At 64.5% G+C, this 55222-nt stretch carries 58 protein-coding genes; 29 read left to right on the forward strand and 29 right to left on the reverse strand.

Going from position 1 to position 55222, the window contains the following annotated elements; all coding sequences use genetic code 11:
- Positions 1-98 precede the first annotated feature (98 nt).
- From AAIH46_RS09340 to AAIH46_RS09355, 4 genes are all read left to right on the forward strand, one after another.
- The gene (locus AAIH46_RS09340; RefSeq protein WP_430305578.1) at positions 99-950 is read left to right on the forward strand and encodes a DUF2243 domain-containing protein; all 852 of its coding nucleotides are present in this window, start codon (positions 99-101) and stop codon (positions 948-950) included.
- Between the two features lie 63 nt (positions 951-1013).
- Positions 1014-1316 (forward strand): alkylphosphonate utilization protein, encoded by a 303-nt coding sequence (locus AAIH46_RS09345; RefSeq protein WP_430305579.1) that lies wholly within the window; start codon positions 1014-1016, stop codon positions 1314-1316.
- Positions 1317-1636: 320 nt separating this feature from the next.
- Complete coding sequence (locus tag AAIH46_RS09350; RefSeq protein WP_430306529.1) at positions 1637-2032, forward strand: type II toxin-antitoxin system RelE/ParE family toxin; 396 nt, start codon at positions 1637-1639, stop codon at positions 2030-2032.
- Positions 2004-2306 carry a helix-turn-helix domain-containing protein gene (locus tag AAIH46_RS09355; RefSeq protein WP_430305580.1) on the forward strand — a complete coding sequence of 101 codons (303 nt, stop codon included), beginning with the start codon at positions 2004-2006 and terminating at the stop codon, positions 2304-2306. The genes AAIH46_RS09350 and AAIH46_RS09355 overlap by 29 nt, the downstream gene beginning before the upstream one ends.
- A gap of 93 nt (positions 2307-2399) precedes the next feature.
- Here AAIH46_RS09355 and AAIH46_RS09360 read toward each other — a convergent pair whose 3' ends face one another.
- A complete protein-coding gene (locus tag AAIH46_RS09360) occupies positions 2400-4010 on the reverse strand; it encodes a helicase HerA-like C-terminal domain-containing protein (RefSeq protein ID WP_430305581.1) in 1611 nt (536 codons plus the stop codon).
- Positions 4011-4140: 130 nt separating this feature from the next.
- On the opposite strand from AAIH46_RS09360, the gene AAIH46_RS09365 reads away from it, so the two are divergent.
- From AAIH46_RS09365 to AAIH46_RS09375, 3 genes are all read left to right on the forward strand, one after another.
- Complete coding sequence (locus AAIH46_RS09365; protein WP_430305582.1) at positions 4141-5106, forward strand: YihY/virulence factor BrkB family protein; 966 nt, start codon at positions 4141-4143, stop codon at positions 5104-5106.
- A 152-nt stretch (positions 5107-5258) separates the two neighbouring features.
- Positions 5259-5648, forward strand: a complete 390-nt coding sequence (locus tag AAIH46_RS09370) for a hypothetical protein (protein ID WP_430305583.1) — start codon at positions 5259-5261, stop codon at positions 5646-5648.
- Positions 5649-5826: 178 nt separating this feature from the next.
- A complete protein-coding gene (locus AAIH46_RS09375; RefSeq protein ID WP_430305584.1) occupies positions 5827-6588 on the forward strand; it encodes a glycosyltransferase in 762 nt (253 codons plus the stop codon).
- Between the two features lie 27 nt (positions 6589-6615).
- On the opposite strand, the gene AAIH46_RS09380 is transcribed toward AAIH46_RS09375, so the two are convergent.
- Together AAIH46_RS09380 and AAIH46_RS09385 are read right to left on the reverse strand one after the other, a co-directional pair.
- Positions 6616-7323 carry a L,D-transpeptidase gene (locus tag AAIH46_RS09380; RefSeq protein WP_430305585.1) on the reverse strand — a complete coding sequence of 236 codons (708 nt, stop codon included), beginning with the start codon at positions 7321-7323 and terminating at the stop codon, positions 6616-6618.
- Between the two features lie 156 nt (positions 7324-7479).
- The gene (locus AAIH46_RS09385) at positions 7480-8298 is read right to left on the reverse strand and encodes a L,D-transpeptidase (protein ID WP_430305586.1); all 819 of its coding nucleotides are present in this window, start codon (positions 8296-8298) and stop codon (positions 7480-7482) included.
- 105 nt (positions 8299-8403) lie between these two features.
- Here AAIH46_RS09385 and AAIH46_RS09390 point away from each other — a divergent pair, with 105 nt between their 5' ends.
- Positions 8404-9105 (forward strand): SDR family oxidoreductase, encoded by a 702-nt coding sequence (locus AAIH46_RS09390; RefSeq protein ID WP_430305587.1) that lies wholly within the window; start codon positions 8404-8406, stop codon positions 9103-9105.
- A gap of 26 nt (positions 9106-9131) precedes the next feature.
- Here AAIH46_RS09390 and AAIH46_RS09395 read toward each other — a convergent pair whose 3' ends face one another.
- Entirely contained in the window at positions 9132-9581 is a 450-nt protein-coding gene (locus AAIH46_RS09395) for an Rrf2 family transcriptional regulator (protein ID WP_430305588.1), read from the reverse strand.
- A 128-nt stretch (positions 9582-9709) separates the two neighbouring features.
- On the opposite strand from AAIH46_RS09395, the gene AAIH46_RS09400 reads away from it, so the two are divergent.
- A complete protein-coding gene (locus AAIH46_RS09400) occupies positions 9710-10594 on the forward strand; it encodes an NAD(P)/FAD-dependent oxidoreductase (protein WP_430305589.1) in 885 nt (294 codons plus the stop codon).
- Between the two features lie 5 nt (positions 10595-10599).
- Here AAIH46_RS09400 and AAIH46_RS09405 read toward each other — a convergent pair whose 3' ends face one another.
- The 6 genes from AAIH46_RS09405 to AAIH46_RS09430 all read right to left on the reverse strand — a co-directional run bounded on the left by AAIH46_RS09405 (position 10600) and on the right by AAIH46_RS09430 (position 16844).
- On the reverse strand, positions 10600-11562 hold the full coding sequence (locus AAIH46_RS09405) for an alpha/beta hydrolase family protein (RefSeq protein ID WP_430305590.1): 963 nt from the start codon (positions 11560-11562) through the stop codon (positions 10600-10602).
- A 111-nt stretch (positions 11563-11673) separates the two neighbouring features.
- The gene (locus AAIH46_RS09410; protein ID WP_430305591.1) at positions 11674-11934 is read right to left on the reverse strand and encodes a hypothetical protein; all 261 of its coding nucleotides are present in this window, start codon (positions 11932-11934) and stop codon (positions 11674-11676) included.
- Positions 11931-12413 (reverse strand): putative toxin-antitoxin system toxin component, PIN family, encoded by a 483-nt coding sequence (locus AAIH46_RS09415; protein ID WP_430305592.1) that lies wholly within the window; start codon positions 12411-12413, stop codon positions 11931-11933. Before AAIH46_RS09415 ends, AAIH46_RS09410 begins: the two co-directional genes overlap by 4 nt.
- Positions 12400-14037 carry a cisplatin damage response ATP-dependent DNA ligase gene (locus AAIH46_RS09420; protein WP_430305593.1) on the reverse strand — a complete coding sequence of 546 codons (1638 nt, stop codon included), beginning with the start codon at positions 14035-14037 and terminating at the stop codon, positions 12400-12402. The genes AAIH46_RS09415 and AAIH46_RS09420 overlap by 14 nt, the downstream gene beginning before the upstream one ends.
- A gap of 169 nt (positions 14038-14206) precedes the next feature.
- Positions 14207-15217 carry a ligase-associated DNA damage response exonuclease gene (locus AAIH46_RS09425; protein ID WP_430305594.1) on the reverse strand — a complete coding sequence of 337 codons (1011 nt, stop codon included), beginning with the start codon at positions 15215-15217 and terminating at the stop codon, positions 14207-14209.
- 88 nt (positions 15218-15305) lie between these two features.
- Positions 15306-16844 (reverse strand): MDR family MFS transporter, encoded by a 1539-nt coding sequence (locus tag AAIH46_RS09430; RefSeq protein ID WP_430305596.1) that lies wholly within the window; start codon positions 16842-16844, stop codon positions 15306-15308.
- A gap of 117 nt (positions 16845-16961) precedes the next feature.
- On the opposite strand from AAIH46_RS09430, the gene AAIH46_RS09435 reads away from it, so the two are divergent.
- The gene (locus AAIH46_RS09435) at positions 16962-17489 is read left to right on the forward strand and encodes a MarR family winged helix-turn-helix transcriptional regulator (protein ID WP_430305597.1); all 528 of its coding nucleotides are present in this window, start codon (positions 16962-16964) and stop codon (positions 17487-17489) included.
- 25 nt (positions 17490-17514) lie between these two features.
- Here the strand turns inward: AAIH46_RS09435 and AAIH46_RS09440 are convergent, their stop codons facing one another.
- Entirely contained in the window at positions 17515-19029 is a 1515-nt protein-coding gene (locus AAIH46_RS09440) for a diguanylate cyclase domain-containing protein (protein WP_430305598.1), read from the reverse strand.
- Positions 19030-19287: 258 nt separating this feature from the next.
- Between AAIH46_RS09440 and AAIH46_RS09445 the strand changes: the two genes are divergently transcribed.
- Entirely contained in the window at positions 19288-20670 is a 1383-nt protein-coding gene (locus AAIH46_RS09445; protein ID WP_430305599.1) for a TIGR03808 family TAT-translocated repetitive protein, read from the forward strand.
- A 128-nt stretch (positions 20671-20798) separates the two neighbouring features.
- The gene (locus AAIH46_RS09450) at positions 20799-21464 is read left to right on the forward strand and encodes a glutathione S-transferase family protein (protein ID WP_430305600.1); all 666 of its coding nucleotides are present in this window, start codon (positions 20799-20801) and stop codon (positions 21462-21464) included.
- Here AAIH46_RS09450 and AAIH46_RS09455 read toward each other — a convergent pair.
- On the reverse strand, positions 21412-22047 hold the full coding sequence (locus AAIH46_RS09455) for a DUF2087 domain-containing protein (RefSeq protein WP_430305601.1): 636 nt from the start codon (positions 22045-22047) through the stop codon (positions 21412-21414). The two genes, AAIH46_RS09450 and AAIH46_RS09455, sit on opposite strands and share 53 nt — an antisense overlap.
- 229 nt (positions 22048-22276) lie before the next feature.
- The gene (locus AAIH46_RS09460; RefSeq protein ID WP_430305602.1) at positions 22277-22900 is read right to left on the reverse strand and encodes a glutathione S-transferase family protein; all 624 of its coding nucleotides are present in this window, start codon (positions 22898-22900) and stop codon (positions 22277-22279) included.
- Positions 22901-23077: 177 nt separating this feature from the next.
- On the opposite strand from AAIH46_RS09460, the gene AAIH46_RS09465 reads away from it, so the two are divergent.
- On the forward strand, positions 23078-23506 hold the full coding sequence (locus AAIH46_RS09465) for a hypothetical protein (protein ID WP_430305603.1): 429 nt from the start codon (positions 23078-23080) through the stop codon (positions 23504-23506).
- 55 nt (positions 23507-23561) lie between these two features.
- On the opposite strand, the gene AAIH46_RS09470 is transcribed toward AAIH46_RS09465, so the two are convergent.
- Positions 23562-24569, reverse strand: a complete 1008-nt coding sequence (locus AAIH46_RS09470; protein ID WP_430305604.1) for an asparaginase — start codon at positions 24567-24569, stop codon at positions 23562-23564.
- Between the two features lie 98 nt (positions 24570-24667).
- Here AAIH46_RS09470 and AAIH46_RS09475 point away from each other — a divergent pair, with 98 nt between their 5' ends.
- The 4 genes from AAIH46_RS09475 to AAIH46_RS09490 all read left to right on the forward strand — a co-directional run bounded on the left by AAIH46_RS09475 (position 24668) and on the right by AAIH46_RS09490 (position 26472).
- The gene (locus AAIH46_RS09475) at positions 24668-25405 is read left to right on the forward strand and encodes a DUF3750 domain-containing protein (RefSeq protein ID WP_430305605.1); all 738 of its coding nucleotides are present in this window, start codon (positions 24668-24670) and stop codon (positions 25403-25405) included.
- 50 nt (positions 25406-25455) lie between these two features.
- On the forward strand, positions 25456-25683 hold the full coding sequence (locus tag AAIH46_RS09480) for a hypothetical protein (RefSeq protein ID WP_430305606.1): 228 nt from the start codon (positions 25456-25458) through the stop codon (positions 25681-25683).
- A 120-nt stretch (positions 25684-25803) separates the two neighbouring features.
- The gene (locus AAIH46_RS09485) at positions 25804-25932 is read left to right on the forward strand and encodes a type II toxin-antitoxin system RelE family toxin (RefSeq protein ID WP_430306530.1); all 129 of its coding nucleotides are present in this window, start codon (positions 25804-25806) and stop codon (positions 25930-25932) included.
- 267 nt (positions 25933-26199) lie between these two features.
- The gene (locus tag AAIH46_RS09490; RefSeq protein ID WP_430305607.1) at positions 26200-26472 is read left to right on the forward strand and encodes a hypothetical protein; all 273 of its coding nucleotides are present in this window, start codon (positions 26200-26202) and stop codon (positions 26470-26472) included.
- A gap of 7 nt (positions 26473-26479) precedes the next feature.
- Here the strand turns inward: AAIH46_RS09490 and AAIH46_RS09495 are convergent, their stop codons facing one another.
- Both AAIH46_RS09495 and AAIH46_RS09500 read right to left on the reverse strand, forming a co-directional pair.
- Entirely contained in the window at positions 26480-27481 is a 1002-nt protein-coding gene (locus tag AAIH46_RS09495; protein WP_430306531.1) for an NAD(P)H-quinone oxidoreductase, read from the reverse strand.
- Between the two features lie 122 nt (positions 27482-27603).
- Positions 27604-29397, reverse strand: a complete 1794-nt coding sequence (locus AAIH46_RS09500) for a bifunctional diguanylate cyclase/phosphodiesterase (RefSeq protein ID WP_430306532.1) — start codon at positions 29395-29397, stop codon at positions 27604-27606.
- A 188-nt stretch (positions 29398-29585) separates the two neighbouring features.
- Between AAIH46_RS09500 and betI the strand changes: the two genes are divergently transcribed.
- Together betI and betB are read left to right on the forward strand one after the other, a co-directional pair.
- Positions 29586-30203 (forward strand): transcriptional regulator BetI, encoded by a 618-nt coding sequence (gene betI, locus AAIH46_RS09505; protein WP_430305608.1) that lies wholly within the window; start codon positions 29586-29588, stop codon positions 30201-30203.
- Positions 30200-31663: a betaine-aldehyde dehydrogenase gene (gene betB / locus AAIH46_RS09510; protein WP_430305609.1), complete on the forward strand. Its 1464-nt coding sequence runs from the start codon at positions 30200-30202 to the stop codon at positions 31661-31663. Before betI ends, betB begins: the two co-directional genes overlap by 4 nt.
- A gap of 67 nt (positions 31664-31730) precedes the next feature.
- Here betB and AAIH46_RS09515 read toward each other — a convergent pair whose 3' ends face one another.
- Entirely contained in the window at positions 31731-32081 is a 351-nt protein-coding gene (locus AAIH46_RS09515) for a helix-turn-helix domain-containing protein (RefSeq protein ID WP_430305610.1), read from the reverse strand.
- A 3-nt stretch (positions 32082-32084) separates the two neighbouring features.
- Positions 32085-32282, reverse strand: coding sequence for a type II toxin-antitoxin system RelE family toxin (locus tag AAIH46_RS09520; RefSeq protein WP_430305611.1), 198 nt, complete (start codon positions 32280-32282; stop codon positions 32085-32087).
- Positions 32283-32382: 100 nt separating this feature from the next.
- Here AAIH46_RS09520 and betA point away from each other — a divergent pair, with 100 nt between their 5' ends.
- Positions 32383-34035: a choline dehydrogenase gene (gene betA, locus AAIH46_RS09525; RefSeq protein WP_430305612.1), complete on the forward strand. Its 1653-nt coding sequence runs from the start codon at positions 32383-32385 to the stop codon at positions 34033-34035.
- 21 nt (positions 34036-34056) lie between these two features.
- Here betA and AAIH46_RS09530 read toward each other — a convergent pair whose 3' ends face one another.
- The 6 genes from AAIH46_RS09530 to AAIH46_RS09555 all read right to left on the reverse strand — a co-directional run bounded on the left by AAIH46_RS09530 (position 34057) and on the right by AAIH46_RS09555 (position 40334).
- Positions 34057-35361: a phosphatidylglycerol lysyltransferase domain-containing protein gene (locus AAIH46_RS09530; protein ID WP_430305613.1), complete on the reverse strand. Its 1305-nt coding sequence runs from the start codon at positions 35359-35361 to the stop codon at positions 34057-34059.
- A gap of 323 nt (positions 35362-35684) precedes the next feature.
- Positions 35685-36734 carry a sulfate/molybdate ABC transporter ATP-binding protein gene (locus AAIH46_RS09535; RefSeq protein WP_430305614.1) on the reverse strand — a complete coding sequence of 350 codons (1050 nt, stop codon included), beginning with the start codon at positions 36732-36734 and terminating at the stop codon, positions 35685-35687.
- A gap of 13 nt (positions 36735-36747) precedes the next feature.
- Positions 36748-37623 (reverse strand): sulfate ABC transporter permease subunit CysW, encoded by an 876-nt coding sequence (gene cysW / locus AAIH46_RS09540; protein ID WP_430305615.1) that lies wholly within the window; start codon positions 37621-37623, stop codon positions 36748-36750.
- The gene (cysT, locus tag AAIH46_RS09545) at positions 37616-38470 is read right to left on the reverse strand and encodes a sulfate ABC transporter permease subunit CysT (protein WP_430305616.1); all 855 of its coding nucleotides are present in this window, start codon (positions 38468-38470) and stop codon (positions 37616-37618) included. The genes cysW and cysT overlap by 8 nt, the downstream gene beginning before the upstream one ends.
- Positions 38471-38508: 38 nt before the next feature.
- Positions 38509-39534: a sulfate ABC transporter substrate-binding protein gene (locus AAIH46_RS09550; RefSeq protein ID WP_430305617.1), complete on the reverse strand. Its 1026-nt coding sequence runs from the start codon at positions 39532-39534 to the stop codon at positions 38509-38511.
- A 320-nt stretch (positions 39535-39854) separates the two neighbouring features.
- Entirely contained in the window at positions 39855-40334 is a 480-nt protein-coding gene (locus AAIH46_RS09555; protein ID WP_430305618.1) for an RrF2 family transcriptional regulator, read from the reverse strand.
- Positions 40335-40705: 371 nt separating this feature from the next.
- Here AAIH46_RS09555 and AAIH46_RS09560 point away from each other — a divergent pair, with 371 nt between their 5' ends.
- The 3 genes from AAIH46_RS09560 to cysN are packed head-to-tail and all read left to right on the forward strand — an operon-like array spanning position 40706 to position 43953.
- Positions 40706-41452: a phosphoadenylyl-sulfate reductase gene (locus AAIH46_RS09560; RefSeq protein ID WP_430305620.1), complete on the forward strand. Its 747-nt coding sequence runs from the start codon at positions 40706-40708 to the stop codon at positions 41450-41452.
- 54 nt (positions 41453-41506) lie between these two features.
- On the forward strand, positions 41507-42463 hold the full coding sequence (gene cysD / locus AAIH46_RS09565) for a sulfate adenylyltransferase subunit CysD (RefSeq protein WP_430305621.1): 957 nt from the start codon (positions 41507-41509) through the stop codon (positions 42461-42463).
- The gene (cysN, locus tag AAIH46_RS09570) at positions 42463-43953 is read left to right on the forward strand and encodes a sulfate adenylyltransferase subunit CysN (protein WP_430305622.1); all 1491 of its coding nucleotides are present in this window, start codon (positions 42463-42465) and stop codon (positions 43951-43953) included. Before cysD ends, cysN begins: the two co-directional genes overlap by 1 nt.
- Before the next feature lie 198 nt (positions 43954-44151).
- Here cysN and AAIH46_RS09575 read toward each other — a convergent pair whose 3' ends face one another.
- A complete protein-coding gene (locus tag AAIH46_RS09575) occupies positions 44152-45192 on the reverse strand; it encodes a LacI family DNA-binding transcriptional regulator (protein ID WP_430305623.1) in 1041 nt (346 codons plus the stop codon).
- Between the two features lie 574 nt (positions 45193-45766).
- Between AAIH46_RS09575 and AAIH46_RS09580 the strand changes: the two genes are divergently transcribed.
- Complete coding sequence (locus AAIH46_RS09580) at positions 45767-46123, forward strand: hypothetical protein (protein ID WP_430305624.1); 357 nt, start codon at positions 45767-45769, stop codon at positions 46121-46123.
- A 152-nt stretch (positions 46124-46275) separates the two neighbouring features.
- Positions 46276-46491, forward strand: coding sequence for a hypothetical protein (locus tag AAIH46_RS09585; protein ID WP_430305625.1), 216 nt, complete (start codon positions 46276-46278; stop codon positions 46489-46491).
- Positions 46492-46523: 32 nt separating this feature from the next.
- Here AAIH46_RS09585 and AAIH46_RS09590 read toward each other — a convergent pair whose 3' ends face one another.
- Genes AAIH46_RS09590 through AAIH46_RS09605 form a run of 4 tightly spaced genes read right to left on the reverse strand, consistent with a single transcriptional unit; the run spans position 46524 to position 50745 of the window.
- On the reverse strand, positions 46524-47675 hold the full coding sequence (locus tag AAIH46_RS09590; RefSeq protein WP_430305627.1) for a mandelate racemase/muconate lactonizing enzyme family protein: 1152 nt from the start codon (positions 47673-47675) through the stop codon (positions 46524-46526).
- A gap of 55 nt (positions 47676-47730) precedes the next feature.
- Complete coding sequence (locus AAIH46_RS09595) at positions 47731-48372, reverse strand: ThuA domain-containing protein (protein ID WP_430305628.1); 642 nt, start codon at positions 48370-48372, stop codon at positions 47731-47733.
- Between the two features lie 27 nt (positions 48373-48399).
- Complete coding sequence (locus AAIH46_RS09600; protein WP_430305629.1) at positions 48400-49500, reverse strand: Gfo/Idh/MocA family protein; 1101 nt, start codon at positions 49498-49500, stop codon at positions 48400-48402.
- 39 nt (positions 49501-49539) lie between these two features.
- Positions 49540-50745, reverse strand: coding sequence for an ROK family protein (locus AAIH46_RS09605; RefSeq protein WP_430305630.1), 1206 nt, complete (start codon positions 50743-50745; stop codon positions 49540-49542).
- 205 nt (positions 50746-50950) lie between these two features.
- Between AAIH46_RS09605 and AAIH46_RS09610 the strand changes: the two genes are divergently transcribed.
- The 4 genes from AAIH46_RS09610 (at position 50951) to AAIH46_RS09625 (ending at position 55198) form a co-directional block, all read left to right on the forward strand.
- Positions 50951-52258 (forward strand): ABC transporter substrate-binding protein, encoded by a 1308-nt coding sequence (locus tag AAIH46_RS09610; protein WP_430305631.1) that lies wholly within the window; start codon positions 50951-50953, stop codon positions 52256-52258.
- A gap of 73 nt (positions 52259-52331) precedes the next feature.
- Positions 52332-53270 carry a carbohydrate ABC transporter permease gene (locus AAIH46_RS09615; RefSeq protein ID WP_430305632.1) on the forward strand — a complete coding sequence of 313 codons (939 nt, stop codon included), beginning with the start codon at positions 52332-52334 and terminating at the stop codon, positions 53268-53270.
- The gene (locus AAIH46_RS09620; protein WP_430305633.1) at positions 53263-54111 is read left to right on the forward strand and encodes a carbohydrate ABC transporter permease; all 849 of its coding nucleotides are present in this window, start codon (positions 53263-53265) and stop codon (positions 54109-54111) included. Before AAIH46_RS09615 ends, AAIH46_RS09620 begins: the two co-directional genes overlap by 8 nt.
- Positions 54112-54130: 19 nt before the next feature.
- Positions 54131-55198, forward strand: coding sequence for an ABC transporter ATP-binding protein (locus AAIH46_RS09625; RefSeq protein WP_430305635.1), 1068 nt, complete (start codon positions 54131-54133; stop codon positions 55196-55198).
- Positions 55199-55222 lie beyond the last annotated feature (24 nt).

Here is a 55222-nt window from a genome sequence, read left to right on the forward strand (position 1 = left end):
GGCGACGGGCTGCGGAGGCCCTTCCCCTTTGGACGCGCAACCATCCACGCGCCGCCTTGTTTTGCGTCCTGACGCCGAAGAACGTCGGGAGGCACCGCATGCAGACGACGCGCAGCACGGATCGCAGCGGAACAGGCCGCAGTCTCGCCTCGGCCGGTCTCGCCTCGGCCGGTCTTGCTCTCGGCTTCGGGCTCGGCGGCTTCTTCGACGGCATCCTGCTGCACCAGGTGCTGCAATGGCACCATCTGCTGTCGGCGCTCGAGGATGCGCGTGGCGATATCCGGCTGCTGATCCTCACCGACGGGCTCTTCCACCTGCTGATGTTCGCCGTGACGGCGATCGGCCTCCTGCTGTTGTGGCGCGCGCGGCGCAGGTTTGCCGATGAAGGCGGCGACCGGCAATTGCTCGCCCATGCGCTTCTCGGCTTCGGCGGCTGGCACATCATCGACGCGCTCCTGTCGCACTGGATCCTCGGCATTCACCGCATCCGCATGGACAGCAGCGTGCCGCTTGCCTGGGATCTCGGCTGGCTGCTGGTGTTCGGCCTGGTGCCAGCGCTGTTCGGCTGGCAGTTGCGTCGCGGCCCACCGAGGCGGGGCATGCGCGGCGGCCACCGGGGCACCGTGATGCTGGTCATCCTGACGCTTGCCGCCGCTCCGATCGCTGGCCTGCCCGCCAGCCCGGCAAGCGGCGCCGCGACGATGATCGTCTTCCGTCCCGGCACCACCCCGGCGCAGGCCTCCGCCGGTCTCTCGATGCTTGGCGGGCAACTGGTCTGGAGCAATTCCGGAGACACCGTATGGGCGGTTCGCCTGCCGGACGATGCGGATGCCTCCGACTTCTATCGCCACGGCGCGCTGCTGGTGAGCAACGGCATGCTGGCCGCCGGCTGCCTCAACTGGTTCCGCGCGGACACCGAAAGCACACCGGCCGGCGCCCGGTCCTTTTGACATCCTCGGCCGCAAGGCCTAAGCCGCAGGCAACCATCCTCAGAGACGAAGGACCCTTGCGCCATGGCAGCCGATGACGACGACTACGTCTACGATGAAGCGACCGGCGAATGGCGCCCGGCCTCCGAGATCGCAGCCGCTGCGGCGAAGGGCGCCGAGGTGCTCGACTCGGCCGGCAACGTGCTCAGCGACGGCGATTCCGTGACGCTGATCAAGGACCTCAAGGTGAAGGGCGCCGGCCAGACGCTGAAGCAGGGCACGGTGATCAAGTCCATCCGGCTGACCGACAACCCCGAAGAGATCGACTGCCGCCACGATGCGATCAAGGGACTGGTCCTGCGCACCGAGTTCGTCCGCAAGCGGTAGCTTTGCGAGGGGCGGTCGAGAGCGCAGAGGCTTAGCCGGTTTGAGTCAATTTGCCAGACGGATGGCTCCCTCAAGCGCAATCAGCCACTTCTCACGCTCTTGAACAAGGCGCACAACCTTTTCGAGCCTCTAGACATGCCGCGTTGAAACGCAGGGTCAGGCCATAGTGTAGTCAAGCGACAAGCTTGCCACTAGATTGAAATCGGTGAGAGGGCATCTATGCTCGGTCATAAAATCAATCTGTGAGCGCATTCCCTTCAGGCTTCTGATTGCGGAAACCCAACTTGCCATCCATATCACGGAGTAATATAAAATTGCCTGTGAGAATTCTGAAAGATCTGGAGTTTTCTCACTGGGCTGCGCAGTACGGCGTGACGGATGCACTGCTCTGCAGGGCAGCCATTGAGATCGAAGCCGGATTGATTGACGCCAGGCTGGGCGGCTTTCTGATCAAGAAGCGGCTGGCCGCACCGGGACGCGGCAAGCGTGGTGGCTTTCGAACCATCCTCGGCCATCGTCAGGGCGACAGGCTGATCTTCGTCCACGGCTTCGCGAAGAATGAGACTGACAATATCACGACGAAGGAACGGGAAGCCCTTCGGAAACTGTGTGACATCTACATGCTCGCGGACGACAGAACGCTTGCAAAGATGATTGGACTGAACCAGATCCTGGAGATCGAGTGCCATGAGCAGGATTTTAACCAACGTCCATAAGTCGGCGGCGCGACTGCACGAAGCCGGCTTCGTCGATGATATGACTATGCGCGAATTCGATGCTCTGTGTCTTCCCCCCTTACGTACCTATACGCCCCAGGACATCAAGAAGATCCGCGACGCCAACAAGGTCAGCCAAGCCGTATTCGCCCAGTTCCTGAACGTGAAAAAGATCACGGTTGCGGCGTGGGAGCAGGGCACGAAAAAGCCCAGCGGCACGGCTATCAAGATCCTCGATCTTGTCGAACGAAAAGGATTGGACGTGCTGCGCTAACAGTGCGCCGGCAGCACAGATAGAACGTCCACCAGGTGTGGACATTCTATCTTATACGACAACGGGTGCAGGCAGAGCGCCGGCCAGCGTCCCCTACCGCTTCAAGCTCCCCAGAATGCCGCGCACCAGCGCCCGGCCGATCTGGTTGGCGACCGAGCTTGCCACAGAGCGGGCGGCGCTCTTCATCGCCGCCTCGATCACCGTCTCGCGCTGGTAGCCGGACCGGCCGGCGCCCTCGCCGCGCTTCTTCGGCGGCGCCTTGCCGAGCGCCTGGTCCACCGCATCGCCAAAACCGGGAAGCGTCCAGCGACCGGCGGCACTGCCGGATTTTTCCGACGCCTTCTGTTCATCGGCCGGCACCTCGACCTCGGCGCGCTTCGGGATCTCGGCCTGGGCCGCCTTTTCGGCGCGCGCCATGAGGATCTCGAAGGCGGACTCGCGATCGATGTCGGTGTCGTACTGGCCAGCGACCGGGCTTGCGGCGATCAGCCTGCGCCTTTCATCATCGGTCAGCGGGCCGATGCGGCCGGACGGCGGACGGATCAGCGTGCGCTCCACCATCGACGGCGCGCCCTTGCCTTCCAGCGTCGAGACCAGCGCTTCGCCGGTGCCGAGCAGGGTGATCGCTTCCTCCGTCTTGAACTGCGGATTGGCGCGGAAGGTCTCGGCGGCGGTCTTTACCGCCTTCTGCTCGCGCGGCGTATAGGCGCGAAGCGCGTGCTGGACGCGGTTGCCGAGCTGGGCGAGCACGGTTTCCGGCACGTCGAGCGGGTTCTGGGTGATGAAATAGACGCCGACGCCCTTCGAGCGGATCAGCCTTACCACCTGCTCGACACGCTCCAGCAGCACCTTCGGCGCCTCGGAGAACAAGAGATGCGCCTCATCGAAGAAGAACACCAGGCGCGGCTTTTCCGGGTCGCCGACTTCCGGCAATTCCTCGAACAGTTCGGACAACAGCCACAGCAGGAAGGTGGCGTAAAGCCTGGGATTCATCATCAGCCTGTCGGCGGCCAGGATCGACACCATTCCGCGGCCGTCGGTCGTCGTGCGCATGATGTCGGTGATCTTCAGCGCCGGCTCGCCGAAGAAGTGCTCGGCACCCTGCTGTTCCAGCACCAGCAGCCCGCGCTGCAGCGAGCCGACCGAGGCCTTGGAGACGAAGCCGAAGCGGCTGGAGATCTCGCTTGCGTGCTCGCCCATGTAGTTGAGCAGGGCCTGCAGGTCCTTGAGGTCGAGCAGCGGCAGGCCGCCCTCGTCGGCAATCTTGAAGGCGATGTTGAGGACGCCTTCCTGGGCATCCGTCGCATCCATCAGCCGGGCGAGCAGCAGTGGCCCCATTTCGGCGACCGTCGAGCGGACGCGATGGCCCTTCTCGCCGTAGAGATCCCAGAAGATCGTCGGGAAGGCGGCGTTGTCGTATTCGGCAAACTGGATCGCTTCCGCCCGCTTCAGCAGAAAATCCTTCGGTTCGCCGACTGCGGCGATGCCGGAAAGATCGCCCTTGATGTCGGAGCAGAGCACCGGCACGCCGGCTGCGGAAAAGCCTTCCGCCAGCACCTGCAGGGTCACCGTCTTGCCGGTGCCGGTGGCGCCGGTGACGAGGCCGTGCCGGTTGCCGAACTTCAGGTCGAGATATTCCGGCTTCTTCAGCGTCTCGTCCGGGTTGCGGCTGCCGCCTACAAGGAGTTTTCCCGCCTCAAGCATGCAACTGCCCTTCCTTCAACTCGTTACCGTTACGCTAATGTATAGGCCGTTGGATTTGGAACGGCAACGCACCGACGGACGGGCCTTACCGGCGTCAGCCTAGGTAGCTTGGAACGAGGGAAGAGAGGACATGACAGAGACGGCACAGGCTTCCGAGATCGAACGTGGCCGCTACGCCGAACGGCCTGGCGAAATCCCGGCCAAGGGATTGAAGGACGTTGCCATGCGGGTCTACGGCGCCCTGCAGGAGGATCGGGTGATGCTGATCGCCGCCGGCGTGACATTCTACCTGTTGCTGGCGATCTTCCCGGCCATGACCGCCCTTGTATCGCTCTACGGCTTCGTTGCCGATCCCGGCACCATCATCGAACGGCTGGACTTCCTGCGCATGGTCATGCCGCCGGACGGGCTGGACATCTTCTTCCAGCAGATGCAGTCGCTGGCAAGCCAGGAGCAGAGCACCCTCAGCTTCGGCCTGATCTTCGGTCTGCTTGTGGCCCTGTGGAGCGCCAACAACGGCATGAAGGCCCTGTTCGAGGCGATGAACGTCGCCTATGGCGAAGACGAGAAGCGCAGCTTCATCCGGCTCAACATCGCCTCGCTGACATTCACCTTTGCCGGCGTGCTGGGGGCGATCGTGCTGATCGTCGGGCTCGGCATCATCCCGGCGGTCCTCAAGTTCGTGCACCTGGGCGATGGTGCCAGCGTCTTCCTCAACGTCCTGCGCTGGCCGGTGCTGCTGGTGCTGGTGGCGGGCGGCATCAGCCTGCTCTACCGCTACGGCCCGAGCCGTGAACCGGCCAAGCTCCGCTGGCTGACCTGGGGCGCCGGGCTTGCGGCGCTGTTCTGGATCGCCGGATCGGTGGGCGTCTCCTTCTACCTGTCGCACGTGGCTGATTACAACGCCACTTACGGTGCACTCGGGGCGCTGATCGGCTTCCTGTTCTGGACCTGGATCTCGGCGATCATCGTCATCCTCGGCGCTGAGCTCAATGCCGAACTGGAGCATCAGACACGCAACGATACGACGACCGGCGAAGCCCAGCCGATGGGCAGCCGCGGCGCCTACATGGCCGATACGGTAGGCGGACCCTGACCGCCGCAGACGGTCCGCCGGAAGTTTTGCCGCGTGCCGGTGCAGTCACGCCGGAGCCGTGCTAGATCCGCGGCAGAACGAAGGCTGCAGCTTGCATCGCGCGCCGGATTTATTTACGTTGACGTACACGTCAAGAAACTGAGGAGAGATTGATGAACGAGCTGGTCACCCGGGTTGCGGACAATGTGGGCATTGCTCCAGCCGTCGCGGAAAAATCCGTCGGCATGATGCTGGGCTTCCTGCAGCGCGAGGCGGATGCCGGTGCCGTTGCCCGCATGATCGAGGCCATTCCCGGCGCGCCTGAACTGGTGGCGAAGTTCAACGGCGAAGGCGCGGGCTCCGGCGGGCTCTTGGGCGGCCTGATGGCAAGCTTCGGCGGCGGCGTGATGGCACTCGGTCAGCAGCTGATGGCGCAGGGCCTCGGCATGAGCGAGATCACCGCACTTGCCCGCGAGACCATGGCGGTTGCCCGCGAGCATGCCGGCGCCGAAACGGTCGACGAAGTGGTGAATTCGGTTCCCGGCCTCAGCCAGTTCGTCTGAGCAGCGTCATCCTACAAGCATAGCGCCGGTCCATTGGGCCGGCGTTCTGCGTTCAGCGGTGCGACGCGAGGGGACCAGCCTTAGCCTCGCCGCTTCTTCGGGAAATATGTCCCATCTCCTGCGGACGTGCAGCGACGAATATGCCATATCGCTGCCGACGATGGCTGGAGAGATGTTCGTGAAGACCCTGATCTATCAGTTCTGGAAAGGCGAGGTTCCTGCCTATGCGGATCTCAGCCGGCGCCTGTTTGCCGCCTATGCCGAGAGGCACGGGGCCGACTATCGTTTCGACGACAATCCGACTTTCTTCACCGGAAAGTATGCCGAATATTTCCACGCGCTGCGGCCCGTCTACGATGATGCGTTCCTCGCCTACGACCGCATCATCTTTGTCGACTCGGATGTCTATCCCAAGGCCGCGGCTTCAGCCGGAATCCTCGACTGCCCGGTCGGGCATATCGGCATGGTGGAGGAACTCTCGCCTGCCATTCGCCAGGATCGTCCGAAGTGGATCACCGACGCCAAGGAACGGCGCTGGGCGACAATCTCGGAGCTGATGTTCCGGTCGCGTCCGCCGCGCAGGCCGGACGGCAATCCGCGCGCCTTCAATTCAGGGGTGATCGTCTATACGCGGGAGGGGTTGCGGGCGGCACGTGCGTCGTTTCCGGATCGCGGGCTATATTCGCTGGCGATGCGGCTCGCCCTGCTGCCGCGCTTCTACCGCCTGGACCAGAACTATCTGGGCATGGCGTGTTTCCGCAAGGGCATCCAGTTTACGGAACTGGACCCGTCGTGGAACCGCATCGTCAAGGCGGCGGAGCTCGACGACAAGCTGCGGGTCACGGCGCCAAGCGCCGGCACCGCCTTCGTCCACTGGCAGGTGAGGAACCGGCGGGACTTCTCCGAACGCCAGATCCTCGATCTGGTGGAGAGTGCGTGAGCCAAGAATGGCTCACGCGTCGATCCATTACTGCCAGACGATGATGCGGGCCTTGTTGGGCACGCGCTCGTAGAGGTCGATGACGTCCTGGTTGAGCATGCGCACGCAGCCCGAGGACACGGCCTTGCCGATCGAATTCCATTCCGGATTGCCATGCAGGCGGTACAGCGTGTCCTGGCCGTTCTGGAAGATGTAGAGGGCGCGGGCACCAAGCGGGTTCAGGAGGCCCGGCGGCATGCCGCCATTGGCGGAGGAGTACTTGACCAGCTCCGGCTGACGCGCGACCATCTCATCCGGCGGCGTCCACTTCGGCCATTTCTGGCGCCACTGGATGACGCCTTCGCCCGACCAGGCAAAGCCTTCGCGACCGATGCCGACGCCGTAGCGCATGGCCGTCGCTGCACCCGGCTCGACCAGGTAGAGGAACCGCTCGCGGGTATCGACGACCACCGTTCCGGCCGGTTCGCCGGTGGTGTTGGCCACCTGCTGACGGTAGAAGCGCGGCGGGATCTTCCAGTACGGCACGGCCGGAATGACGAAGCCGCCATCGACCGTCTGGCCGTAGGTGGCGTCGAGTTCCGGAGAGCGACCCATCGGCGGCGCCGGCAATTGTGGCGCAAAGCCGATTGGGCTGAAGCGCACCGGACCCGATGAGGCACAGCTGGCAAGTGTGGATGCGGCACCGACTGAGAGCAGGCTCAGGATGCGGCGGCGGCTATAGGTTTCAGATGTCATGAGGCCGGATTTACTTCTTCACAGGGACGGCGGGAACGAACGCGAAACAACGAGCGCGTCTGACATTGGTTCCGCGATTATGGCCAGAAGAAGTACCATCCGCCTTAATTCGGGTGAAACATCCGTGAGCGGCGCCCTATCAGTTCCGACCTGTGATCACATTACAACAATCGGCGTCGACGCGGGCACGCGTTCGAAGAGATCGATGACATCCTGGTTGAGCATGCGCACACAGCCCGACGAGGTCGCCCGGCCGACCGACTGCCAGTCCGGCGTACCGTGAACACGGTAGAGCGTGTCCTTGCCGTCCTTGAAGATGTAGAGCGCGCGGGCACCGAGCGGATTGTTGAGCCCCGGCGTTGCGCCGCCGGCTGCGGCGGAAAACTTCGTCAGCTCCGGCTGGCGCGTCACCATGTCGGCGGGTGGCGTCCAGCGCGGCCATTTGGCCTTCCACTGGATGGTGCCGCGGCCGGTCCAGCCATAGCCGTCGCGACCAAGCCCGACGCCGTAGCGGATCGCCTTGCCGTTCGGCTGGACGAGGTAGAGGAACCGTTCGCGGGTATCGACGACGATGGTGCCGGGCGCCTCCGCGGTCCTGTAGTCGACCTCCTGACGCAGGTAACGGGCATCGATGCGCGAATAGGGAATGGCCGGCAGCGTGTGGCCGTCGTCACGGATGCTGGCGTAGTAGACGCGGTGCACCGGGTTGGAGACCGGCAGGCCATAGGTCTGGTGGAACTGCGTCTGATAGAGCTGGCGCTTCTGCGGGATCGCCTGCTGCTTCTGGGTCGGTTGCGGCTGCGGTTCCGGCGGGGCCGACGGGTTGTAGAAGACCGGCGCCGTTTCCTGGACAAAGACGTCCGGGTTCATGCGGCTGGTATCGGTCACCAGGATGCAGCCGGACAGGCCGGCCGACAGCACGACGGGTGCGGCAAGCGTCCAGCAGCGGGATAGGCAGCGCAAGATCAACGGCATAAGGTCGCTTCCGGCAGATGAAGTCCGCCGGACCATGGCAGCCGCGGCTGGCGCGAGGCTTTCGCCTTGCGTAAGACGGACAGATCAAATTTCGAGGAGAAGAGCATGGCGGACAAGGTAGCAATCATCACGGCAGGCGGCAGTGGCATGGGCGCCGGCGCGGCCCGCAAGCTGGCGGCCGACGGCTTCACCGTCGCCATCCTCTCCTCGTCCGGCAAGGGAGAAGCGCTCGCTGCGGAACTCGGCGGCTTTGGCGTCACCGGCTCCAACCAGTCGAACGACGACCTGAAGCGGCTGGTCGACATGACCATGGAGCGCTACGGTCGGATCGACGCGCTGGTCAACAGTGCCGGCCACGGCCCCCGGGCGCCGCTGCTCGAGCTTTCCGACGACGACTGGCATCGCGGCATGGACGTCTATTTCCTCAACGTCGTGCGCCCGACGCGGCTGGTGACGCCGATCATGCAGGCGCAGAAAAGCGGCTCGATCGTCAACATCTCGACCTTCGCCGCCTTCGAGCCGGACCCGGTCTTTCCGACCTCCGGCGTCTTTCGCGCCGGGCTTGCCGCCTATACGAAGCTATTTTCCGACCGCTACGCCGCCGACAACATCCGCATAAACAACGTCCTGCCGGGCTTCATCGACAGCCTGCCGGAAAAGCAGGAGTTCAAGAATCGCATTCCGATGGGCCGCTATGGAACGGTCGACGAAGTGTCGGAACTGATCGCGCTTCTGGCATCCGACCGCGGCGGCTACATCACCGGCCAGAACATCCGCATCGACGGCGGCATCACCCGCTCGGTCTGATCGCTGTGAAAGAGTGTGGCGACCGCTCAGTCGGCGGTGCCACACGGCCGATGCCCCTGCAGGCGGCGGCCAAAGTCGGCGGCGAGATCGGCAAGGCTGACCTCCTTGAAGCGGCGCAGCAGGAGCGCCTCCGCATCGCGCAGGGCATCGTCCACCGCCGCGGTAACCGCCTGCTCCACCAGACATTCCGGACGGTCTGAAGCACTGCCGATGGCAAACACGTCCGGCTCTCCCACGGCCCGATAGACATCGAGAAGCGAAATGCCGGACAGAGGGCGTGCCAGCGTCCACCCGCCGCCATGTCCTTTTTCCGAGCGCACATAGCCTGCGTCGCGCAATCCGCCCATCGTCCGCCGGACAACGACCGGGTTCGTGTTGAGCATCATGGCGATCGCATCTGACGTCAGCGGCTTTTCAGCCGCGGCCATGTGGATCAGCACATGCAGCATGCGTGACAATCGGCTGTCCTGACGCATGACGTCCTCCCTTTTGCCCCGCCGTTTTCGCATGCGCCTGCGGGTCACGCAACAAACGTTGTGTCGTGAACCTTGACAAACCACAACTCATGTAACTTCATAGGTTTCGTGAGAATGCAGGAGAGACCATGACGTTCGAGGCTATCATCATCGGCGGCAGCTATGCCGGCCTGTCATCCGCCCTGACGCTGGCGCGCGCCCGTCGCCGCGTGCTCCTCATCGACCAGGGAATTCGCCGCAACCGCTTCGCCAGCCACTCCCACGGCTTCCTGACGCAGGACGGCACCCCACCGGACGAGATCGTCGCGCAGGCGAAGGCCCAGATCAGCCGGTATCCGAACGTCACCTGGCTCGATGCCCGCGCCGAAACCGCCACCGGAAGCATCGAGGATTTCACCGTGGAGGCAGGCGGCGCCGAGCATCGTGGCCGACGGCTGATCCTGGCGACCGGGGTCATCGACGTTCTGCCGGAGATCGACGGCATTGCGGACCGCTGGGGCAAGAGCATCTTCCATTGCCCCTACTGCCACGGCTATGAGCTGGATGTCGGCCGGATAGGTGTCGTCGCCACGTCGCCGCTTGCCATGCATCAGGCACTGATGCTGCCGGACTGGGGACCGACCACCCTGCTTCTCAACGATGCGTTCGAACCGGATCTTCAGCAGATGGCCGCCTTGCAAGGACGAGGCACCGCCGTCGAGACCAGCGCCATATCCCATGTCTCCGGGACGGCAGACGTGCATTTCACCGACGGACGATTGTCCCGCTTCGACGGTCTCTTCGTGGCGCCGACCCTTCGCCTGGCCGGCGATCTTGCAGAATGGCTGGGCTGCGCCATCGACGAGACACCGATGGGCCACTGCATTCGCACCGATGCTATGAAGGCAACGACCGTGGCCGGCATCTTCGCCTGCGGCGATGCGGCGCGGGCGGCCGGCAATGTCACCTTCGCGGTGGCGGACGGCACGCTGGCAGCGCTTGGCGCACACCGCTCGCTGATGGGTTTCGACTGATCGACTTACGCGCCGTGGGTGCGGAAGAAGCGGATGCTTTCCGCCACCGCGCCCGGTACCACGCCGTTGTGGTTTCCCGGCAGCAGACGGTGGTCGATCGATACCCCGGCGGAACGTGCCCGCTCGATCAGCAGCTGGTCGTTGGCGTCGAAGGGCCGCTCCTCTGATCCCCGCAGCAGAAGCGTCGGGCACTTGAGGCTGCGCCCGAAGCACACCGAGGAGCGCATGACCAGTTCGCGCGGATCGGCCGCATCAAAGCGGATCTCCTTTTCATAGCGGCCGAAATAGCGCCAGGCGCTGACGCCGGCGGAGATCGGCACCGCCGCCCTGAAATGCCGCGTCATCGCAGACAGAAGACTGAGCGTGCCGCCATTGCTGTGGCCGGCGAGGAACAGCCGCTGGCTGTCGACGCCCGGCAGCTTTTCCAGATAGGCGGCAGCCGCCAGCGCATCCGACGTTTCGTCGTAGAAGCCGGAATAGTTGCCGGCCTGGCCGTTCTCGCCGCGAAACGACGGCAGCATGACGATGAAGCCGGCCTCGGCATACGGCCGCACCAGCTGCCAATGCCCCTCGCCTGTCGCATTGCCGCCATGGAGGAACAGCACCGCCGGCTTCGGTTTCGCCGACGGCTCCTGATCGGACACCCAGGCGATCAGCTCGATGGATCCGTCGGGTCCGCCGGGATAGCGCACGCGTTTGCCGCCAGACACCTCGCCGAGCGGCGGCGACACCTCGGGCGACGGGCCGAACTTGACGAGATGTGTCGAAAACCGACGACGAGCCTCGGCATAATCTTCCGTCTCAAGCGGGGGAATGTCCGGAATGTCGAAGGGTGGCGGACCAGCCGGCGGTCTCGGCGTGGCCGCTGCCGGCAGCGAAGGCTCGGCGGCGGTCTGTGCACCGGCGGCTGCCGGAAGGAGTGCACCAGCGGCAAGGGCGGAAAGCATCTGACGGCGGGACAGCGGCATGAGGCACCATAGGCGGTGAAGAAGATGTTCGACCGTAGCATCGCTGGCTACGCCTGCAAGAGCAAGGCGGATCACGCTTCCTCGACCGGTCATCCGGTCGCCGCGTCCTGGCTACGGCCGATGCACGTCTTCCGGCATCTCGTCGCCAGGAAGAGGATCGTCTCCCTGGATGTTGTCTAAAATAGCCAGCGCCTTATCCGGCTCGCCGCGCCTTGCCCGCTCCATCAAGGTCCGGACGGCCCGCCGGTGTCCGAGTCCTTCAGCGATCAAGGTTCCGAGGAACTGGTTGACCGAAACCTTCTCCTCCTCGGCGGCACTGCGTGCCTGTTCGAGGATGTAGTCTGGCACGCGAAGGGGATACTGGCCCATCATTGCGTCTCCTTGCGATAGTAATCCTGTAGGAACATCCTCGGCGTCATTGCCTTCAGCCCCAACGGTTTCAGCGCCTCCGGCGCGAGATGCCGATCGCTTGTCAGAATGATCGTCGCACCCGATGCCAGAGCGCATTCGATCAGAAAATCGTCCTTCGGGTCGCTCAGAATCGGCCGGAACCGGAAGTAGGAGAGTGCCGGCCTTGCGCGACTGCAAAGCGCATCGAGGATTGTCTCGACATCCGCAAATGTCACTTTTGGCGGATCGCCGAGCATGAGTGGTCGCTTCAGAACGTCCTCGTATTCCAACAGAAGCGCCGGCGAAAGCCCGAACTCCAGGCGACCGTGCAGCATCTCCTTCAGCACGAATCCGGACGCGCCGGATGGAGACCCGATGGCGCTGACCAGAACATTGGTATCGGCCACGACACGCATCCAGCAATCCAGATTGATATCGCCGGCGATATTATCCCTTGCCATCCATCATGGCAACCAGCGTCGCCAGGCGGTCGGCGTCGCGCGGCAGCTTGTCGGCGCGCAGCCGGGCGATGCGCGGAAAGCGCATGGCGACGCCGGACTTGTGGCGGCTGGACCGGTTGATGCCTTCGAAGGCGACCTCGAGCACGAAGCCGAAGCCCGGTTCGGCCTTCACCGCACGCACCGGCCCGAAGCGCTCGACGGTGTTGTCGCGGACGAACTTGTCGAGAATTTCGAGTTCCGCATCGGTGAAGCCGAAATAGGCCTTGCCGACCGGCACCAGCTGTTCGCCCTCCTCGCCTTCGGCCCAGACGCCGAAGGTGAAGTCCGAATAATAGCTGGAGCGCTTGCCGTGACCGCGCTGGGCATACATCATCACCGCATCGATATTGAAGGGATCGCGCTTCCACTTGAACCACGGCCCCTTCAGCCGACCCGCCTGATATACGCTGTCACGGCGCTTGATCATCACCCCCTCGATCACCGGGTCGGGCGGCGCAAGACGCAGCCGGTCGAGCTCGGTCCAGTCGGTGAACGGCACCAGCGGAGAGAGGTCGAAGCGGTCGTGCGGTGCCGTGCCGATGACATCGGCCAGTCGTTCGCGACGGGTGAGATAAGTCTGCTGGCGGACGTCCGCGTCGCGGTCGAACAGCAGGTCGTAAGCGCGCACGAAGGCCGGGTAGTCGTCGAGCATCTTGGCGTTGACGGTCTTGCGGTTCAGCCGCTGCTGGAGGTCGGAAAAGGTGCGGGTTGAACTGTTGGAGCGCGCCGTGCCGCCGACCAGCAGCTCCCCGTCGATGACACCCTCGAAGGTGATGGCGTCGACAATATCGGGAAAGGCGCCGGAGATGTCGTCGCCGGAGCGCGAATAGAGCTTCTTCGTGCCGCCAAAGCTCGACATCTGCACCCGGATGCCGTCCCACTTCCATTCGGCGGCATAATCGGCGGGATCGAGCTTGGCGAGATCGCCGTCCTCCACCGGATTGGCGAGCATCACCGAGTGGAAGATCGCCGGGGTCGCGAGAACCGGCTTTTCGGCCTTGCCCTCCAGCCAGGCAAACAGCGCCTCGTAGGGCGGCTCCAGTCCGTGCCAGAGCGTCTCGATGTCGGTGACGTCCTTGGCATTCTCGCCGGTTCCGGTCATCGCCGCCAGCGCCTGCTTGGCAAGCCGCGCCGAAACGCCGATGCGAAGGCCGCCGGTTGCGAGCTTCAGGAAGGCAAAGCGACTGGAATGGTCTAGGTGATCGAGCAGGTCGCGCACCGCGCCGCGCACTTCGGTGCGGCCGAGCGCATTCATCCGGTGCACGACATCGCTCAGGCGCGGCTGGTTTTCCGATGGCACGCGCTCCTTGGCGCCGCCGTCCCAGACCAGCGAGATGGTTTCGGCCAGATCGCCGACATAGTCATAGGAGTACTGGAAGAGGATCGGATCGAGCCGTTCGAGCGCCAGTTCCTTCAAGAGCGCCGGCTTGACGCCCTTCAAGTCCAGCGTGCCGGCCAGTGCCGCCAGACCATAGCCGCGGTCGGGATCGGGCGTATCGCGAAAATAGTCGGCGAGCAGGGTCAGCTTGGCGTTGCGCGACGGGGTCAGCACGAGGCGGTCGAGGAGCGTTGCGAAGGCCTTCATGAATAGTCACCCTCGACGGCAGAGGGCAAGGCACACCCCCCTCTGTCACTCCGTGACATCTCCCCCTCAAGGGGGGAGATTGGGAGTCTGCGGCCGCGCTCCATCCGATCTCCCCCCTTGAGGGGGAGATGCCCGGCAGGGCAGAGGGGGGTAATTCGGAATTCCATCATCAATCGCCCTCGTCCTCGTAGCCGACCAGGTGCAGGGGCTTCGCCGGGATGCCCTGCAGCTCGCACCAACGCACCAGCGCCTCTTCACGGCCATGGGTCACCCAGACCGCCTGAGGGCCGATCTCGGTGATCGTCTCGAGCAGTTCGGGCCAGTCGCAGTGGTCGGAAATCACCAGCGGCAGCTCGACGCCGCCCTGCTTGGCGCGCTGGCGTACCATCATCCAGCCCGAGGCAAACGAGATCATCGGCTCGTTGAAGCGTCGCGCCCAACGATCCTGGAAGGCCGATGGCGGTCCTACGACGATGGCGCCGTGGAAAGCGGCCGGGTCCTTCTTCTCCAGCGTCGCCGGGCGCAGCTCGCCGAGCTCGATCCCCTGGCTGACATAGTAGTCGCAAAGCTTTGCCAGCGCCCCGTGGATGAAGATCGGCCGGTCGTAGCCGCAATCGCGGATCAGCCGGATGACCCGCTGCGCCTTGCCGAGCGAATAGGCGCCGACGAGATGCGTGCGTTCGGGAAACTGGACGATCGACTGCAGGAGCTTGGCCGTCTCGGCCTTCGGATCCGGATGGTGGAAGACCGGCAGGCCAAACGTCGCCTCGGTGATGAAGACGTCGCACTTGACCGGCTCGAAAGGCGCGCAGGTCGGGTCGATGCCACGCTTGTAATCGCCCGAGACGACGATGCGGGTGCCGGATTTCTCGATGGCGATCTGCGCCGACCCCAGCACATGACCGGCCGGATGGAAGGTCACTTCCACCCCGTCGACATCGATCACCTCGCCGAATTCCGCGGCCTGCTCGGAGAGGGTGAAATCCTCCCCGTAGCGCAGCGCCATGATGTCCAGCGTCTGGCGTGTTGCCAGCACATGCTGGTGGCCGGCGCGGGCATGGTCGGAATGGCCGTGGGTGATCAGCGCCCGCTCGACGGGGCGGACCGGATCGACATAAAAGCGACCGGCCGGACAATAGAGCCCGGCCGGAGTGGGATAGAGAAGCGCCTCTGGTTTCATCCCCTTACAGATAGGCGCGGCGAAGGGACTGGGAAGAGGCCGAGGCCGTTCTGACGATCGGAGGCCGACAGGCGGCGGATTGCGACCCTCAGGCAGCCGCCGGGGTTTCCTCCGCTACCGGCTGCGGCACGCGCGCCGGCGGCAGCCGGGTCGGCTTCAGGAACAGCGCAGCGACAAGGCCGATCGCAGCGGTGGCGGCAGCCGTCAGGAACAGCGGCGTGAAGGCGTGGTAGTAGACGACCGCCACCGCCTGGCGCGAGGCTTCCGGCAGCGCCGCCAGGGCCTTCGGCGTGATCGCCGAAATGTCCGCGACGCCGGGGATCGTCGTGTCGCTGCCCTTCAGGGCGGTGCCGACGATGGCGCCGTAGATGGAGATGGCGATCGATGCGCCGCCCATGCGCATCAGTGTCACGGCACCGGTTGCGGCGCCGACATCCTCGCGCGGCGCCGAATTCTGGACGCCGATGATCGGCGCCTGCTGGCCAAAGCCGACCGCGAGCCCTTGCAGGAACATCACCAGCGCGAGGACGACGAGCGGCGTGCCGGCGCCGAGAAAGGAGAAGACCAGCAGCATTGCGACGCTGAGCGCCAGGCCAAGCAGGGAAAACGGCTTGTAGCGGCCGGTGATCGAGATCAGCCGTCCGGCCGACAGCGAACCGAGGACGATGCCGCCGGTAAGGCCGATGAAGAACAGGCCGGCGACCGAAGGCGACAGTCCGGTCGTCGTCTGCAGGAACAGCGCGTAGTAGTTGACGAGGCCGATGCCGACCGCACCCGAGCATAGCGTGATGATCAGGCAGAGCGAGAAGGTCGAATCGCGGAACAGCTTGAGCGGCACGATCGGTTCGGCGACGCGGCTTTCGACGAGCACCCAGAGGCAGGCGCTGATGACGCCGACGGCGAGCACCAGCAGCGAGGGAGCAGCAAACATCGAGCCGAAGATCTGCCGGCTGTCGGCCCAGGCGACCAGGCAGGCGATGGTGGCAGCCAGAAGCACTGCACCGACATAATCGATCTTCGGGCGCCGCTCCGGCCGCCGGTAGGGCAGAAGCAGGCTGATGCCGGCCACCACGACGATGCCGATCGGCACGTTGATGAGGAAGATCGAGCGCCAGCCGAAGAGGTCGCTCATCGTGCCGCCGAGCACCGGACCGATGCTGCCGGAGGCCATGATCATCAGGCTCGAATAGCTCTGGTACTTCGCCCGCTCGCGCGGCTCGAAGAGATCGGCATTGATGGAGAAGATGGAGACCATGATGCCGCCGCCGCCGAGCCCCTGGAAGACGCGCGCGGCGATCAGCGAATTCATCGACCAGGCAAAGCCGCAGACCACCGAGCCGATGGTGAACAGCACGATGGCAAACAGCATCACGTATTTGCGGCCGAACATGTCACCGAGCTTGCCGTAGATCGGCATGACGGCGCTGGAGGCCAGCAGGAAGGAGGACGAGACCCAGCCGAAGCGTTCCATCTGGCCGAATTCGCCGACAATGGTCGGCAGCGCGGTGGAAACGATCTGGTTGTCGAGCGTCGCCATGAACAGCGCCGCCATGAGGAAGCAGAAGACGGCCAGCCGGCGCGACGAGGTTGCGACGAGCGGCGGGGCCGTTGGGCGAGAGATATCCATGGCGAGGTTCCAGTTTCGTCGATTTATGTGCTTTCGGCATATAAATGTCAACGGCAACTGCATGCCAACAGCAGAAATGGATTGTCGAGGACGGGCGGCGTCTGCTAGGATTTGTGCATGAAAGACAACCTCGCCACGACCACGGCCGGTGCCGACATCCCCTCCCGGGCATTCAACCCGATCGGAGACACGCTGTCGCGCATGCGCATGCTGATCGGGCGGCGGATCGTTGCCCGTGCGGCGATTGCCAACACCGTGCCGGGTCTCGAACTGTCGCATCTCGACGCGCTCGACGCGATGCAGTTCATCGACGGCGAAGTCACCGTCGGCGCCATTGCCGAACGGATGCGGATCGACCCGTCTCGCGGCAGCCGGCTGGTCGCCGAACTGGTCGGTCACGGCGTGCTGCGGCGGGATGCCTCGCAGGAGGACGGTCGCCGGTCGCTGCTGGTGCGCACCAAGCTCGGCGACAAGCTGCTGGCCGAACGGCGGACGGTGAAGATGGCACTGCTCGCCGACGTGCTGGCCGACTGGAGCGAGGAGGAGCTCGAAAGCTTCTCGCGCCTGTTCGAAAAGTTCGTCGACGGCTTCGAGACGGCCGCCGCGCGCGGCGTGGCGAATGCCGGCGAACAGCGCAACGGCTAACCGCCTTCAACCTTCACGACGTGCTTCAGCCGGTGGCGGACAGTCGCAGCGCATCGCGCCCGCCGCGCTTTGCGTCGTACATGGCGCGGTCGGCGCTGGCGAGCAGCGCTTCCGGCGTATCGCCGTCACCTGGATAGAAGGCGACGCCCATGCTGCATGTGGCGCTGATCTCGGCATCATCGACGCTTACCGGCGCCGAGATAGAGGCACGGACATGCTGAAGGCGCCGCACGACGGCCGGGCGATCCTGATTGATATGGCTGAAGACGATGGCGAACTCGTCGCCCCCCAGCCGCACGACCAGATCGCTGGGCCGCACCGAATTCAGCATCCGGTTGGCGATCGTTCGCAGCACCTCGTCCCCGATCGCATGGCCCAGCGTGTCGTTGATCTGCTTGAAGTTGTCGAGATCGATATAGGCGACGATGATCTTGCGGCCTTCGCGGCGCGCGTCGGACAGTGCCCGGCCGAATTTCGGCCAGAACAGAGCCCGGTTCGGCAGGCCGGTCAGCGGATCGTGATGCGCCATGTGGTGGATGCGCTGCTCGTTGCGCGCCCGTTCGATGGCGATGCCCGCAAGGTCCGCTGCCATGGCGCTGATCTCCGCCTCGCGCGGCGTCGGTGCCCGCACCGTCTTCGAATACAGCGCAAGCGTTCCCAGCACCTCTTCGCCGACGGCAATGATCGGCGTCGACCAGCAGGAGCGCAAGCCGAACATCGCAGCGATCTTGCGGCAGCCATCCCACAGCGGATCGCTGTCGATATCGGTGGTGACGATGGTCTGGCGGCGCCAGGCGGCGGCGCCACAGGAGCCGGCCTGCGGGCCGATCTCGATACCGTCGACCAGCCGCGAGAAGGCGTCCGGCAGGTCGGGAGATGCGCCGTGCCGCAGCTGGTTGATGTCCGGATCAAAGAGCAGGACCGAGGCCGTAACGCCCTGCAGCTGCTGCTGGACGAGCCCGCACAGCGCCGTCAGGATCGCCTTCAGGGGCCGGCCGCGGGCCACCATTTCCAGCACCGTCGCCTGGCCGCGGTTCAAATCCTCCTGGCGCTTTCGCTCGGTAATGTCGCGCGCCATGACGATGAGGCCGACGACCTGGCCCTCCTCGTTGCGCATCGGCGTGCGGGTGGTGAGGTACCAGAGGCTGCCCTCGGCGCCGCGGCCAAAGGTTTCCTCCTGCTCGAAGGCCACGCCATCGGCCATCAGCTGCTGCTCGAGCAGGAAGCGCTGCTCGGCAACCTCGCTCTCCATCATATCGAGATCGAACACGGTACGGCCGAACAGCTCCTCCTCCGAGGCAAGCCCTGCCGCGGCAAGCGCCGGAGCGTTGGCGAAGACGTAGCGACCGCGCCTGTCCTTCAGCAACAGCGATTGCGGGAACTGGTCGAGCAACTGGCGGGCGTCGAGCGACTGGATCGCGAGGCTTGCATCGCTGTCGATATCGGCGGCCGTCGCAATGCGGATCAGTTGCCGCAGCAGTTGATCAAGGGTGGCGGCCTCGACCGGACCAGCCGAATGTGCGGCGGTAGTGTCAGTCATGAACGGGCCTCCTGATGTGATGGCCAGCGCCCTTCCGAAGGAAGACCGCATGCCGATCGACCGGGTAAGTCCGCCCGGCCTGAGGTTCGCTAAGTGTGCTCGTTCGCCCGTCTCTCAAGCACCCCTGAAAGCAATCCGGCCGCCGTCGTTAAGAATGTCTGTCGCTCGCCCCTCGCATCGCCACAGCCCCCCGCACCGTCCAGCGAAGCGTATCAGGATGGCACAGGTTCATGGCATGGTTCCTGCTTCGAAGGGTGCATGGTGACTGGATCATTTCTATCGCGACGACGGCTGGTGCAGGGGATGGCGCTGCTCACGCTTGGCAGCACCGCTCCGGCACTTGCGGCACCGCGAACCTTACGGGGCGAGACGGATCTGCGCGGCTCGCTGGATGCTGCCCCTTATGGCGTGACGCCGAAGCCGGGCGAGCTTTCAGGCACCCGGTTTGCGGCGATGCTCAAGCGGGCGGCGGCCGACAACACGCCGGTCTTCCTGCCGCCCGGCACCTATCCGGTCGAGGCTTTGGACCTGCCGGACAATCTGCGGCTGTCGGGCGTAGCGGGCGCCTCGCGGCTCCTCTACACCGGCGCCGGATCGATGCTGACGGCGCGGCGGCTGCGGCGGGCCGAGCTTTCCAACCTCATCATCGACGGCGGCAATGCCCGGCTCGGTGGAGAGGCTCCTGCCCTTTTGCATGCAAGCGATGTCGGCGAACTGATCATCGACAATTGTGACATCGTCGGCGCGTCGAAAAGCGCGCTGCATCTGGAACGGTGCGCCGCGCGGATTGCCGGCAACCGGATCTCGGGTGCTGCGGATTACGCGCTCTATGCCGTCGACGGGCGCGAGACGACGATCTCCGGCAATCGGGTGAGCGCCTGCGGCAATGGTGGCATCCTCGTGCACCGGCTGCAGAAGGGCCGCGACGGCACCATCGTCACCGGCAACCGGATCACCGACATCCGCGCGGCGAACGGCGGCACCGGCCCGTTCGGCAATGCCATCAACGTGTTTCGTGCCGACAACGTCATGGTCGGCGGCAATCACATCAGCGGCGCCGCGTTTTCCGCCATCCGCGCCAATGCCGCCTCCGACGTGCAGATCTTCGACAACCAGTGCCTCGAGAGCGGCGAAACGGCGATCTATTCGGAGTTCGGCTTCGAGGGTGCCATGGTCACCGGCAACCTCATCGACGGCGCAGCGAACGGCATCTCGGTCGTCAATTTCGACAGCGGTGGACGGCTGGCGACGATCGCCAACAACATGGTCCGCAACATCTCGGCCGACGGCCCCTACGTGCACGACAATGTCGGCTTCGGCTTCGGCATCAGCGCAGAGGCGGATGCGGCCATCACCGGCAATGTCGTGGAGAACATCGCGCGCTTCGGCATGCTGGTCGGCTGGGGACCCTATCTGCGCAACGTGCTGGCCTCCGGCAACATCATCCGCCGGGCACAGACCGGCATGGCGGTGTCGGTGGTCGAGGATGCCGGCCAGGCACTGATCGCCAACAACCTGTTCGACGAGACGCCGAAGGGCGCGATCGTCGGCTATCGCTGGCACGATGCGGCAACCCGCGACCTCGTCGACGGCGCTTCCGGCTTCGCGCATCTGGCGATCTCCGGCAACCGCTCCAGCTGAACACGGCGCTGGTTTCCGCCGGCCCCTCTCCCATCGACAAAAATCATCGACACTTCACCGGACATACCCTTCCGCGCCGGCCGCGCCCGGCATAGGTTGCCGGCAGTCCCGAAACAGGAATGTCCACAATGCTGACGATCTACGGCGCCTACCGCTCGCGCGCGACCCGCACTCTCTGGCTCGCCGGCGAGATCGGTCTTGCCGTCGACCACGTTCCCGTTCTGCAGGCGAAGCGTCTGGAAGACCCGCTGGCCGCCGATGCGCCGATCAACACCCTGTCGCCGGCCTTCGTCGCCATCAACCCGATGGGCAGCATCCCGTCGATCGACGACGACGGCGTCATCGTCCACGAGTCGCTCGCCATCAACCTCTACCTGGCGAAGAAGTACGGCGGCGCGCTGGCGCCAAAGGATCTGGTTGAAGACGCGGCGATGATGCAGTGGTCGTTGACGGCCGCCACCGAGATGGAAGCCAATGCGCTGAAGATCTCGTCGGCCTCGCTCGGCGAACAGACCGACGAGACGAAGGCGGTGATCGAGGTCGCGGCACGCAGCCTGAAGCGGCCGTTCGACGTGATGGAAGCGCATCTTGCCGACAAGACCTGGATGGTCGGCGACCGGTTCACGGTCGCCGATGTCAACGTCGCGGAGATCGTCCGCTACGCGCAGCCGCATCAGCCGATGTTCGATGCGCGCCCGGCGGTGAAGGCCTGGCTGGAGCGCTGCCAGGCCCGCCCGGCGTTCAAGGCGATGTGGGAGAAGCGGCTGGCGGAGCCGGCGTCCGGACCGGTCTGAGCGGCGGCCGGTTGGACGGCCTCGGCGCCACCTGTGACCGGATGCGGTCCTGCAGGTGGCGGATGAGGTGCGCCGCCTCTGCCGGCGGGCGCGTTTCGATCCGCCGGTAGTTTTTGCAGTCGGCGGAGCGGGAGACCATGCCCCAGTCGATCAGTTCACGGCGAATGAGCACATGGTCGCCGAACCCGTTCAGCCGCTTCAGCACCGCGTTCACCTCCGGCTCGGTGAGATCCCGCCGCGCCGGAAGCGCTGCCCAGCACCACCAGAGCGCCAGCTTCTGCTGCGAGGTCTTCTTCGGCCAGCGCAGCATCACCCCTTCGGCATCGAAGCACCGCAGCACCTGCTCGATCCGCCTTTGATCGACAGGCTCCGGATCGACGGTCGCCGGCGGCGCAGCAAGCCGCTGGCCCGCACTGGCATCCGCCTTCAGATGCTGGAAATTGCGAAAGCCGGCGCCGCGCGCCAGGATGTTCAGAAGTTCCACATGGCTCGGCGGAGCGTTGCGCTCACCGAGTTCGCGGCCGAGCGTTTTGGCCAGTGCCGAAACATCAGGCACCATGAGGGAAAGGATTGTCTTCGACATCGTTCGTCCTTTGATCGTGCCGTCGAAAAACTGTCGGTGGTCACCGTCTTCCGACCCGGCACGAGGGACAGACCCGTCGTGATGAGAAGATTGTCTGGCAGGTTTAGCTCCCGGCCTGTAACGGCCGGGCGGTGACGCCTGGGTGAACTGCTGACCCTTGCAACGCAAAGAACTATCCGGCCCGCCGCTGTCCGTCAACATTAGCGAACGAACAGCTGACGCCTCAGGCTCAGGCCACCGCTTCGGCTGCCAGCGCTGCCTTCACGGCCGGGCGCTCCGACATGCGACGGAAGTGATCCTCGACGCGTGGGAATTCGGCGATATCGACGCCGTCGGACTTCAGCCAGCTCGACATCACATAGAGATAGATGTCGGCGACCGTATAGGCTTCGCCCATGACGAACGGACCAACCAGCATGCCGTCCTCGATCAGGCGGAAGCTGTCGCGCATGGTCTGCGGCACCTTGCGCTTCATGTCCTCCAGCGAGGTCGGCTCGTCAGCCCAGCGACTGCCGCGCGGCCCGTGGGCGTGGTTGACGTGCACGGTCGAGCAGATGAAGCTGTTGAAGGCCTGCATCCGCGCCAGATCGAAGGGGTCGTCGAGCGGCGCCAGCTGCTTATCCGGCGCCATCTGGGCGATGTAGCCGAGGATCGCCGGCGTCTCGGTCAGCGTGCCGCGCTCGGTCACCAGCGCCGGCACGCGGCCCTTCGGGTTGACCTTCAGGAAATCGTCGCCGCGCTGCTCTCCCTCCTTGAGCTTCAGCCGCTTCAGTTCAAACGGCAATCCGGCTTCGATGAGCGCGATGTGGCTTGCCTGCGAACAGGCGCCGGGGGAGAAGAACAGTGTGTGCATGAAGATCCTCCGTATGTCTGCCGCATGTGTAGCATTGGCAGGGCGTTCCCAGAAGCACGCATGACAGCCCCGAAGGCGCATTTGGCGGCGGCGATGCAGGGTGGCGATCGAGCGCGGTGATCCAGAGGGGCCTCGGCTGCGTCTATAAGCCCCGAGTCCAACATCCGGAGGCCAATCATGACCGATCGGTTTCAATACGCGCTGCGCGCCGGCATAGTCATCGTCGCCGTCACCAGTGCCGCAGTCGGCCTGGCGACCCGTCCGCTCGCCGCTGCCGAGCAGGCCTATTCCGCGTCTGACATCCAGAAGATGATCATCGGCAAGCGGATCTATCTTGCCGCTCCGATGGGCGGCGAGTTCCCGCTGAACTACCGCCGTTCCGGCGTCGTGGACGGATCCGGAGAAGCGGTGGGTCTCGGCCGGCTGGCAAAGCCCAAGGATACCGGCAGATGGTGGATCAAGGACGACCGACTCTGCCAGCAGTTTACCACCTGGTACAAGGGCGCGCCGATGTGCTTCGAGCTCTACCGGACCGGCGCGACGACGCTCAAATGGATCCGCGACAACGGCCAGACGGGCACCGCACGGATCGGCGAGAGTATTTGAACACGAGAGGGCCGCCGTTCACCCCATATGTTGCGACAAAGGCGCGCCTGTCTGCTCACCCGAAGAGCGCGTCGGTCACTCTGACCTCGCCGACATGCAGACCGTTCCAATTCTTCATGTCGCGATTGGCCATGCCCATCAGCGTCTCGCGGATCTCGCTGCCCGGCTCGAACTGGCGGGCGATCAGCGCGAAGATCATCGCCTCGGCAGCGCGCGTCGTGCCGTCCTCGCATTTGACGGCAATAGCCACGCCCTGCTCCGGAAGCGCCGCGACAAAGACGCCCTCGGCACCGGTCTTGGCGAAGATCTTGCCGGGCGCCACCTGCATCAGACGCGTGCAGGCGCGGTTGGTGCCGGCGACGTAGAAGGGTTCGGCCATGCAGGCCTCGATCAGACGCCGGGAGGCGACGGCGCGTCCGGCAGCCAGGCCCTCACCCGTCAGCATCTTCGCAAAGCCGTGCGCCAGGCCCCTGAGCGGCACCGCATAGGTGGGGATGGAGCAGCCGTCGGTGCCGCAATTGTCGGTACCGAGAGACGCGCCCGTCAGGTTTTCCATGACGTCGCGGATTTGCGCCTGCAGCCGGTGGTCGTAGCCGACATAGCCGGCCGGATCCCAGCCCGACTGGACGCAGGTGCAGATGAAGCCGGAATGCTTGCCCGAGCAGTTGTTGTGCAGCGCCGTCGGCGCATCGAGCGTGCGCGCCTGGCGGATCAGCGTCTGCTGGTCGGACGACCAGTGGGCGCCGCATTCAAGCACCGTCAGATCGCGGCCGGCCTTGCGAAGCATGCCGGCTGCGGTGTTGACGTGCTCCTCCTCGCCGGAATGCGATGCGCAGGATAGCGCCAGCTCCTTTTGCGACAGACCGAAGGCATCCGCCGCTCCGCTTTCGATCAGCGGCAGCGCCTGCATCGCCTTGCAGGCGGAGCGCGGAAACACCGGCGCGTCGACCTCGCCGGCGGAGAAGAGAACCTTGCCGGCACCGTCGATGACGACGGCCATGCCGCGATGACGGCTTTCGACGCGATTGCCGCGGGTGATTTCGACGGTAACGGGATTTTGCATGGGCCTGCCCTGAAGATGCTGCTTTGCTCCGGTCATAGCGCGCCTCAAACGAAAGCCCAATCGGCTCCGCGCAAAAAAACCGGGCGCAGAGACAGGATATGAAAGCCTTGAAGCCATTGCTGATCGCCATCCTCGCCCTCTACCTGCTTCCGACCTTCGCCTCGGCCGGATGGTGGGCGCTGCAGGACAGGCCGGCGCGCTGGAGCGAGGCCAACTGGGGTTCGGCCGGCATCCTGCCGCAGCCCGAGGCGAGCGTGGATGCGGCGATCTACATCTTCTCGGCGGCCACCGGCGGCCTGAAGGGTGCTGTCGCCAGCCATTCGTGGATCGTCACCAAGGCCAAGGGCGCCAAGACCTACATCCGCTACGACAAGGTCGGATGGGGTTCACCGATCCGGCGCAATCACCGCTCGGCCGACGCCTTCTGGTATTCGAACAGGCCGCAGCTGGTAAGGGCGGTCACCGGCAGCCAGGCGGAGCTGCTGATCCCCAAGATCGAGGGGGCGATCGCCGCCTATCCCTATGCGGAACCGGGCGGCTATACGATCTGGCCGGGTCCGAACTCCAACACCTTCGTCGCCTTCGTGCTGCGCACCGTGCCGGACATCGATGCGGTGCTGCCGCCGCATGCGGTGGGTCGCGACTATCTGCCGGACGGCGAGTTCCTGCACATCGACGACGACTGGCGCGACATCCACCTGACGATCCGTGGTCTGATAGGCGTTTCGGCGGGCTGGAGGAGCGGCTTCGAGGTGCACTTCCTCGGTCTCGTGGCCGGCCTCGATCTCGCCCGGCCCGGGATCAAGATCCCGGCGTTCGGAAGGCTTGGCGTTTGAAACTCACGCTCCTCTGAAGTATGCTTGCTGTGCCGAAGGGATGCTGCACCATGAACCAGGTCATCACGCTTTCACCGGATATCGAGAAACGGCTCGCGCTGCTTGCCAGCCGCACGGACAGGAGCCTCGAGGAGCTCCTTTCCATGATTGTTCTCGAGGGGCTTTCGGAAATCGAGGCAGACCTTGCCGCCGACGAAATCGAGGCCCGCATCGCCTCGGGTGCCGAACGCGTCTACCGGTCGCAGGAGGTGAGACGCAAACTTGCCCTGGACGATTGAGTACACCGCAACCGCACTCAGGAAGCTCGAAAAACTCGATCGACAGACGGCTCGGTCGATCCTGGACTATCTGGATCACCGTATTGGCCCGGCTCCCAATCCCAGACACTACGGCAAGCCCTGACCGGATCACTCAAGGGCAGATGGCGCTTCCGCGTCGGAGATTACCGATTGATCTGCCGCATCAAGGATGCCGAGGTGGTTGTTCTCGTCATCGATCTTGGACATCGTCGCCACATCTACGATTGATGATCTCAAGGCATGAAAAAGGAAAAGGGCCGCTTTCGCGACCCTTCCATGAGTTTGGCCTGTGTTACCAGACCGGAGCGACGGCAAGAGCCGTCAGGCTCCGAGGAAAGTGCGGGTTAGGCCGAGGGCTGCCCCGTCAGAACCGTAACCTTTCCATTGTCCGACTTGCAGACCGAAATCTCATTAGACATTGGATCACCTTCCTTTCGTTACGTTGATGTTGGGATTAAGGTAGGTGCGCTCCCGCGATTGCGCAAGGCACGAAATATGACGAAGTTCGAAATCACGTTACCGGACAGCGTAGCCTCCGAGATTGACGATGTCGCCCGGATCACCGGCCTGTCACGGCAGGAACTCGTCAGCACCGCAGTGGAGCGGTTCCTGAAGGACCGGGCGCGCTGGCACGAGGACATGAAGGCAGCGACGGCCGATGCCGACCGCGACATCGGTGCCGACGGAGAGGATGTGCTGGAGTGGATGGACAGCTGGGGTACGGCGCAAGAACGTGAGCGCCCGCTTCTGGACGGCGACCTTCGCTGACTTCGCTCTACCTCACCTTCAGCACGATCTTGCCGATATGGCTGCTGCTTTCCATCAGCCGGTGGGCGTCGACGACCTGATCGAACGGCATCACCGCATGGATGACGGGCGCCACGGTTCCGGCTTCCAGCAGCGGCCAGACCTGCGACAGGAGCTCGTCGCGGATGGCGCGCTTTTCCTCCGCCGTGCGCGGCCGCATGGTCGAGCCGGTAATCGTCAGGCGCTTGACCATGATCGGCGCGAGATTGACGTTTTCGGCAACACGCCCGCCGAGGAAGGCAATCATCGACAGGCAGCCGTCTTTTGCCAGCGCCCCGATGTTCTTCTCGAAATAGGCGGCGCCGATCATGTCGAGGATGACGTCGACGCCCTGCCCCTCGGTCAGTTGCTGGACGACCTCGACGAAATCCTCGGTCTTGTAGTTGATGGCGCGGGTGGCGCCGATCTTCTCGCAAGCGGCGCATTTTTCCGCCGAGCCGGCAGTCGTGTAGACCGTGGCGCCGAACGCCCTGGCGAGCTGGATGGCTGTCGTGCCGATGCCCGACGAACCGCCATGGATCAGGACGCTCTCGCCCTCCGTGAGACCGGCCATCTGGAAGAGATTGGCCCAGACCGTGAAGAAGGTTTCCGGAACCGCGGCCGCCTTCACCGCGTCGTAGCCGCGCGGGAAGCGCAGGGCCTGGCCGGCGGGCAGCGTGCAGTACTCGGCATAGGCGCCGCCATTCGCCAGCCCGCAGACCTCGTCGCCGATGGCAAAGTCCTGGAAGCCCTCGCCGAGCGCCACGACCTTGCCGGCCACTTCGAGGCCGAGGATCGGGCTCGCATCCTTGGGCGGCGGGTAGTTTCCCTGCCGCTGCGCGACATCCGGCCGGTTGACGCCGACCGCCTCCACCTGCACCAGGATTTCGCCGGGTTTCGGCTGCGGCAGCGGGCCGGAGGTGAAGGTCATGACCTCGGGGCCGCCGAACGAGGGAAGATCGACATGGCGCATTGAGCTCGGCAGCGTCATGGAACTCGACAAGGTCATCGAAAGCGTCCTCCGGGATGCGGGCATCGGGTAAGCTTGCGGATGTAGGACATCGGCTCGCACTTGGGAAGGCGGCGTCGTGACGCGGCGTCTCATGCAGAGCTTCAGTCGGCGCTGCCGAACCGGCTGAACACCAGGCCGTCCTCGCTGTCCTTGGCACGCCCCTTGACGGTCGCGATCGCGGCGCTGATGGCGCCGACATCCTCGAGCACCAGGCCCTCGGGCAGTTCCAGCACGCCGATCGAACAGCGCAGCATCGGAAAATCGCGCTCGGTGCCGTTGCGGTCATGACCGCGAATGCTGCCTGAAGCGCGATCCTCGGGCGAGTAGAGGCCGAGCACATCCTCATGGAAATCCGACGACAGGCGTTCGAGGATCACCGCCAGGTCGTCCTGCTTCCAGCCCCGCAGGCCGATGAAGAAATCGTCTCCGCCGATATGCCCGAGGAAATCGCCGTTGCCGAAGAAGTAGCGCTTCATCAGCGCCGAGAACAGGGTGATGGCGTGGTCGCCCGCCTGGAAGCCGTAGTGGTCGTTGAACGGCTTGAAGTGATCGAAATCGCAGTAGCAGAAGTAGCGCGCCTGGTCGTCGTCGCGGCCGAATTCCTGCATGAAATCACGGATGGCGCGGTTGCCGGGCAGGCCCGTCAGAGGGTTCTGATCCTGCGCCAGCTTCAGCTGCTTCTCGTTGATCACCCGGATCAGCGAGGCCGCGGAGACGATGCCCGCATAGCGCATGTTTTCCGTCAGGATGACGCATTCGCTGCCGTCCATATCGGCGAAGATCGTCATCAGCCGCTCGGCATTGGCATCCAGACCAACGATCGGCGCCGCCTCGACGAACTGCGAGATCGACCGTTCGTAGATCTTGTTCTTCAGTAGATCCCGGCCGAACGGCCGGTAGATGTATTCCTTCAGGTGATACTCGCTGATAATACCGCGCGGCTCGTCATTGGCGTTGAGGACCGGAAAGAACGACTGCCGCGGATTGCTGCGGAACAGCTCGAAGACGCTGTCGACGCTCTCGTGCTCGTAGACCGTCGGCAGCATCTCGATCTGCTTGCGGATGAGGATCTCGTCGAGCGAGTGGCTGGAGCGCTTGCCCCGGCCAAGCTCTGCCAGATGCGGAAACGACGGCTGCAGTTCATTGACGAAGGTGGTCGGCCGGGCGATGAACCAGCCCTGCACCAGATCGATGCCGATATCGCGGCAGGCAACACATTCGGCTTCGGTCTCGACGCCCTCGGCGATCACCCGGATGCCGAGCACATGGGCGATGTTGACGATGTTGCGCACCAGGTGGCGCTTGCGCGGGCTGGCATCCAGGCCGGCGATGAAGTGCCGGTCGATCTTCAGGTAATCAACGGCAAAATCGCAGAGCAGCTTGATCTCCGCGTGGCCGACGCCGAAATCATCGATGGCCAGCTTGAAGCCGGCCTTGCGCAGCCGCGCCACCAGGTCGGCGAATTCCGGTTCGCTGGTGTTGTCGAAGCGCTCGGACAGTTCAAAGCAGATCGACGACGGCGGAATGTTGGTCTTGCGCAGGTGCTGCACAAGCCGGTCGAGGATGAAGTTGCCCTCGCGGATCAACCGTCCGTCGAGATTGATGAACAGCGTGCTGGAGGCGAAATCCGGCAGCGTCGAGAACTTGGCCAGCGAGCGGGCGGCGAGCATCTGCTCGAGGGCGAGGATCTGGCCCGAACCTGCAGCCGAATCGAGAAGGTCGACGGGCGTGTCGAAGCCCAGCCTTTCGTGGCCGCGCATCAGCGTCTCGTAGCCGAAGACACGGCCGGTGGACAGCTCGACGATCGGCTGGAACGCCGTCTCGAGCACCAGCTTCGAGAGCGGCAGCAACCTATCCTCCGTAAATCGCCTGACGACATTCGTCTCAAGCGGCATTGCGCTCGCCATACCGGATCCTGCCACTCCAAGCCCCTGAAATTCGCGCGAAGCTCACATGCCAATCCTCAATGAAGTCTTTCCGCAGCATGACGTTTGGATGAAGCTTTCATGACAGTTGGACGACCGGCGATTTTCGTTGATTGGTCAGTCAATCAAGATTAGGTTTGCAGCTTCAGGAGATCATCATGCCCAAGCTTGGAATGGAGCCGATCCGCCGCAAGGCGCTGGTCAATGCCGCCTTGAAGACGATCGGCCATCACGGCTCACTGAGCGTGACGATGTCCGACATCGCCCGCGAGGCGGGTGTGTCGCCGGCGCTTGCCCATCATTATTTCGGCTCCAAGGATCAGTTGCTGCTGGAAACGATCCGCTCGGTGCTGCGCCAGTTGCATGCCGATGCGGTGGCCGCGCTCCGGGCGGCGGAAACGCCCCGCGGCAGGGTTTCGGCCGTCGTGCGCGTGTCCTTCCAGGCCGATCAGTTCGCACCGGCAGTGGTCGCCGCCTGGCTTGCCTTCTTTTCCGAGGCACAGCGTTCCGAAGAGGTTCGCCGGCTGCTGGCGCTTTACGCGCGGCGGCTGCATTCCAACCTCCTGTCGGGGCTGAACGGGCTGTCTCCGCCGTCGGATGCAGCGCGCATCGGCGAAGGTGCCGCAGCGCTGATCGACGGCCTCTACATCCGCCAATCGCTGAAGGCGGCGCCGCTGTCGATCGAGGCGTCCGTCGCGCTGGTCGAGGATTACGTCACGGCACAGCTTCTGCAGACGGCTTCACACCGCCCATCCGTACCCGGAGACCCGACATGAGAGCCCAACCGAAAGCCTCCCACTTCATCGACGGCGAGTATGTCGAGGACGATGCCGGAACGCTGATCGAGAGCATCTATCCGGCCACCGGCGAGGTGATCGCCCGCCTGCATGCGGCAACGCCTGCCATCGTCGACAAAGCCGTCGCATCCGCCCGGCGCGCGCAAAAGCAATGGGCAGCCATGAGCCCGACGGCCCGCGGCCGGGTGTTGAAGCGGGCCGCTGACATCATGCGCGACAGAAACCGGGCTCTCTCCGAACTCGAGACGCTCGATACCGGCAAGCCGATCCAGGAGACGATCGTCGCCGACCCGACCTCTGGCGCCGACAGTTTCGAGTTCTTCGGCGGCATCGTGGCAACTGCGCTGAACGGCAGCCAGATCCCGCTTGGCGGCGACTGGGCCTATACCAAGCGCGTGCCGCTCGGGGTCGTCGCCGGCATCGGCGCGTGGAACTACCCGCAGCAGATCGCCTGCTGGAAGGCAGCGCCGGCGCTGGCCGCCGGCAATGCAATGGTCTTCAAGCCGTCGGAGACGACGCCACTCGGCGCGCTCAAGATTGCCGAGATTCTGATCGAGGCGGGCCTGCCGAAAGGCGTCTTCAACGTCATCCAGGGAGACCGCGACACGGGCCCTCTGCTCGTCGGCCATCCGGACGTCGCCAAGGTCTCGCTCACCGGCTCGGTGCCGACCGGCCGCAAGGTGGCGGGCGCTGCGGCTTCCCAGCTGAAGCACGTGACGATGGAGCTTGGCGGCAAATCGCCGTTGATCGTCTTTGAGGATGCCGACATCGACGGCGCGATTTCGGGCGCCATGCTCGGCAACTTCTACTCCACCGGCCAGGTGTGCTCCAACGGCACGCGCGTCTTCGTGCACCGGAGCCGGAAGGAGACGTTCCTGGCGCGGCTGAAGGACCGCACGGAAGCGATCGTCGTCGGCGATCCGCAGGACGAACGCACCCAGATGGGGCCGCTCGTTTCGTTTGCGCAGCGGGAAAAGGTGCTCGGCTATATCGACAAGGGCAAGGCCGAGGGCGCCACGCTCGTCACCGGCGGCGGCATTCCCAACACCGTCTCCGGCGAAGGCTTTTACGTGCAGCCGACGGTGTTCGCCGATGTCACCGACGAGATGACCATCGCCCGCGAGGAGATCTTCGGGCCGGTCATGTGCGTGCTCGACTTCGACACCGAGGAAGAGGCGATCGCCCGTGCCAATGCGACGGAGTTCGGTCTTTCGGCCGGCGTCTTCACCGCCGACATCTCCCGGGCGCACCGGGTGGTTGACCAGCTGGAAGCCGGCACGCTGTGGATCAACACCTACAATCTCTGCCCGGTGGAGATGCCGTTCGGCGGCTCCAAGCAATCCGGCTTCGGGCGCGAGAATTCGGCTGCCGCGCTGGAGCACTACACTGAGTTGAAGACCGTCTATGTCGGCATGGGCAAATGCGAAGCGCCGTATTGAGATGAGCCTGGACGTCGCACAAGCTTGCCCCCCTCTGCCCTGCCGAGGGCCAGCGCAGTATAGGGCTTCAGATCACGATGTCGTCGAGATCCACCTTGAGCGCGGAAGCGATGCGTTTGAGAACATCCACGGATCCGGTCTTCTTGCCGCTCTCGATCTCGGACAGACAGGGCTGCGAAATGCCGGCCGCTTCGGCAAGCTCGGAGACGGTCATCTTGCGGTAGGTGCGAAAGGTGCGGATCCGGCTGTCGGTTTCGAACAGTTCGTAGACGAGTTCCGCCGGCCAGGTCTCCTCGCCTGCCCGAACACGGGCCATAATTCTCTCAGCCACGATGGTGTCGATCAGGTCCTCGTAGTCTTCCTCGGGCACGAGGACGTAAGTCTCGCCGTCGATGATCGTCTTGCGCACTTCACCCATGGCTCACTCCTTGTAGATACCGCCGCGCGGTCCGACCTCGACCACGATGACCAACATCGTCTGCTCGTCGATGATGACCCGGTCGTCACCGACACGAATTCTCAACAGCCGGCTTGCCTTCAACTTCTTGACGTCGACCCGCTCGCCACGCGCGAAGGCATCGACCTTCGATCGGATTGCGTCACGGCGCTTAGGCTGCATGCGGCCCAAAACCTTGCTGGCACCCCGGGTGTACTCCACCTGCTTCATTCCAGCAGTATAGCAAGCAGCTATAGATCTTCAACCGATCGGACCTGATGTAATGACCCAAGCAGATTTCGTCATCATCGGTTCCGGCTCGGCAGGTGCTGCCATGGCCGATCGTCTGTCGGAAGACGGCAGGCACTCGGTCATCGTGCTGGAATTCGGCGGATCGGACATCGGTCCCTTCGTGCAGATGCCGGCGGCGCTTGCCTTTCCGATGAACATGAACCGTTACAACTGGGGCTATCTGTCCGAGCCCGAGCCGCATCTCAACAATCGCCGGATGATCGCGCCGCGCGGCAAGGTGATCGGCGGGTCCTCGTCGATCAACGGCATGGTCTATGTCCGCGGCCATGCGGAAGACTTCAATCGATGGGAGGAGATGGGCGCACAGGGCTGGGCCTATGCCGACGTGCTTCCCTACTTCAAGCGCATGGAGCATGCGCATGGCGGCGAGGACGGCTGGCGCGGCACCGACGGCCCGCTGCACGTACGGCGCGGTGAGGTTCGCAATCCGCTCTACCGTGCCTTCATCGAGGCCGGCCGCCAGGCAGGATTTCCGGTCACCGAGGACTACAACGGCAGTCATCAGGAAGGCTTTGGCCTGATGGAGCAAACCAGTTGGGCCGGACGCCGCTGGTCAACGGCCAATGCCTACCTCAAGCCGGCGCTGAAGCGCGACAACTGCCGGCTGATCCGCTGCTTTGCCCGCCGCATCGTGATGGACGGCAGCCGCGCCGTCGGCGTCGAGGTAGAGATTGGCGGACGAATCGAGGTCATCCGCGCCAACCGCGAGGTGATCGTCGCAGCGTCCGCCTTCAACTCGCCAAAACTGCTGATGCTGTCTGGCATCGGCCCGGCGGCGCATCTGCAGGAGATGGGCATTCCGGTTGTCTCCGATCGGCCGGGAGTCGGGCAGAACCTGCAGGATCACCTCGAATACTACCACCAGTTCAAGTCGAAGCTGCCGATCACGCTGCACGCCCGCAACAACTGGTTCTGGAAGGGTGTTGTCGGCGCCCAGTGGCTGTTCTTCAAGAAGGGTCTCGGCACGTCGAACCAGTTCGAGGCGGCCGCCTTCATCCGCTCCGCCGCCGGCGTCAAATGGCCGGACATCCAGTATCATTTCCTGCCGATCGCAGTCTCCTACGACGGCAAATCATCGGCCGAGGGGCACGGCTTCCAGGCGCATGTCGGCTACAACATGTCCAAATCGCGCGGCTCGGTGACGCTGCGCTCGCCGGACGTGAAGGATGCTCCGGTGCTGCGCTTCAACTACATGAGCGATCCGGAAGACTGGGTGAAGTTTCGCCATGCGGTGCGCATCACCCGCGAGATCTTTGCCCAGAAGGCATTCGACCCCTACCGCCAGTCAGAGATCGCCCCCGGCGACCGGGTAGAGAGCGACGAGGAGATCGACGCGTTCCTCGCCGAGCACCTGGAGGGCGCCTACCACCCCTGCGGCACCTGCCGGATGGGCCGCGCAGACGATCCGATGGCTGTCGTCGATCCGACGACCAAGGTCATCGGCGTCGAGGGCCTGCGCGTCGCCGACTCGTCGATCTTTCCGCACGTCACCTACGGCAACCTCAACGGCCCGTCGATCATGACCGGAGAGAAGGCCGCCGATCACATTCTCGGCCGCGACCCCCTGCCCCGCTCCAACCAGGAGCCGTGGATCAACCCACGCTGGGAGGTCAGCGACCGATAGCGCCCGAGGGGTGGACGGGTGTCACTTGCGCAGGATGCCCTTCAGGCCGCCGCCAATCAGCATGGTCACGTCGCAGGCCGAGGAGAACGGCATGCCGCTGCCGGAAACGGCCATGTAGCGCGGCTGCCAGTCCGGGTCGAACTTCGACTTGAAGGCGCGCACGCCCTTGAAGTTGTAGTAGCGCTCGCCGGTCTCGAAGATATGCCGGCCGATGCGGTTCCACAGCGGCGCGCGGCGGTGGGTGGCAAGGCCCGCAAGCGGCGCCATCCCGAGGTTCAGCACGCCGAAGCCATCCGCCTTCAGGTGCTCCATGATGCGCACGAACAGGAGATCCATCATGCCGCGATGGGTCGACGGCACGTGGCGCATCAGGTCGATGAAGGCTTCCCCCTTGCCGCCGCCCGTGAGCAGGCTGGCGAAGGCGGCGATGCGACCGTCGATCCTGATCACCGCGACACTGCCGGATGCGACGTAGTCGGGCCGGAACGTGCCGAGCGAAAAGCCCTTTTCCGCGGCATTGTGGGCCGCCAGCCAGGCATCCGACACCTGGCGCAACTCGGCCATGTGGGCCGGCACCCGATCCTGGGCGATGAGTTCGAACTGCAGCCCGTCGCGCTCGGCGCGGTTGATCGACCGGCGCAGCTTCAGCCAGTCGCCGCCCCGCATGTCGAAGCCCGTCAGGTCCACTGTCGCCTGCTCGCCGAGCTTGTAGGGGCGAAGGCCGGTCTCGGCGGCGATCGGCAGGAAGTCCGGTGACACCTGGTAGAAGACCGGGCGATAGCCGCTCTGGCGCGCATGCCCCATGAACTTCACCACCAGGTCCTGCCAGGCATGGCGCGGACCGACCGGATCGAACAGGGCGATGCAGGAGCGTCCCTTGCAGGCATACATGATGAAGGCATCGCCGCTATCGGAAAACAGCACCTGCTTGTCGCCCAGCCGCACCAGTCCGGCGCTTGCCTGGGTCTGCGCCTCGACGATCTGGCAGGCGCGAGCGAGTTCCTCCGGCTTCGGCCGGCGCCGCAGCATCGGCCGCATCAGCCGGCGGCCGGCGAAGGCGCCGGTGATCAGTGTCAGCGACAGCGAGGTTCCGGTTTCGGCAGCGCCTGCCGGAATGCTCCAGAGGCGCAGGCCAAACAGGATCTCTTCCAGAAACAGATAGAGGAAGACGGCCAGCGACAGCGCTGCCGCACCTTTCACGCCGAAAGCGGAAACGGCAGCGTGCAGCACCTCGACGAAGATCGCCCCGAGCGCTGGTTTGGGCAGACGGGCTGCGGCCGGCATGGCAGGCTGCATCACGTCGAGATTGGCGGCATGAATGTCCATGGATAAACCGGTCAAAAGCTAAGTCTGCCTGGGACAGGCGGCTCATGGACGAAGACCGGTTCACCCATCGGTGCGCACTGTGTCAGCCGATCCGCTTTGAAAGACAGAACCTGTCTTCCTGCGGCCATTCAGCCCACATCGCATCACCGCCTATCTGCCGCGCACGACGGACAAGCCTGCATGACCATCTTCTGACGGATGCATCGACCCTCCGGCATTCCGGTCGGCCGACGAAATCGTGACAAATCCCCGTGCGCGCCCCCGTGCACAGCGGAGCAATGCGATAGACCAGGGATTTCCGCAAGCCAAACCTGCGATCTGCCTCAGCCCTTGCGGAAGAATGTCCAGCGAGTGGGGCGAAAGCGCAACTGCGCACCCAGTGTCACCGGCGCATCGAGCGCCACCTCGATCTCCACGTGACGGGCCTTTCCGTCATTGGCGATGTCGATTTCGGCGATCCGCGTGCCGGCCAGTCGGCGGCAGGCGGTGACGGTGCCGAACAGTGCGGCGTCCGCTTCAGTCAGCGCCACGTCCTGCGGTCGGAAGAACAGCGTGCCTTGGGAGCCGACGACCCCACCCTCTTCGGCAACGCCGATCGGCTGACCATCGAAGAGCACCGCGCCGCCGTCTCCGATGCGCACCGGCAGTCCGGAGGATTCGCCGATAAAGGAGAAGACGAAGGGCGACCCCGGCCGGTCGTAGACGTCGTCGGCGGAGCCGACCTGCTCGATCTTGCCCTGGCTCATGACAACCACCCGGTCGGCCAGCTCCAGTGCCTCTTCCTGGTCGTGGGTGACGAAGACGGTGGTGTGGCCGGTGCGGTCGTGGAATTCCCTCAGCCAGCGCCGGAGCTCCTTGCGCACCTGGGCATCGAGCGCGCCGAACGGTTCGTCGAGCAGCAGGATACGCGGCTCGATCGCCATCGCCCGTGCCAGCGCGACGCGCTGCCGCTGCCCACCGGACAACTGGTTGGGATAGCGGGCCTCAAGGCCGGAAAGCTGGACCATCTCCAGAAGCTCGGTCACCCGCCGGCGGATCTCTTCCCTGGCCGGGCGCGTCGCGGAGGGCCGCACCTTGAGGCCGAAGGCGATGTTCTGCGCGACCGTCATGTGGCGGAACAGCGCGTAGCTCTGGAACACGAAGCCGACATTGCGTTCCTGCACCGTATGATGCGACGCGTCGGTGCCATCGAAAAAGATCTGGCCGCCGCTCGGCTGCTCAAGCCCGGCAATGAGGCGCAGCAGCGTCGTCTTTCCCGAGCCGGAAGGCCCGAGCAGCGCTATGAGCTCACCCGACTTGATATCGAGCGACACGTCTTCCAGGGCCGGAAACCGTTCGAACTGCTTTCGGATATGGCTGATGGTTACGTCCATCGGGGAAGGCCTTTCAATGCCTGCGTCCGCCGGCGCCGCCGGCACCGAACCGCAGTTCCAGAAGCGTTTTGAGGGCGAGCGTGACGAGCGCCAGGGCCGCCAGCAGCGAGGCGACGGCAAAGGCGGCAACGAAGTTGTACTCGTTGTAGAGGATTTCGACATGCAGCGGCATGGTGTTGGTGAGACCGCGGACATGGCCGGATACCACCGATACGGCGCCGAACTCGCCCATGGCGCGGGCGTTGCAGAGCAGCACGCCGTAGAGCAGGCCCCACTTGATGTTGGGCAGCGTGACATAACGGAAGGTCTGCCAGCCCGATGCGCCGAGCGACAGCGCCGCCTCCTCGTCGCCGCTTCCCTGGTCCTGCATCAGCGGGATGAGTTCGCGGGCGATGAACGGGAAGGTGACGAAGACGGTTGCCAGCACGATGCCGGGGACGGCAAACAGGATCTCGACGCCGTAGCTCTTGAGGAAGGGCCCGAGCACGCTCTGGCTGCCGAACAGCAGCACGTAGACGAGGCCGGAAATGACCGGCGAGATCGAGAACGGCAGGTCGATGAGGGTGATCAGGAAGGCCTTGCCCTTGAAGTCGAACTTGGCGATGGCCCAGGCGGCGGCGATGCCGAACACCAGGTTGAGCGGAACGGCGATGGCCGCCACCAGCAGCGTCAGGCGGATGGCAGAGACGGCGTCCGGCTCGACCAGCGCCTCGACATAGGCCTCGACGCCCTTGCGGAATGCCTCGACGAACACCGCCACCAGCGGCAGGAAGAGGAAGAAGGCAAGAAACAGCATGCCGACCAGGATCAGCAGCAGCTTGGTCAGCGGCCGCTCGTCGGCAGGATCGCGGAACCTGGCACGGGACGTGGCGCGAGAGGGCTCAGACATTGCCATACCTCTTGCGGCTCCAGGCCTGGATGAGGTTGATGACCAGCAGCATCGAGAACGAGATCACCAGCATGATCGTCGCCACCGCCGTGGCGCCGGCGTAGTTGAACTCCTCAAGGCGGATGACGATCAACAGCGGCGCGATCTCGGAGACGTAAGGGATGTTGCCGGCGATGAACACCACCGAGCCGTATTCGCCGACGCCGCGGGCAAAGGCCAGCGCGAAACCGGTGAGAACGGCCGGCGCCAAGCCCGGCAGCAGTACGCGGGTGATGGTCTGCCAGCGACTGGCACCGAGCGTCGCGGCTGCCTCCTCCACCTCGCGGTCGATCTCCTCCATCACCGGCTGAACGGTGCGCACGACGAATGGCAGGCCGATGAAGATCAGCGCGACGACGATGCCGAGCGGCGTGAAGGCGATCCTGAGGCCGAGCGGCATGAACCAGGCGCCGATCCAGCCCTTGGGCGCATAGAGCGAGGCGAGCGCGATGCCGGCGACTGCCGTCGGCAGCGCAAAGGGCAGATCGACCATCGCATCGATCAGCCGGCGACCGGGAAAATCGTAGCGCACCAGGATCCAGCAGATCAGCACGCCGAAGACGGCATTGACGAGCGCCGCCAGCAGTGCGGTGCCAAAGCTGATGTAGAGGGCGGCGAGCGTCCGCTCGTCCGTGAGGATGGCGAAGAAGTCGCCCCAGCCCATCGACACGGTGCGCCAGACGAGCGCCGCCAGCGGAATGAGGATGATCAGCGACAGGTATGCGAGCGAAAAGCCGAGCGTCAGCCCGAAACCCGGGATGATGCTCGGCTGTTTCCATCGCCACCCAGAGGTGGCCGTGTCTGCCATATATAATGACGCCTTCTTCTTGTTCCCCGAGACGCGCCTTAGCGGGCCGGCTTGTAGATCTGGTCGAAGATGCCGCCGTCGCCGAAATGCTCGGGCTGGGCCTTCTTCCAACCGCCGAACTGCGGATCGTCAATGGTGACGAGCTTTACGTCGGGCAGCTTCTTCAGCAGGTCCTGCTTGACGACCTCAGGCTTTGCCGGCCGATAGAAGTGCTTGGCCGCAATGTTCTGGCCCTCATCCGAGTAGAGATACTGGAGATAGGCCTCGGCGACCTTGCGACTACCCTTGGCGTCGACGTTCTGATCGACAAGCGCGACCGGCGGTTCCGCGAGGATGGAGATCGGCGGGACGACGATGTCGAACTCGTCTTCGCCGAACTCCTGGCCGGCCAGGTAGGCCTCGTTTTCCCAGGCCAGCAGCACGTCGCCGATCTGGCGCTGGGCGAAGGTGACGGTGGAGCCGCGGGCACCGCTGTCGAGAACCGGCGCACGCTTGTAGAGGTCGGCGATGTAAGCCTTGATCTTGTCCTGGTCGCCCTTGAACTCCTCGTTCGCCCAGGCCCAGGCCGCCAGGTAGTTCCAGCGGGCTCCGCCGGAGGTCTTCGGGTTCGGGGTGACGATCTGCACGTCGCCCTTCACGAGATCGCCCCAGTTATGGATGCCCTTCGGGTTGCCCTTGCGCACCAGGAAGACGATGGTCGAGGTGTAGGGCGAGGAATTGTGCGGCAGCCGGCCGCGCCAGTCCGGCTTGATCTTGCCGCCGTTGTCGACGATGGCGTTGATGTCGCTTTCCAGAGCCAGCGTCACGACGTCGGCTTCCAGGCCGTCGATCACCGAGCGGGCCTGCTTGCCGGATCCGCCATGCGACTGCTGGATGGTCACCGTCTCGCCGGTTTCAGCCTTGTAGTGCTTGGCGAAGGCGGCGTTGAAATCCTTGTAGAGCTCGCGGGTCGGGTCGTAGGAAACATTCAGTAGAGTGGTATCTGCGTAGGCGGCAGGGGCTGCAAGGCCGGCCGCAAGCGAAATTCCAAGCGCCACGGCGCCCAGTCCGGTCATCAGTTTCATGGTCGCGTTCCCTCCAGACGTTGCCAACGCAATGTCTACCGAACGGGTAGACTTGGTCAATCCGCCTGCGGGCCGGCTGCGGGCAAAGGCAAAACTGTTTCCCGACGGCAGGTGAAGCCAGCAAAGAAAGCGGCTTCGGCACCCTCACCGGCAAAATGCCCGGATCGGCAAAGGCCTCATATGCAAAATCGCAATCCGCCGAGGCGTGCGCCTGGCAAACCAAAAGCACGCGGTTCTGGAGCATCGGGAGGTTGAAAGATGAGAAGTGTCGGTCGGGCGATCCAACGCGTGGCGTATACGGCGGCCGAGATGCGTCGGTCTCAGGCGGAAAGGAGTTCCGCCTCGCTCGCCTTATCGGCGACGATCCTGACCGCAGCATCGACGCCGACGCCATCCACCGCATCCGCAATCGACGTGGAGAACAGCACCGAGCGGCTGGCTTCCGCGACCCGGGCAAAGACGTGGCGGATTTCGCAGAGATGCTCGCCGTCGCAATCCTCACAGCGCCGGTAGGCCGTCAGCGACAGGCATGGAAGCGGCGCGATCGGCCCGTCGATCAGCCGCAGCACCTCGCCGAAGGTGATCGACGTGGCAGGTTTCAGCAGCAGATACCCGCCCTGCTTGCCGCGCCGGCTCTCGACAATGCCGCTGCGCTTCAGCTCGAGCAGGATCTGTTCGAGGAATTTCTTCGGAATGGCCTGCTGCACGGCAATTTCGCTGATCATCAGCGGCCGCTCCGCATCCGCCTGCGCCAGGGCCGTCAGGGCCCGAAGAGCATATTTGGCTTTCTGCGAAATCATGCGGCGTCCGTCTGCGACATCAGGATTAGCCTTCGCCAGCCGACCGATACTGGATCGGCAGCGGGAAGGTCCAGGAAAGAGTTGTGAACCATGCGGAAGGTAACGCTTGCGCCATCCCGGCTGATGCCGTCACGACAGATCGAAACCTGCCTTCTGGACTACCGCAATTTACGCGGGATTACAAACAGATCGGACCCTCTCCGAGGGCGGATTTCGGGGTTTTTCGGCAGAGCAGCCGGGTTTTCTCGCGAGCGCTGGATTTCTAGAGATATTTGCTCCGTCTCCGGGTTGCTTCAAACCGTCATTCCTGTCCTGCCACCCCTGCGCGTGGGATAAGCGGGAATACTTGGAACGACGGACATCGACAGCCAATGACCCAGCATCAGACGCCAGCAGACCTCGCGTCGCTTGATGATCAATTCGCGTCTCTCGACCTTGCCGGCCGCCTATCGCTGGCGGCAAGTCTGGGCCGCGCGGTGTTTACCACATCGCTCGGCATCGAAGACCAGGTGATCACCGCGGCGATCGGCCTCAACCGGCTGCCGGTCGACGTGGCGACGCTGGAGACGGGCCGGCTGTTCATGGAAAGCGTCGTGCTGATCAACCAGACCGAGGAACGCTTTGGCCTGACCATCCGCCGCTTCCGTCCGGCACAGAAGGACGTCGACGCCTATGCGGCGCAGTACGGGCTGAACGGCTTCTACGACAGCGTCGAGGCTCGCCATGCCTGCTGCGCGGTCCGCAAGCTGAAGCCGCTCGCCAGCGCACTTGCCGGCGCCGAGATCTGGATCACCGGCCTGCGCCGCGGCCAGTCCGGCAACCGGGCGACCACACCGTTCGTCGAGTTCGACGCCGAGCGGGCGCTGATCAAGGTCAACCCGCTGGCCGACTGGTCGCTCGAGGCGATCAACGCCTTCGTCGCGGACCATGGCGTGCCGATCAACCCGCTGCACTCCAAGGGCTACCCGTCGATCGGCTGCGAGCCCTGTACGCGGGCCATCAAGCCCGGCGAGCCGGAACGCGCCGGCCGATGGTGGTGGGAAAACGACGAGAAGCGCGAATGCGGGCTTCACGTGCCGGAAACGGCCACCGCAATCGCCATCCCGACACGCGCCTGACGGCAGACTGACTGACGGACGACCGGCCGAAGCGGCCCAAGGACAACGAACACCATGCATCCCCATACCTCCGAATACGATACGCACTCGCAGGACCAGGTTCCGAAGCCCCCCCTCGATCCGCATCTGAAGGCGCTGGAAAACGAAGCGATCCACATCTTCCGCGAGGTTGCCGCCGAGTTCGACAAGCCGGTCATGCTCTACTCGATCGGCAAGGACAGTTCCGTCCTTCTGCATCTCGCGCGCAAGGCCTTCTACCCCGGCCGCGTCCCCTTCCCGCTCCTGCACATCGATACCGGCTGGAAGTTCCGCGAGATGATCGAGTTTCGCGACGAGATGGCGCGGCGCTACGATCTCGACCTCGTGGTGCACACCAATCCGCGCGGCAAGAGCGAAGGTGTGACGCCGTTCAGCCACGGCTCTGCGCTCTACACCGACATCATGAAGACCGAGGCGCTGCGCCAAGCGCTGGATGCCGGCGGCTACGACGCGGCCTTCGGCGGTGCCCGTCGTGACGAGGAAGCCAGCCGCGCCAAGGAGCGCATCTATTCCTTCCGGACGCCCGAGCATCGCTGGGATCCGCGCAACCAGCGCCCGGAGCTGTGGAACATCTATAACGGCATGATCCGCAAGGGCGAAAGCGTGCGGGCCTTCCCGCTGTCGAACTGGACCGAAGTCGATATCTGGCGCTACATCCAGGCGGAAAACATTCCCCTTGTGCCGCTCTACTACGCCGCCGAGCGCCCCTACGTGGAGCGCGACGGGATGATGGTGCTGGCCGAGGATCCGCGGCTGGAACTGCTGCCCGGCGAAAGCGTGCAGCATGGCATGATCCGCTTTCGCACGCTTGGCTGCTTTCCGCTGACCGGTGCGATCCGCTCGCAGGCGAAAACCCTCAACGAGGTGATCGCCGAGCTGGAGATCGCCACCGTCTCCGAGCGCCAGGGGCGCGCCATCGACCGCGACCAGTCCGGATCGATGGAGAAGAAGAAGCGCGAGGGATACTTCTGATGTCCGCGACAAACACCCAGACTGCGCCGACCACGTCGGCCACCATCCTGCCATTCGCCGAGCCGGCGCGCGCCGTGCGCGACAGCCGCCCCCTGCGTCTCATCACCTGCGGCTCGGTCGACGACGGAAAGTCGACGCTGATCGGCCGCCTTCTGTGGGACACCAAGGCGGTCAAGGAAGACCAGGCGGCGACGCTTGCCCGTGACAGCGGTGCGCAGAACGATCTCGGCCTTCCCGACTTCGCGCTGCTTCTCGACGGCCTGCAGGCGGAGCGCGAACAGGGCATCACCATCGATGTCGCCTATCGCTATTTCGCCACCGACCGGCGCTCGTTCATCGTTGCCGATACGCCCGGCCACGAGCAGTATACCCGCAACATGGCGACAGGCGCCTCGACCGCCGACCTCGCAATCCTGCTGGTCGACGCCCGAACCGGGCTTCTGGAGCAGACGCGCCGGCACGCGACGATCGCCTCGCTGATGGGCATCAAGCAGTTCGTGCTGGCGGTCAACAAGATCGACCTGGTGGCCTACGAAAAGGCGATCTACGACAAGATCAGCCATGATTTCCGCGAGCTTGCGCTGTCGCTCGGGGTCCGGCAGATCACCGCGATCCCGATGTCGGCGCTGAAGGGCGAGAACGTCGTCTATGACGGCCGCGCGTCGATGGCGTGGTACGAAGGCCCGACGCTGGTCGAGACGCTGGAGCTTGCCACCACGCGGTCTGCCCAGGCAGGCGGTTTCCGGCTGCCGGTGCAGCGCGTCGCGCGTCCCGGCGAAAGCTTTCGCGGCTACCAGGGAACGGTCGCCGGCGGCTCGGTGAAGCCCGGTGACAGCGTCACCATCCTGCCGTCCGGCATGGTGGCGAACGTCAAGCAGATCGTCACCTTCGACCTGGTGCGCAATGCGGCCGTCGCCGGTGACGCGGTGACGCTGGTGCTCGACCGCCAGGTCGACGTGTCGCGCGGCGACATGATCGTCTCGATGGACGGCCAGCCGATGACCGGCCTCAACTTCGACGCCCAGCTGGTGGCATTGCAGCCGGGCGGTATCGAGCCCGCCAAGCGCTACTGGCTGAAGAGCGGATCACGCCGCCAGCGGGTGACGGTGACGCCGGTCTCGCAGCTCGAGCTGTCCTCCGGCAAGTGGAAGGCGCATCACGAGACGCTTGGCATGAACGCCATCGGCAAGGTGCACCTCTCCTTTGATGAGGCGGCGATCTTCGATCCCTATGACCAGAACCGCGCCACCGGCGCCTTCATCATCATCGACCCGGACACCAACAACACGGTTGCCGGTGGCATGGTGACGGGACGGCGCTCCGACCTCGGCGGCATCCATCGCGACGGTCAGCGGGTCATCCTGTCGCTGCCGGCCGATCTTGCTGACGAGCTGATGGCAAGCGAAGCTTTTGCCGCCCGCCACGACGAGGCCGACATCCGCCGGGTCAGCGCCGGCCGCGCCGCCGAGCTGTTGGGTGACATCGAATAGCGAATAGCGAATAGCGAAGTGCAGGCGGCTGCAGGCGTTGGTTGTCAACAATGCCGCCGCCTCAGTTCTCGTCCGCGATCTCTTACCACTGGCGATCTCTCTGCCCTGCCGGCATCCCTGCAGGTGGGGAGATCACCAGCGGCGGAAACCGTTCTCAGGCGTCTAAGACGGCGGCAGCAGGACGGGTTTGAGCAAGAGTCACTGCGGCAGGCGGCGGGTGGTGCGCCGCTCGATCAGTTCGAAACCGAGGTTGATCACCTGCTGCGGGGCGGGCTTGCCGTCGGCGGCGCGGATCATCATGTCGGCGGCGCGGTAGCCGATCTCGAAGAGGGGCGTGCGGATCGTCGTCAGCGGCGGCTCCATCACTGCGGAGAAATCCAGATCGTTGTAGCCGCAAATGCCGAAATCGTCCGGCACGCGCTTGCCCATCCGCCGCGCCTCGAACAGCACGCCGAGCGCGATGTCGTCGTTCTGGCAGAAGACGCCGTCGAGATCGGGCGCGATGCTGATCGCCCGGTGCAGCATCCGCGAGCCCATCTGGGTGCTGCTGGTGGCGTTCTCGTGGTGGATCAGGCTCGGATCGAAGAGGCCCGCCTCGTGCATGGCGAGGCTGTAGCCTTCGGTACGCCGGCGGCTGCGCTCGGCCATCGTCGCGCCCATCAGCGCGATGCGGCGGTAGCCGCAGGCGATCAGATGGCGGGTGGCGGCGGCGGCGGCCTCGAAATGATCCAGTGCGATCACCGTGCCCGGCGTCGGCAGGCCGACATCGACCACCTGGATGATAGGACAGTTGGCGCGCTCGATCGTTTCGCGCAGATCGTCGAGGCCTTCCAGCCCCCCGAGCACGATTCCGGCGGTATTCTGCGACAGCAGCAGCCGCACCTGGCGGCGCTCTTCCTGGACGCAATTGTGGGTGTTGGCATACTGGATGCGGAAGGTGGTATCGCGCACCCGCTCCTCGATCCCCTGCATCAGGCCGATGACGGCCCGGTTGCTGAGCGACGGCACCAGCACACCGAAGGTGGAATTGTGGCGGCTGGCCAGCGCCCGCGCCGCCTGGTCGGGCACGTAGCTCATCTCCTCGACCAGCTGAAGGATGCGGCTGCGCAGCTCCGGCGTCACCTTCTCCGGCTCGCGCAAGGCGCGCGACACGGTAATGGCGCTGACACCGGCTTTGGTCGCCACGTCGTGCAGCGTCGTTCTCTCACCGCGTCCGCGCTTCAATTCTGCCTTGCCCAATCCAAAATCGGCACGCAGTCCACAACCGCGCCATGCCCCACCTGCACCGGATCGCAACATATAAGCAACCCAGCATGGAGGCAATCTGTCGCAGCGTCTCCCAGGAGACGATACATGGCAATCGCTAGAGCAACCGGCATGGCGTCAGGCGGTGACGACGTAGACCAGACCGACGATCATCATCCAGAGCGCCAGCGACAGTTCGAGTGACAGAAGAAAAGGCCATTTGTCCTGCTTCACGGTGACATCCTCCCAGATACCGTTCGCACTTGGTGCCGTGACGCCCTCCCCGGCGACGCAGCAGAGGATCAGGCTACACCCGGCAGTCTCTCACGACAATCGAAACAGCCGCCCGTGACGGGGATAAACCTGCCTTTTGCCGCGGAAAGCGTGGCAGAAAAGGCAATCCGGCAATTTTTTCGCAGCGCAACCGGTCCTCCCCCTCGAAGCCGTTCAAAAACCTGATAGTGCGGCATGGCCGGCCGCGCAGCTCAGTCCCCAAGACCTGTTCGCCGACGCGCCGTATTTCGTGCGGTGGTCAACCGCACCTCCTGCATAAAGGATTAGGAAAACCATGAACTACCGCTTGATTGCGCTGGCGGCGATTGCCGGCATGCTGTCTGGATGCGCCACCACGGTCGGCCCCGCCAGCAATCCCGTCGAAAGCTACTGGAAGGGCAAGTCCGCCGGCACCTTCTTCGCCCGCTTCGCGCCGCCGGTGAGCGACACCGAAGTCGGCTCGCAGACCATCTACAACTGGCGCGGCGGCTACAATCGCATCAAGACGCAGGACGGCCGCTCGATGCGCGTCAGCTGCTCGGCGCAGATTACCGCCGATTCCGACTATCGCATCCAGCAGATCCGCATCGTTGCCGACCGTCCGGGCGCACGCGGCCCGAGCTACTGCGCGGAGCTCCTGGTCGGCGAATAAGCCGGACCTCGCCGCACCTATCGAGAAGGCGGAGCCCCGCGGCTCCGCCTTCTTTCGTTTCCGGGGCACCTTTGCATCGAACCCTGGCACACACCTGTGGATCGCGACCGAAACCGCTTGCGTTTGTTCACGTTATGTTCGATCTCGCTGATATGACCATCACGATCGACACGCTCGGCAAAGCTGCCCGCCACCGGATGATCCTGCAGGTCACCTGCAGACGCTGCGGCCATGCGGGAAACTTTACCGCGCGCGATCTGGCCCGCACGAAAGGGTTCGGGCGCGACCCCAAACTTCTGACCTTCCGGTGCACACGCTGCACCGGGCAGGACTGCATCGTCCGCGTGATGGAGGAGATCCGCCGATAGACCGGCGGCGCCAAGTTGCTCCGGTTACAGATCTACCAGTTGGTGAAGGAGCCGTCGTCGCGGCGCAGGTGCGGCGGCTCGGTATATTCGAACGCGGCGGCAGCGAGCATCTCCTCGTTGACCTCGACCCCCAGCCCCGGCTCATCCGGCACCACGTAGAAGGGGCCGTCCATGCGGGTCTGCTTCGGGTAGATCGCCGGATCGCCGAAGCCCAGTTGCTCGGTCGGCGAGGCGCGGCATTCCAGCCAGGCGAAGTTGGCAACGGCCGCACCCAGATGTACGGAGGCCGCCGTGCAGACGGCACCGAGCGGCGCGTGCGGCATCAGGTCGACGTAATGCGCCTCGCACCATCCGGCGACCTTCATCGCCTCGGTGAAGCCGCCGACATTGCAGATATCGATGCGGCAGAACTGCATGATGTCGCGCTCGACATAGGGCAGGAACTGCCACTTCGACGAAAACTCCTCGCCGATGGCAAACGGAATGTCGGTCATCCGGCGCAGCGCCTCATAGGCCGAGGGCGCCTCGTCGCGGATCGGCTCCTCGAGGAAATCGAGCGTCCCCTTCGGCAGCTTCTGGCAGAAGCTCGCCGCCTCGGCGACGCTCAGCCGATGATGGTATTCGACGCCGAGCGTGATTTCGTCGCCCACCGCCTCGCGCGCCCGCCGCACCCATTCGGCCGTCGTTGCGATCGACTGGCGCGGCTCGAAGCGTTCCTGGTTTTCCTGGCCGGTGGCGATCATGCGGATGCAGCGCCAGCCTTCCTTCTTCAGCAGCAGCGCCTGCTCGACCATGTCCGGCCCAGGCTCGGCCGAGGTGGTAGCAAAGGCCGGTACCAGATCGCGCTGGCGCCCGCCAAGCAGTTGATGCACGGGCACCCCAAGCGCCTTGCCGCGGATGTCGTGGAAGGCAATGTCGAGGGCGGAAATCGCCGCCGTCAGCACCCGGCCACCCTCGAAATACTGGCTGCGGTACATCTCCTGCCAGAGCGCGGCGCACTGCATCGGATCGCGGCCAATGAGAAACCGGCTGTAGTGGTCGATAGCGCCCACCACCGCCTTTTCCCGGTAGGACAGGCCGGACTCGCCCCAGCCATGGATGCCGGCATCGGTTTCGACCTTGACGAGCAGCTGGTTGCGCACGCCGAGCTTTGCCACATACGGCTTGATCGCGGTGATCTTCATGGGACACAGGCCACTGGTTCAGACAATTGGTGGGTGGGCGGTAACGGGTGGCGCTTCAGCGCGCCGCCCAGTTTGCGCCACGCGTGTAGATCGTGCGCATCTGCGGCACGTCGAATTCCTTCGCCACATGGCCGAGCGACGAATAGAACACCCGGCCCTTGCCGTATTTGCGCTTCCAGACGACCGGCATCACCACGCCGTCGATCCAGTAGGCGTGGTCGCCGCGGAAGGTCGTCGTCGCCAGCACTTCATTGGAGGGGTCGACATGCATGTAGTACTGCTCGGACGTGTAGGGGAAATCGCTGATGCCCTGCATCACCTCGTCGTCCGGGCGGGTAACGTTGACCGTGTAGTCGATGATGTTGCCCGGATGGGCGACCCACTGGCCACCAATGATGAACTGGTACTCGACGCATTCGCGGAACGCATCGCCGGCACCGCCGTGATAGCCGGCAATACCGACACCGTTCTCGACGGCGGCGGCGAGGTTCTTTGCCTCTTCCTTCTCGATCTTCGACATCGTCATGATCGGCACGATCAGCGACAGGTCGTGGATCGACGGGTCGGCAAAGGCTTCCGTGGTGTTCTCCAGATAGACCTTGAACCCCTCCTCCTGGAGGATGTCCCTGATGATGTGGGCGCATTCCTGCGGCTCGTGGCCGCTCCATCCACCCCAGACGATCAAAGCTTCGCGCATGTCATTCTCCTCCAGAAAACTGTCAGGTCAGCGGGCCAGGCGGCCGTCGACGATCGATTGCGAAAGCGGCGCAGGCCGCTCCGGACGGGTGGCGATGGTGACGGTCTGGCCGCTGTCGGCCGCCTTGCCGAACGCCTCCATCACCTCCAGCACGTGCAGCGCCAGATCGCCGTTGGCGCGGTGCGGCCGGTTCGACAGGATGGCATGCGCCATGTCGGCGACGCCGAGCGACCGGTAGTTGCCGTCCGCATAGGGCTCCGTCGTCGGCTGCGGCTCGAAACTGCCGCCCTTCTTCAACAGTTCGATGTCGCCGCCGAACTTGTTGGGATCCGGAACGATCAGCGTGCCCTCGGTGCCGTAGACCTCCAGCGGCACATGCTTATGGCCGGCGACGTCGAAGCTCATGCCGATCTGCACCACGGCACCGCTTTCGAAGGCCATGACGCCGGAGACATGCGTTGGAATGTGCACCGGGATCTTCTCACCGTTGCGCGGCTCGCTGGTGATGGTGCGTTCGCTGCGCGGGGCAATGGCAAAGCCCGCGACCTTGGCGACCGGCCCGAGCAGGTTGACGAGATCGGTGATGTAATAGGGCCCCATGTCGAGCATCGGGCCGCCGCCGGCCTCGTAGTAGAAATCCGGATTGGGATGCCAGCGCTCGTGGCCGGGGCACATGAAGGTGGCGGTGCCGCCAACCGGCATGCCGAGCACGCCGGTATCGATGATCGACCGGGCCGTCTGGTGGGCGCCGCCGAGAAACGTATCGGGCGCGGCACCGATGCGCAGGCCGCTCGCCTTCGCCGTCTCGGCAAGCTTCAGGCCTTCGGCGAAGGTTACCCCGAGCGGCTTTTCCGAATAGGTGTGCTTGCCGTGCGCCAATGCCTGCAGGCCCACTTCGACATGCGCCTTCGGCACCGTGAGGTTGACGATCAGCTGGATCTGCGGATCGCTCAGCAGATCATCGATGCTGCGCGCGACGAGGTTGAATTCGCCAGCGCGCTGTTCGGCCAGCCCCTGATTGAGATCGGCAATGCCGCGAATGTCGAGGACCGGGAACGAGGCCATCGCCGTCAGGTAGGCCGATGAGATGTTGCCGCATCCGATGATGCCGATTCCGAGCTTTTCCATGCTTCTCCTCCCAAAGCGAATGATGAAATGGCCGTGCCGTCAGAGGCTCGATGCCGGCCCTGTCGTTCCCCAGGGCGATTCGTAGAGTTCGCGCAGCGCGACGATCGCCGCCCCTTGCGCCCAGGCCTCGTCGGGCGAGGCGTCGAACACCAGTTCGGCGATCTCGCGGATCGAGCGGGGAATGGCGCGCGTATAGGAACTGCGCAGGCTGTCGATGAAGACCTCGCCGAGCGACAGCGTCGAGCCAACGATGATGACGCGCGGCGGGCCGAACAGGGTGACGATGTTGGCGATCGCCAGGCCGACGGCCTCGCCGGCGCGCACCGCCGCTTCCGCAAGCGGACTGTCGTCGGCGGAAATCAGCGCCTGCGCATGGGCCATGCCGCGCCCCAGCCGGACGGCTTCGGCAAAATGGCCGACCGTCTGCTGCTCGCCGAAGATCGCCGATTCGCCGGCGATTTCGGCGAGCCTGACGATACGGTCGGAGGCGGTGCCGAGTACCAGGTCGCCAAGATTGTGGCTGAGGCCGCCGGCGCCGCGAAACAGCTGGCCGCTGTGCATGAGGCCGAGCCCGAGCGTCTGTTCCAGCGAGACGATAACGAAATCATCGAGGTCGCGGGCGTGGCCGAACCAGTGATGCGCCAGCGCGATCGCATGCGCGTCGCTTTCGACGATCGCCGGCAGGTCGAGCCTGCTGGTCATCTCGGCGGCGAAATTGACGTCGGTCTCGCGAAAGATCGGGCTGGAGCGCACCTTGCCGGTGCGGTGCTCGACGACGCCCGGAAGTCCGAGGCAGACCGTATCGATATCGCCCAGCGACAGGCCGGCATCGACGACGCAGCGCCGCACGCCGTCTTCCACCAGATCGCTGATGACGCTGATCGGCAGGCGGTCGACGCGCACCGGGATGGTCAGCTGCGACAGGACCTCGCCGCGGAAATCGGTGAGCGCGAAGACGATGCGGTTTGCAGCGATCTTGGCGCCGACGACGCGGGCGGCATCCGGGTTGAGCTCCAGCATCACCCGCGGCCTGCCGCGGGCGGCGGTGTTGCGGATGTCGCCTTCGTGGCGGGTCAGGATCAGCCCGTCGTCGAGCAGCGAGCCGGTGATGGCCGAGACCGTCGTCGACGACAGCTGCGAGCGTTCGCTGATCTCGACACGCGAGATCGGCCCGCGCCTGCGAATCTTGTCGAGCACGGTGAAGCGGTTGATCGCGCGCATCAATTCTGGATCTGCAGTCTTCATGTAATGCCGGATGCTCGCGATCGCTGTGATGTGCCACCCTATTTTTGCAGGGTTGCGAATTAAATAACGGCGATGCCCTGCCTGTTGTCAAGTCAATGTGCTGAGATAATCAGCGATCGTGGTTGACATCCGGGCAGTTGTCGTTTGAATTAATCCGCATAAGGGAAAAATTGAGGATGGTTGTTTCCCTTTTGGAGGAGGAAGAATGACCTATCACCACAAGGCGACGTCCCTTCGGGGCGTCCGGATTACTGCGCTTGCCGCAGCCACTGCACTTTCATCGCTTCTTAGCGTCCATGCCGCGTCGGCGGCACAGACAGTCGTCAAATGGATGCACGTCGAGATTGTACCTGCCTACATCGAGGCCTGGGAAGAGGTCGCCAAGAAATACGAGGCGCAGCACCCGGATGTCGATATCCAGCTGCAGTTCCTCGAGAACGAAGCGTTCAAGGCAAAACTGCCGACGCTCCTGCAGTCGGATGCGGCGCCCGACTTCTTCTACAGCTGGGGCGGCGGCGTGCTTCGCCAGCAGGCGCAGACCGGCGCGCTCATGGACCTGACCCAGGCGATGAACGCCGACGGCGGCAAATGGGCCAAGACCTACAAGCCGGCAGCCGTTGCCGGCCTGACCTTCGACGGCAAGATCTCGGCCGTCCCCTACCGGATGGGCACGGTCAGCTTCTTCTACAACAGGGAGCTGTTCGCCAAGGCCGGCGTCAAGGCCGAGGACATCAAGACCTGGACCGACTTCCTCGGCGCCGTGAAGACGCTGAAGGCTGCCGGCATCACGCCGATTGCCGGCGGCGGCGGCGACAAGTGGCCGCTGCATTTCTACTGGAGCTATCTCGTCATGCGCAATGGCGGCCAGCAGGTGTTCGAGGCGGCCAAGAACAAGCAGGGCGAAGGCTTCATGGACCCGTCGGTGATCAAGGCCGGCGAGCAGCTGGCAGAACTCGGCAAGCTGGAGCCGTTCCAGAACGGCTATCTTGGCGCCAGCTGGCCGCAGACGCTCGGCACCTTCGGTGACGGCCGTGCGGCGATCCTGCTCGGCTTTGAAAACACCGAGCCGAACCAGCGCAAGAACGCCGGCGACGGCAAGGGGCTGGCCTCCGACAATATCGGCCGGTTCGGCTTTCCCGTCGTCGAAGGTGGCGCAGGCAAGGCGACCGACACGCTGGGCGGCCTGAACGGCTGGGGCGTTACCAAGAATGCCTCGCCGGCCGCCATCGACTTCCTGCGCTTCCTGACCAGCCAGGAGACGGAGCGGGAGCTTGCCGCCAAGGGCATGATCATCCCGGCCGCGGTCAATGCCGAGGAAGGCCTGAAGGACCGGCTGGTGCGCGAGTCGGCTGACCAGCTTGCCGCCTCCACCTGGCACCAGAACTTCTTCGACCAGGATCTCGGCCCGTCCGTCGGACGCGTCGTCAACGACGTCTCGGTCGAAATCCTGTCCGGCCAGATGACGCCGGAAGACGGTGCGCAGGCGATCCAGGACGCCATCGAACTCGAGTAGGCCCAACGCCCGGTGACGGCTAACGCCGTCACCGGCGCGGGCAACGACAGGTCGCGCGACAAGGACATATGGGATGAACAACATATCCGCCAGCATCACCGAGGCAGCCGCCCTGGGGACGCCTGAAAAAATCCGCCACAAGAGCCCGACCGCCCGGGGGCGGCTGCCGGCGCTGATCATCTTTCTGCCGCCTGCCCTCCTCCTGTTCACGCTGTTCGTCATCCTGCCGATGGGCGAAGCCGCCTGGTACAGCCTCTACCGCTGGAACGGCTACGGCACGCCGACCGAATTCGTCGGGATCCGCAATTTCGAGGTGCTGTTCAACAACGCCGCCTTCTCGCGGGCGCTGATCAACAACGGCCTGATCATCGTCGTGTCGCTGCTGCTGCAGATTCCGCTCGCCATCTGGCTGGCGGTGATGCTCGGCAAGAAGATCGCCGGGGTGGTTGCCTTCCGGCTGGTGTTCTTCCTGCCCTACGTGCTCGCCGACGTCGCGGCCGGCCTCATCTGGCGCTTCGTCTATGACGGCGACTACGGTCTGTTTGCGGCGATCGCCGGCTTCCTCGGCATTGCCACGCCCTACGTGCTGGCGGACAAGGACCTGGCCATCTACGCGGTGCTGGCCGTCGTCATCTGGAAATATTTCGGCTTCCACATGATGCTGTTCATCGCCGGCCTGCAGTCGCTCGACAAGAGCATCATGGAAGCCGCCGAGATTGACGGTGCCACCGGCTGGCAGAAGTTCCGCTACGTCACCCTGCCGCTGCTCGGTTCGACGGTTCGGCTTTCGGTGTTCTTCGCCATCATCGGCTCGCTGCAGCTGTTCGACCTGATCATGCCGCTCACCGGCGGCGGTCCGTCCAACTCGACGCAGACGATGGTGACCTTCCTTTATACCTACGGCGTCACCCGCATGCAGGTCGGGCTCGGCAGCGCCGTCGGCGTCGTGCTGTTCGTCATCTGCGTGACGATCGCCTTCGGCTACAAGAGGATCTTCATGCGCCATGACTGACACATCATCCACGGTCCGTGTCTCCGCAGGCACCCGCCTCTATGTCTACGCTTCGCTGTCGCTGGTGGCCGCCATCGTGCTGGTGCCGCTGGTGACCACGGCGCTCGGCGGCTTCAAGACACTCGGCGACCTCCGGCTCAATCCGTTCGGCCTGCCCAGCGAATGGGTGTGGTCCAACTACATCGACATCCTGTTTGGCGAGCGCTACTGGCGGCAGATGACCAATTCGCTGCTGATCGCCGGAGTGACGGTCTTCCTGACTCTCGTCGTGTCGTCGATGGCGGCCTTCTGCTTTGCCCATATCCGCTTCTTCGGCGCCAACCAGCTGCTCAACTATTTTCTCATCGGCCTGATGTTTCCGGCGGCAACCGCCATCCTGCCGCTGTTCATCCGCATCCGCGATCTCGGCCTCCTGGACAGCTACTGGGGGGTGATCCTGCCGCAGGTGGCCTTCGGGCTCGGCATGAGCATCCTCCTGTTCCGCAACTACTTCCGCAACCTGCCGGAGGAGCTGTTCCAGGCAGCCTTCGTCGACGGCTGCGGCTATATCCGCTTCTTCTGGTACATCTCGCTGCCGCTGTCGCGGCCGATCGTCGCCACCGTCGGCATCGTCACCTTCGTCAGCAGTTGGAACAGCTACATCCTGCCGCTGATCATGCTCAATACCGAGAGCAAGTATCCCTGGCCGCTCGGCATCATGGTCTATCGCGGCGAATTCGGCACCGACTGGCAGCTGGTGCTGGCCTTCATCACGCTGACCATCCTGCCGACGATCATCGTCTTCTTCCTCGCCCAGAAACACATCATCGCGGGCCTGACGGCCGGCGCCGTCAAATCCTGACATAAACGGAGCAAGCAACATGGCATCGGTCGGTCTTCGTCACCTCGTTAAGAGCTACGGCGCGCTTCAGGTGGTCCACGACGTGTCGCTCACCGTCGATGACGGCGAGTTCATCGCGCTTGTCGGTCCGTCCGGCTGCGGCAAATCCACCCTGCTGCGGATGATCGCCGGGCTGGAGGACATCACCGACGGCGAGGTGGTGATCGGCGGCAAGGTGGTCAACGCGCTGACGCCGCGCGAGCGCAACATCGCCATGGTCTTCCAGTCCTACGCGCTCTATCCGCACATGACGGTGGCCGAGAACATGGGCTTCAACCTGAAGCTTGCCGGGGTCGCCAAGCCCGAGATCACCAGCCGCGTCAACGAGGCGGCCCGCATGCTGGCGCTCGAGGACCTGCTGGATCGCAAGCCGAGCCAGCTGTCCGGCGGCCAGCGCCAGCGCGTCGCGATGGGCCGGGCGATCGTGCGCGATCCGGCCGTCTTCCTGTTCGACGAGCCGCTCTCCAACCTCGACGCCAAGCTGCGCGTCGCCATGCGCACCGAGATCAAGTCGCTGCACCAGAAGGTCGGCACCACGTCCATCTACGTGACGCATGACCAGATCGAGGCGATGACGCTTGCCGACCGCATCGTCGTTCTCAACGCCGGCCGTATCGAGCAGGTGGGCACCCCGATGCAGCTTTACCGGACGCCGGCCAACCTGTTCGTTGCCGGCTTCATCGGCTCGCCGGCGATGAACCTCATCGAGGGTACCATCGACGGCGACAACGACCTGCCAGTGGTGAGGCTTGCAGAGGGTGCGGCGATCACCATCTCGCCTGAGCGCAAGGTCAAGCGCGGCCAGAGCGTCAAGATCGGCCTGCGCCCGGAACACATGACGACCGCCGCCGGCGATGGCATATCCGGCGAGACGCTGCTGGTGGAGCCGACAGGCGCGCAGACGCATGTGCTGTTTCGCTTTGCCGGCCAGCAGATCACCGCCGTCGTCGACGGCGACCACCCGGCCCGCCACGGGACACCGTTCCACGCCGGCATCGACCGCAACCTCGTCTACGTCTTCGACCGCGACAGCGGGGTGGCGCTGTAGGGAGGTGGTTGCGCGGGGTGTGGC

It is taken from the genome of Rhizobium sp. 0TCS1.26, from assembly GCF_050455525.1.
Classification (GTDB): Bacteria; Pseudomonadota; Alphaproteobacteria; order Rhizobiales; family Rhizobiaceae; genus Neorhizobium.

Coding starts and splice junctions, on each gene's coding strand:
- AAIH46_RS09340 (WP_430305578.1), top strand. CDS start 99: ATGCAGACGACGCGCAGCACGGATCGCAGCGGAACAGGCCGCAGTCTC.
- AAIH46_RS09345 (WP_430305579.1), top strand. CDS start 1,014: ATGGCAGCCGATGACGACGACTACGTCTACGATGAAGCGACCGGCGAA.
- AAIH46_RS09355 (WP_430305580.1), top strand. CDS start 2,004: ATGAGCAGGATTTTAACCAACGTCCATAAGTCGGCGGCGCGACTGCAC.
- AAIH46_RS09360 (WP_430305581.1), bottom strand. CDS start 4,010: ATGCTTGAGGCGGGAAAACTCCTTGTAGGCGGCAGCCGCAACCCGGAC.
- AAIH46_RS09365 (WP_430305582.1), top strand. CDS start 4,141: ATGACAGAGACGGCACAGGCTTCCGAGATCGAACGTGGCCGCTACGCC.
- AAIH46_RS09370 (WP_430305583.1), top strand. CDS start 5,259: ATGAACGAGCTGGTCACCCGGGTTGCGGACAATGTGGGCATTGCTCCA.
- AAIH46_RS09380 (WP_430305585.1), bottom strand. CDS start 7,323: ATGACATCTGAAACCTATAGCCGCCGCCGCATCCTGAGCCTGCTCTCA.
- AAIH46_RS09385 (WP_430305586.1), bottom strand. CDS start 8,298: ATGCCGTTGATCTTGCGCTGCCTATCCCGCTGCTGGACGCTTGCCGCA.
- AAIH46_RS09390 (WP_430305587.1), top strand. CDS start 8,404: ATGGCGGACAAGGTAGCAATCATCACGGCAGGCGGCAGTGGCATGGGC.
- AAIH46_RS09395 (WP_430305588.1), bottom strand. CDS start 9,581: ATGCGTCAGGACAGCCGATTGTCACGCATGCTGCATGTGCTGATCCAC.
- AAIH46_RS09400 (WP_430305589.1), top strand. CDS start 9,710: ATGACGTTCGAGGCTATCATCATCGGCGGCAGCTATGCCGGCCTGTCA.
- AAIH46_RS09405 (WP_430305590.1), bottom strand. CDS start 11,562: ATGCCGCTGTCCCGCCGTCAGATGCTTTCCGCCCTTGCCGCTGGTGCA.
- AAIH46_RS09410 (WP_430305591.1), bottom strand. CDS start 11,934: ATGATGGGCCAGTATCCCCTTCGCGTGCCAGACTACATCCTCGAACAG.
- AAIH46_RS09415 (WP_430305592.1), bottom strand. CDS start 12,413: ATGGCAAGGGATAATATCGCCGGCGATATCAATCTGGATTGCTGGATG.
- AAIH46_RS09420 (WP_430305593.1), bottom strand. CDS start 14,037: ATGAAGGCCTTCGCAACGCTCCTCGACCGCCTCGTGCTGACCCCGTCG.
- AAIH46_RS09425 (WP_430305594.1), bottom strand. CDS start 15,217: ATGAAACCAGAGGCGCTTCTCTATCCCACTCCGGCCGGGCTCTATTGT.
- AAIH46_RS09430 (WP_430305596.1), bottom strand. CDS start 16,844: ATGGATATCTCTCGCCCAACGGCCCCGCCGCTCGTCGCAACCTCGTCG.
- AAIH46_RS09435 (WP_430305597.1), top strand. CDS start 16,962: ATGAAAGACAACCTCGCCACGACCACGGCCGGTGCCGACATCCCCTCC.
- AAIH46_RS09440 (WP_430305598.1), bottom strand. CDS start 19,029: ATGACTGACACTACCGCCGCACATTCGGCTGGTCCGGTCGAGGCCGCC.
- AAIH46_RS09445 (WP_430305599.1), top strand. CDS start 19,288: ATGGTGACTGGATCATTTCTATCGCGACGACGGCTGGTGCAGGGGATG.
- AAIH46_RS09450 (WP_430305600.1), top strand. CDS start 20,799: ATGCTGACGATCTACGGCGCCTACCGCTCGCGCGCGACCCGCACTCTC.
- AAIH46_RS09455 (WP_430305601.1), bottom strand. CDS start 22,047: ATGTCGAAGACAATCCTTTCCCTCATGGTGCCTGATGTTTCGGCACTG.
- AAIH46_RS09460 (WP_430305602.1), bottom strand. CDS start 22,900: ATGCACACACTGTTCTTCTCCCCCGGCGCCTGTTCGCAGGCAAGCCAC.
- AAIH46_RS09465 (WP_430305603.1), top strand. CDS start 23,078: ATGACCGATCGGTTTCAATACGCGCTGCGCGCCGGCATAGTCATCGTC.
- AAIH46_RS09470 (WP_430305604.1), bottom strand. CDS start 24,569: ATGCAAAATCCCGTTACCGTCGAAATCACCCGCGGCAATCGCGTCGAA.
- AAIH46_RS09475 (WP_430305605.1), top strand. CDS start 24,668: ATGAAAGCCTTGAAGCCATTGCTGATCGCCATCCTCGCCCTCTACCTG.
- AAIH46_RS09480 (WP_430305606.1), top strand. CDS start 25,456: ATGAACCAGGTCATCACGCTTTCACCGGATATCGAGAAACGGCTCGCG.
- AAIH46_RS09490 (WP_430305607.1), top strand. CDS start 26,200: ATGACGAAGTTCGAAATCACGTTACCGGACAGCGTAGCCTCCGAGATT.
- AAIH46_RS09495 (WP_430306531.1), bottom strand. CDS start 27,481: ATGACGCTGCCGAGCTCAATGCGCCATGTCGATCTTCCCTCGTTCGGC.
- AAIH46_RS09500 (WP_430306532.1), bottom strand. CDS start 29,397: ATGCCGCTTGAGACGAATGTCGTCAGGCGATTTACGGAGGATAGGTTG.
- betI (WP_430305608.1), top strand. CDS start 29,586: ATGCCCAAGCTTGGAATGGAGCCGATCCGCCGCAAGGCGCTGGTCAAT.
- betB (WP_430305609.1), top strand. CDS start 30,200: ATGAGAGCCCAACCGAAAGCCTCCCACTTCATCGACGGCGAGTATGTC.
- AAIH46_RS09515 (WP_430305610.1), bottom strand. CDS start 32,081: ATGGGTGAAGTGCGCAAGACGATCATCGACGGCGAGACTTACGTCCTC.
- AAIH46_RS09520 (WP_430305611.1), bottom strand. CDS start 32,282: ATGCAGCCTAAGCGCCGTGACGCAATCCGATCGAAGGTCGATGCCTTC.
- betA (WP_430305612.1), top strand. CDS start 32,383: ATGACCCAAGCAGATTTCGTCATCATCGGTTCCGGCTCGGCAGGTGCT.
- AAIH46_RS09530 (WP_430305613.1), bottom strand. CDS start 35,361: ATGGACATTCATGCCGCCAATCTCGACGTGATGCAGCCTGCCATGCCG.
- AAIH46_RS09535 (WP_430305614.1), bottom strand. CDS start 36,734: ATGGACGTAACCATCAGCCATATCCGAAAGCAGTTCGAACGGTTTCCG.
- cysW (WP_430305615.1), bottom strand. CDS start 37,623: ATGTCTGAGCCCTCTCGCGCCACGTCCCGTGCCAGGTTCCGCGATCCT.
- cysT (WP_430305616.1), bottom strand. CDS start 38,470: ATGGCAGACACGGCCACCTCTGGGTGGCGATGGAAACAGCCGAGCATC.
- AAIH46_RS09550 (WP_430305617.1), bottom strand. CDS start 39,534: ATGAAACTGATGACCGGACTGGGCGCCGTGGCGCTTGGAATTTCGCTT.
- AAIH46_RS09555 (WP_430305618.1), bottom strand. CDS start 40,334: ATGATTTCGCAGAAAGCCAAATATGCTCTTCGGGCCCTGACGGCCCTG.
- AAIH46_RS09560 (WP_430305620.1), top strand. CDS start 40,706: ATGACCCAGCATCAGACGCCAGCAGACCTCGCGTCGCTTGATGATCAA.
- cysD (WP_430305621.1), top strand. CDS start 41,507: ATGCATCCCCATACCTCCGAATACGATACGCACTCGCAGGACCAGGTT.
- cysN (WP_430305622.1), top strand. CDS start 42,463: ATGTCCGCGACAAACACCCAGACTGCGCCGACCACGTCGGCCACCATC.
- AAIH46_RS09580 (WP_430305624.1), top strand. CDS start 45,767: ATGAACTACCGCTTGATTGCGCTGGCGGCGATTGCCGGCATGCTGTCT.
- AAIH46_RS09585 (WP_430305625.1), top strand. CDS start 46,276: ATGACCATCACGATCGACACGCTCGGCAAAGCTGCCCGCCACCGGATG.
- AAIH46_RS09590 (WP_430305627.1), bottom strand. CDS start 47,675: ATGAAGATCACCGCGATCAAGCCGTATGTGGCAAAGCTCGGCGTGCGC.
- AAIH46_RS09595 (WP_430305628.1), bottom strand. CDS start 48,372: ATGCGCGAAGCTTTGATCGTCTGGGGTGGATGGAGCGGCCACGAGCCG.
- AAIH46_RS09600 (WP_430305629.1), bottom strand. CDS start 49,500: ATGGAAAAGCTCGGAATCGGCATCATCGGATGCGGCAACATCTCATCG.
- AAIH46_RS09605 (WP_430305630.1), bottom strand. CDS start 50,745: ATGAAGACTGCAGATCCAGAATTGATGCGCGCGATCAACCGCTTCACC.
- AAIH46_RS09610 (WP_430305631.1), top strand. CDS start 50,951: ATGACCTATCACCACAAGGCGACGTCCCTTCGGGGCGTCCGGATTACT.
- AAIH46_RS09615 (WP_430305632.1), top strand. CDS start 52,332: ATGAACAACATATCCGCCAGCATCACCGAGGCAGCCGCCCTGGGGACG.
- AAIH46_RS09620 (WP_430305633.1), top strand. CDS start 53,263: ATGACTGACACATCATCCACGGTCCGTGTCTCCGCAGGCACCCGCCTC.
- AAIH46_RS09625 (WP_430305635.1), top strand. CDS start 54,131: ATGGCATCGGTCGGTCTTCGTCACCTCGTTAAGAGCTACGGCGCGCTT.